Annotated in this window: 47 protein-coding genes and 1 pseudogene (2 of these 48 cut by a window edge); 24 read left to right on the top strand and 24 right to left on the bottom strand. The window is 42.8% G+C overall.

Going from position 1 to position 57,671, the window contains the following annotated elements; all coding sequences use genetic code 11:
* From J2X69_RS12510 to J2X69_RS12430, 18 genes and pseudogenes are all read right to left on the bottom strand, one after another.
* Positions 1-217 carry the 5' portion of a helix-turn-helix domain-containing protein gene (locus tag J2X69_RS12510; RefSeq protein ID WP_310103723.1) on the bottom strand. The gene continues 143 nt to the left of window position 1, outside the view, so the window shows 217 of its 360 coding nt (coding positions 1-217); it begins with the start codon at positions 215-217; the stop codon falls past the left edge of the window.
* Between the two features lie 3 nt (positions 218-220).
* Positions 221-517, bottom strand: a complete 297-nt coding sequence (locus J2X69_RS12505) for a type II toxin-antitoxin system HigB family toxin (RefSeq protein WP_310103722.1) — start codon at positions 515-517, stop codon at positions 221-223.
* 281 nt (positions 518-798) lie between these two features.
* Complete coding sequence (locus tag J2X69_RS12500) at positions 799-951, bottom strand: hypothetical protein (RefSeq protein ID WP_310103721.1); 153 nt, start codon at positions 949-951, stop codon at positions 799-801.
* Between the two features lie 11 nt (positions 952-962).
* Positions 963-1,247, bottom strand: a complete 285-nt coding sequence (locus tag J2X69_RS12495) for a HigA family addiction module antitoxin (protein ID WP_310103719.1) — start codon at positions 1,245-1,247, stop codon at positions 963-965.
* Positions 1,248-1,528: 281 nt separating this feature from the next.
* On the bottom strand, positions 1,529-1,765 hold the full coding sequence (locus J2X69_RS12490) for a Fic family protein (RefSeq protein WP_310103717.1): 237 nt from the start codon (positions 1,763-1,765) through the stop codon (positions 1,529-1,531).
* Positions 1,766-1,787: 22 nt separating this feature from the next.
* Entirely contained in the window at positions 1,788-2,144 is a 357-nt protein-coding gene (rhuM, locus tag J2X69_RS12485) for a RhuM family protein (protein WP_310103765.1), read from the bottom strand.
* 430 nt (positions 2,145-2,574) lie between these two features.
* Positions 2,575-2,751, bottom strand: a pseudogene (locus tag J2X69_RS24855) (type II toxin-antitoxin system RelE/ParE family toxin); the annotation flags it as partial.
* 74 nt (positions 2,752-2,825) lie between these two features.
* On the bottom strand, positions 2,826-3,071 hold the full coding sequence (locus J2X69_RS12480; RefSeq protein ID WP_310103715.1) for a type II toxin-antitoxin system ParD family antitoxin: 246 nt from the start codon (positions 3,069-3,071) through the stop codon (positions 2,826-2,828).
* A gap of 202 nt (positions 3,072-3,273) precedes the next feature.
* The gene (locus J2X69_RS12475; RefSeq protein ID WP_310103713.1) at positions 3,274-5,886 is read right to left on the bottom strand and encodes a PKD domain-containing protein; all 2,613 of its coding nucleotides are present in this window, start codon (positions 5,884-5,886) and stop codon (positions 3,274-3,276) included.
* Positions 5,887-6,320: 434 nt separating this feature from the next.
* Entirely contained in the window at positions 6,321-6,530 is a 210-nt protein-coding gene (locus J2X69_RS12470) for a hypothetical protein (protein ID WP_310103710.1), read from the bottom strand.
* Between the two features lie 16 nt (positions 6,531-6,546).
* A complete protein-coding gene (gene mnmE / locus J2X69_RS12465) occupies positions 6,547-7,929 on the bottom strand; it encodes a tRNA uridine-5-carboxymethylaminomethyl(34) synthesis GTPase MnmE (RefSeq protein WP_310103708.1) in 1,383 nt (460 codons plus the stop codon).
* Positions 7,926-8,378 carry a thioredoxin fold domain-containing protein gene (locus tag J2X69_RS12460; RefSeq protein WP_310103706.1) on the bottom strand — a complete coding sequence of 151 codons (453 nt, stop codon included), beginning with the start codon at positions 8,376-8,378 and terminating at the stop codon, positions 7,926-7,928. The genes mnmE and J2X69_RS12460 overlap by 4 nt, the downstream gene beginning before the upstream one ends.
* An 11-nt stretch (positions 8,379-8,389) precedes the next feature.
* A complete protein-coding gene (locus J2X69_RS12455; protein ID WP_310103704.1) occupies positions 8,390-9,286 on the bottom strand; it encodes a metal ABC transporter permease in 897 nt (298 codons plus the stop codon).
* Complete coding sequence (locus J2X69_RS12450) at positions 9,276-10,568, bottom strand: metal ABC transporter permease (RefSeq protein ID WP_310103702.1); 1,293 nt, start codon at positions 10,566-10,568, stop codon at positions 9,276-9,278. The genes J2X69_RS12455 and J2X69_RS12450 overlap by 11 nt, the downstream gene beginning before the upstream one ends.
* A complete protein-coding gene (locus J2X69_RS12445; protein ID WP_310103700.1) occupies positions 10,568-11,356 on the bottom strand; it encodes a metal ABC transporter ATP-binding protein in 789 nt (262 codons plus the stop codon). Before J2X69_RS12445 ends, J2X69_RS12450 begins: the two co-directional genes overlap by 1 nt.
* A complete protein-coding gene (locus J2X69_RS12440) occupies positions 11,353-12,267 on the bottom strand; it encodes a metal ABC transporter solute-binding protein, Zn/Mn family (RefSeq protein ID WP_310103698.1) in 915 nt (304 codons plus the stop codon). Before J2X69_RS12440 ends, J2X69_RS12445 begins: the two co-directional genes overlap by 4 nt.
* On the bottom strand, positions 12,264-12,926 hold the full coding sequence (locus tag J2X69_RS12435) for a metal-dependent transcriptional regulator (protein ID WP_310103697.1): 663 nt from the start codon (positions 12,924-12,926) through the stop codon (positions 12,264-12,266). The genes J2X69_RS12440 and J2X69_RS12435 overlap by 4 nt, the downstream gene beginning before the upstream one ends.
* Before the next feature lie 304 nt (positions 12,927-13,230).
* Positions 13,231-14,364 carry a hypothetical protein gene (locus J2X69_RS12430; protein WP_310103696.1) on the bottom strand — a complete coding sequence of 378 codons (1,134 nt, stop codon included), beginning with the start codon at positions 14,362-14,364 and terminating at the stop codon, positions 13,231-13,233.
* Between the two features lie 21 nt (positions 14,365-14,385).
* Here J2X69_RS12430 and J2X69_RS12425 point away from each other — a divergent pair, with 21 nt between their 5' ends.
* Together J2X69_RS12425 and J2X69_RS12420 are read left to right on the top strand one after the other, a co-directional pair.
* The gene (locus J2X69_RS12425) at positions 14,386-15,201 is read left to right on the top strand and encodes a 2,3,4,5-tetrahydropyridine-2,6-dicarboxylate N-succinyltransferase (protein ID WP_310103694.1); all 816 of its coding nucleotides are present in this window, start codon (positions 14,386-14,388) and stop codon (positions 15,199-15,201) included.
* 10 nt (positions 15,202-15,211) lie between these two features.
* Entirely contained in the window at positions 15,212-15,817 is a 606-nt protein-coding gene (locus tag J2X69_RS12420; protein ID WP_310103692.1) for a tetratricopeptide repeat protein, read from the top strand.
* A gap of 355 nt (positions 15,818-16,172) precedes the next feature.
* Here J2X69_RS12420 and J2X69_RS12415 read toward each other — a convergent pair whose 3' ends face one another.
* Positions 16,173-16,883, bottom strand: a complete 711-nt coding sequence (locus tag J2X69_RS12415; RefSeq protein ID WP_310103691.1) for a molecular chaperone DnaJ — start codon at positions 16,881-16,883, stop codon at positions 16,173-16,175.
* Positions 16,884-17,101: 218 nt separating this feature from the next.
* Here J2X69_RS12415 and J2X69_RS12410 point away from each other — a divergent pair, with 218 nt between their 5' ends.
* From J2X69_RS12410 to J2X69_RS12385, 6 genes are all read left to right on the top strand, one after another.
* Complete coding sequence (locus J2X69_RS12410; protein ID WP_310103690.1) at positions 17,102-17,509, top strand: DUF4332 domain-containing protein; 408 nt, start codon at positions 17,102-17,104, stop codon at positions 17,507-17,509.
* Positions 17,510-17,594: 85 nt separating this feature from the next.
* Complete coding sequence (locus tag J2X69_RS12405) at positions 17,595-19,133, top strand: helicase HerA-like domain-containing protein (RefSeq protein ID WP_310103688.1); 1,539 nt, start codon at positions 17,595-17,597, stop codon at positions 19,131-19,133.
* A 40-nt stretch (positions 19,134-19,173) separates the two neighbouring features.
* Complete coding sequence (locus J2X69_RS12400) at positions 19,174-20,379, top strand: NAD(P)/FAD-dependent oxidoreductase (RefSeq protein WP_310103686.1); 1,206 nt, start codon at positions 19,174-19,176, stop codon at positions 20,377-20,379.
* Between the two features lie 5 nt (positions 20,380-20,384).
* Positions 20,385-20,735, top strand: a complete 351-nt coding sequence (locus J2X69_RS12395) for a hypothetical protein (RefSeq protein WP_310103684.1) — start codon at positions 20,385-20,387, stop codon at positions 20,733-20,735.
* A 141-nt stretch (positions 20,736-20,876) separates the two neighbouring features.
* Entirely contained in the window at positions 20,877-21,836 is a 960-nt protein-coding gene (locus tag J2X69_RS12390; protein ID WP_310103683.1) for an alpha/beta fold hydrolase, read from the top strand.
* A gap of 146 nt (positions 21,837-21,982) precedes the next feature.
* Complete coding sequence (locus J2X69_RS12385) at positions 21,983-23,500, top strand: FMN-binding glutamate synthase family protein (protein ID WP_310103681.1); 1,518 nt, start codon at positions 21,983-21,985, stop codon at positions 23,498-23,500.
* Between the two features lie 299 nt (positions 23,501-23,799).
* Here the strand turns inward: J2X69_RS12385 and lhgO are convergent, their stop codons facing one another.
* Positions 23,800-24,999, bottom strand: coding sequence for an L-2-hydroxyglutarate oxidase (gene lhgO, locus J2X69_RS12380; RefSeq protein ID WP_310103680.1), 1,200 nt, complete (start codon positions 24,997-24,999; stop codon positions 23,800-23,802).
* A gap of 285 nt (positions 25,000-25,284) precedes the next feature.
* Here lhgO and J2X69_RS12375 point away from each other — a divergent pair, with 285 nt between their 5' ends.
* The 6 genes from J2X69_RS12375 to rplT all read left to right on the top strand — a co-directional run bounded on the left by J2X69_RS12375 (position 25,285) and on the right by rplT (position 31,844).
* The gene (locus tag J2X69_RS12375; RefSeq protein WP_310103678.1) at positions 25,285-27,762 is read left to right on the top strand and encodes a DUF5686 family protein; all 2,478 of its coding nucleotides are present in this window, start codon (positions 25,285-25,287) and stop codon (positions 27,760-27,762) included.
* Positions 27,763-27,792: 30 nt separating this feature from the next.
* The gene (locus tag J2X69_RS12370) at positions 27,793-28,374 is read left to right on the top strand and encodes a hypothetical protein (RefSeq protein ID WP_310103676.1); all 582 of its coding nucleotides are present in this window, start codon (positions 27,793-27,795) and stop codon (positions 28,372-28,374) included.
* A gap of 204 nt (positions 28,375-28,578) precedes the next feature.
* Positions 28,579-30,528, top strand: coding sequence for a threonine--tRNA ligase (gene thrS, locus J2X69_RS12365; protein WP_310103674.1), 1,950 nt, complete (start codon positions 28,579-28,581; stop codon positions 30,526-30,528).
* Between the two features lie 84 nt (positions 30,529-30,612).
* Complete coding sequence (gene infC, locus J2X69_RS12360) at positions 30,613-31,167, top strand: translation initiation factor IF-3 (protein WP_111611045.1); 555 nt, start codon at positions 30,613-30,615, stop codon at positions 31,165-31,167.
* Between the two features lie 26 nt (positions 31,168-31,193).
* The gene (rpmI, locus tag J2X69_RS12355) at positions 31,194-31,388 is read left to right on the top strand and encodes a 50S ribosomal protein L35 (protein WP_075352641.1); all 195 of its coding nucleotides are present in this window, start codon (positions 31,194-31,196) and stop codon (positions 31,386-31,388) included.
* A gap of 111 nt (positions 31,389-31,499) precedes the next feature.
* Positions 31,500-31,844 carry a 50S ribosomal protein L20 gene (gene rplT / locus J2X69_RS12350; protein WP_310103671.1) on the top strand — a complete coding sequence of 115 codons (345 nt, stop codon included), beginning with the start codon at positions 31,500-31,502 and terminating at the stop codon, positions 31,842-31,844.
* A gap of 197 nt (positions 31,845-32,041) precedes the next feature.
* Here rplT and J2X69_RS12345 read toward each other — a convergent pair whose 3' ends face one another.
* Both J2X69_RS12345 and J2X69_RS12340 read right to left on the bottom strand, forming a co-directional pair.
* Positions 32,042-32,962, bottom strand: coding sequence for a transposase (locus tag J2X69_RS12345; RefSeq protein ID WP_310103764.1), 921 nt, complete (start codon positions 32,960-32,962; stop codon positions 32,042-32,044).
* 44 nt (positions 32,963-33,006) lie between these two features.
* Complete coding sequence (locus tag J2X69_RS12340) at positions 33,007-33,381, bottom strand: transposase (protein ID WP_310103669.1); 375 nt, start codon at positions 33,379-33,381, stop codon at positions 33,007-33,009.
* A gap of 354 nt (positions 33,382-33,735) precedes the next feature.
* Here J2X69_RS12340 and J2X69_RS12335 point away from each other — a divergent pair, with 354 nt between their 5' ends.
* From J2X69_RS12335 to J2X69_RS12320, 4 genes are all read left to right on the top strand, one after another.
* Positions 33,736-35,259, top strand: a complete 1,524-nt coding sequence (locus tag J2X69_RS12335) for a DUF4955 domain-containing protein (RefSeq protein WP_310103667.1) — start codon at positions 33,736-33,738, stop codon at positions 35,257-35,259.
* Positions 35,260-35,742: 483 nt separating this feature from the next.
* Complete coding sequence (locus J2X69_RS12330; protein ID WP_310103666.1) at positions 35,743-36,633, top strand: glycoside hydrolase family 97 catalytic domain-containing protein; 891 nt, start codon at positions 35,743-35,745, stop codon at positions 36,631-36,633.
* A gap of 96 nt (positions 36,634-36,729) precedes the next feature.
* Positions 36,730-38,322, top strand: coding sequence for a glycosyl hydrolase family 28 protein (locus tag J2X69_RS12325; protein ID WP_310103665.1), 1,593 nt, complete (start codon positions 36,730-36,732; stop codon positions 38,320-38,322).
* A gap of 121 nt (positions 38,323-38,443) precedes the next feature.
* Positions 38,444-41,407, top strand: coding sequence for a hypothetical protein (locus tag J2X69_RS12320; protein ID WP_310103664.1), 2,964 nt, complete (start codon positions 38,444-38,446; stop codon positions 41,405-41,407).
* Between the two features lie 443 nt (positions 41,408-41,850).
* Here J2X69_RS12320 and J2X69_RS12315 read toward each other — a convergent pair whose 3' ends face one another.
* Complete coding sequence (locus tag J2X69_RS12315; protein WP_310103663.1) at positions 41,851-43,563, bottom strand: RagB/SusD family nutrient uptake outer membrane protein; 1,713 nt, start codon at positions 43,561-43,563, stop codon at positions 41,851-41,853.
* Positions 43,564-43,588: 25 nt separating this feature from the next.
* Positions 43,589-46,726 (bottom strand): TonB-dependent receptor, encoded by a 3,138-nt coding sequence (locus tag J2X69_RS12310; protein WP_310103662.1) that lies wholly within the window; start codon positions 46,724-46,726, stop codon positions 43,589-43,591.
* Between the two features lie 520 nt (positions 46,727-47,246).
* On the opposite strand from J2X69_RS12310, the gene J2X69_RS12305 reads away from it, so the two are divergent.
* The 6 genes from J2X69_RS12305 to J2X69_RS12280 form a co-directional block, all read left to right on the top strand.
* Positions 47,247-47,666, top strand: a complete 420-nt coding sequence (locus tag J2X69_RS12305) for a fasciclin domain-containing protein (protein ID WP_310103660.1) — start codon at positions 47,247-47,249, stop codon at positions 47,664-47,666.
* A 221-nt stretch (positions 47,667-47,887) separates the two neighbouring features.
* Complete coding sequence (locus J2X69_RS12300) at positions 47,888-49,081, top strand: PQQ-dependent sugar dehydrogenase (RefSeq protein ID WP_310103658.1); 1,194 nt, start codon at positions 47,888-47,890, stop codon at positions 49,079-49,081.
* Positions 49,082-49,301: 220 nt separating this feature from the next.
* Positions 49,302-51,485: a TIM-barrel domain-containing protein gene (locus tag J2X69_RS12295; protein ID WP_310103656.1), complete on the top strand. Its 2,184-nt coding sequence runs from the start codon at positions 49,302-49,304 to the stop codon at positions 51,483-51,485.
* 100 nt (positions 51,486-51,585) lie between these two features.
* Positions 51,586-52,710 (top strand): alginate lyase family protein, encoded by a 1,125-nt coding sequence (locus tag J2X69_RS12290; RefSeq protein ID WP_310103655.1) that lies wholly within the window; start codon positions 51,586-51,588, stop codon positions 52,708-52,710.
* A gap of 195 nt (positions 52,711-52,905) precedes the next feature.
* Positions 52,906-53,796 (top strand): AraC family transcriptional regulator, encoded by an 891-nt coding sequence (locus J2X69_RS12285; RefSeq protein ID WP_310103653.1) that lies wholly within the window; start codon positions 52,906-52,908, stop codon positions 53,794-53,796.
* A gap of 80 nt (positions 53,797-53,876) precedes the next feature.
* Positions 53,877-57,671, top strand: partial view of a two-component regulator propeller domain-containing protein gene (locus J2X69_RS12280; RefSeq protein ID WP_310103651.1) — the 5' portion only. 477 nt of this gene lie beyond the right edge of the window; the window shows 3,795 of its 4,272 coding nt (coding positions 1-3,795); it begins with the start codon at positions 53,877-53,879; its stop codon lies beyond the right edge, outside the window.

The following is a 57,671-nucleotide window of genomic DNA, read 5'->3' as shown; positions in this document are numbered from 1 at the left end:
GACTTAAGCCACGCTCATGCATTCTTAATTTAATAGCTTCTGCTAGAGTAGGTGGTAATACTGGGAAATGGGCTTCTTCATAATCCGCAACCAAATCTGAGAGAATATTCAATTCAACAAATCCTTTGGCTTCAGAATTTTCTATATTATCTGTATTAGAAAGCAATTCCTCAATTCTTTCTAGAATGGCTTTATATTCTTTTTCCGATTTGATCATGTTCTAGATAGTTTGAATGTCTTTTATTTTGTGGTACTCCGCATGAGTTCCAATAAACCGAATGTAAACCTTGCTGGCGTTGAATGATATGATGGCGATTAGGCGATATGAATTCCCTTTAATGTTGAAAACGAATCGATTGTTGCCAACATAATCAACAGAGTTGAAATCCTTTTTAATATCATTTATTGAATTCCACTCTTTTTTGCTGGTTACTGAATACCAGAACTTTAATGGCGTTTCTGAGTCAGCGTGTTTCTCTGAAAACTCTTTGATTCGCTTGTAAGTGACAACACGCATTAGTTTTTAATTGTTCTGATATTTGTAACAAAATTACGAATAATAAAATTGGAAATAAATTTTTGTAGTGACTTTTTCAAATCACAAAATATCAGGTTTTATGAATGAAAACTGGGTAAAAAATTGGGGTTTTTATGAAAAACAGGTAAGACGTTTTCTCTAGAAAATTCCTTTCAATTATATCTCAGTAATCACATAATGATGCCTAGGTGATAATACTCAGTTTTCCTAGCACCATGTTTAAGTGGTTGTCGCAAATTTTGCGATAACCAGTTATTTAATCAATCACCTGGACAATCGTCTTTTAGTTCGGCTCGAACCAATTCCTTGCCCGCCTTTCTTTCTCCTTTCCAAAACTGGTTTCTCATATATTTTCTCAAATGTTTAGCCCATTCTCCAGAAACAGTCAACTGCCCTTTTTTCTTGTGTGCCATTGTTCTACGTTTTAAGATCCTTTCGGACTGTTGCGGTTGAATTCTTTAACGGCAAGAGCCATGTCATATTTATTTTGCATTCTAGTCCACATATGGGCACTGCCGCCAAAAACGGTCTCAATTCGAAGCGCAATATTTGGTGAAATCCCACTCTTTTCATTTACAATTTTTGATACTGTTAACCTCGAAACTTGCAAGAGATCAGCAACCTCTCCAAGTTTAAGCTTATTAGGTTTTATTACCTCCTCAAAGAAAGTTCTCCCTGGGTGAATGTATGTTTCTACGTGTCTTTCCATTTTAGATTTCATCAATCAAGAGCGGTTCCTGTTCAGAACACTAATTACCAATTTCTTCACCGTATCCATTTTCCCGTCTTTCGTCGGGACAGGCTATCAGGCTTGCTGGATGCTATAAAAAGCGTTAAGCTGGCAAGTGTATCATTGCTAATGATCGAAATTCCTTCTCTATTATGAAGTAAATCATTCGTCTGCAAAAAGAGAAGAAATGCCCATGAGAAAGCTTCTCAGACAGGGAGGTGATTAAATAGTGCATTCTCCCGATGAAAGATCGGGACAGGCTATCTGACCGCTAAAAAACAAATTATAAACACATGAAAGCAAGCTGCAGCAATTCGTTTGTTACCATCTACAAAACCATGATTCTTCACAATCAAGTATAGGAGGGTAGCTGCTTTTTCTTCCAGAGTAGGATAGAAGTCCTCTTCACCGAAGCCCTTACTGATTTGTGCTACTGCACTTTCAAAGCTTCCGTCTTTTTCTTTTCCAAAAACACCAGATTCAAAATCTGATCTCATTGATCTTATTACCTATTGATATTCAGGTGATTAAGGGTGATTTTGCTTTTCTCTTGCTTAATCCCTTTTTGTCCAGGTTCTCATGATCATAATCATCAAGCAACTCTAGCCCTTTTGCAAACTGGTTTAACCAATCCAAGTTCTGATCTTGTGCTTTCTGCTTAATGGCACGGCTTAAAATGCGAATGCCATCTTTGAGGGTTTGGACTTCCTGTTGTTTCTGAGCGAGTCTGTTTTCATTGATTGAGTAGCCTTGGATAAAGTAGTTTTTCAGTCGTTTAGTTGACCAGATCCTAAATTGAGTACCCTGGTTTGATTTGACTCGATAACCTACTGAAATGATTACATCTAGATTGTAGAACTTTATTTTCCGGGGCACTTTTCGTTGACCTTCTTGCTGAACTGTCAAGGATTCCTTACCATTTGGCGATTTATCCAGTTGGTTCGATCCGAATTTTATATTGGATTACTGGAGAGCCTTCGACTCTTGGTCAAAAAAGAAATCTTTATTTACACTCTTTCGATACTTTCCATCCCTGCTCGATGAAGAACGGGCTTATTAAGTTTCTCAATAGGTAAAGTGTACAATTCTGCTGGATTATTGTCAACGTTTTTACTTCCCGATACAGCAAGTGTTAACCTATTGATTTTCAATATTATTAAGGGTAGTCAGTTGTACAGGAGTTGTACAAAATAGAACCTTCTAAGGCTAATTGAATCAATTCTTGACAACTCTCGAATGATATCTTGATAAACTCCCTAATTTCTCCTGTGTTCTCCCTTTATTTTTATTAAGAAAATCTCTGTTTTCAAATTATCCTGATGATCCTAACTTGATCTTCATTTGAAAAATAAATTGTGTGTGAGCTATGTACGCAAAATCGATAACCAGATCTAATTTCTGCAGCAGATGGATACATTTCAGGCCTTTCCGCAATTCTCTCAAAAGCGTTTTCCAATGAGGAAAAGTACTTTTCTGCCTGTAATTCACCGAAATTGGTTAGTCCCTACAAATAAATATGGATTAAGTCTTCTTCAGCTTCACGGGTGAGTGAAAAGGTCATTGGGCTTTTCGAGCGCGTCTTTTGGCTTCTTCCAATATCTCAGCCATGGATTTGTGAGATACCCCGCTTTCCTCACCTTTAATAAGCTCATTTCTTAGCCAGATACGCTCTTCTTCCTGTTCTCGTTGATGCCGGATCAGATCATTTATCAATTCGCTTTTGCTGGCATATTCATTTTCCTGAACCTTCTGCTTCATCCAGCGGTCATTTGGTTCATTTACTGTTATTGTTTGTCTGGCCATTATGAAGTGTAGTTACGGTGTAATAATACACCAATTCAATCAAGTTATCAAGCTTAAAGTTCCAATAAAGACACCATGAATATCCAGATTACTAAAGAAAATATGCCTGTGCCCATTATCAATGTCAACCCCGCCTGCGGCAGCCAGGTGTATTCTATTTGGCAAATTTACCCTTATAGAAAAATCTTGCATTTTGGCAACTTTAGCGAACAAGTACAAAAGTGCCTTTTTTCTCCTCGCGCTGTGTTTTTTTATCCAGGGTGTAATAATATTTGACCATATAGACATAAGATCCGAAGGGAGCCTCTTTCCCGTTTATTCTGCCGTCCCAGCCAGTATCCCCGTAATAAACCAGTGCTCCCCAACGGTCATATATCCATAGTTCAAAACTGACCTTGCAATGGGATACGCCTTCATAAATCCCTGGAGCTTGCCTAGAGTCGAAGCCGGTTGGCATCCTGATCAAGGGAACGGTTTCGCTCACCTCAATGGCTTTGATGACCTGGCTGCACCCCTTTTGGTTCCTGATCGTGACCGAGTAAAATCCTGCTGATAAATTTTCTGCGATTGGGCCATCTAAGTTGGGATCATGCTGCCATTCATAGGTATAAGGACCGTGGTCTCCAAGTAGTTTAAGTTCGATTGTCCCAGAGGATTCGCCGGCGCAGGCTACGTTTGTAACCTGCGGATTGGCCAATGGCTCAGCCACTTCAATGGTGATTTCAGGAGATATACCCACACAAGAAGGATTTTCTGTGCCATAAACGGTGTAGCTAATTCCGGCTTGTATTCCGGGTTGGTCCCAAATTACTTGGATTTCATGGCTTCCCTGTCCTGAAACAAGTTTACCCCCGGTAACCGTCCATTCATACTCTCTTCCCTGTACGTGGGCTTCAACGCTGTAAGCGTGGGCCAGTCCAGGGTCAAAACACACTTCCTCCGGACCAATTGGTCTTAGCGCCTGAAGATCGGAGTCAATCTTCACTTCCAATTCAACTGGGCGACCCGGGCAGCCATTTTCAGTATAGGGTGTCATGATGAGCTTTGCATCGGAATTGGTTGGACCCCATCTGACCAAGACAGAGTCTACGTAGCTTTCCAGGATTTCCCCTCCAATAGCTTCAAATTTAGTGTCGGTGATATCCTGCTTGTCCACCAACCGGTACATTACTTCCTCGGTATAGGGACATACAGTTGTCTGCCCGACCAATTCGGCTTCTGGGTTCATAACTTCCACTTCAAATGTGGACTCATCCCCGTCTTCACAGGAACCGATGGATGCGGTGACACTGATCATATACTTGCCAGGTCTGATAAAAGTATGAGAGGCATGTTGACCTGTTTGGGAGGGACTACCGTCTCCAAAGTCCCATACAAAATACGTAAAATCGGAAGCGCCGGTACTGATACTCCATTCCCCTTCCTGATCAAGACAGGCCACTTTGTCGCCAATTACTTCAAATTCGTATTCTGATTGGATATCGATGTCCAGATTACCCAATGCTGCCCCGGCAGCATAGCCATAAGACTCCCGGAATCCAAAACCATAAACATATGCGGCAAAGCCATCCGGGTTGGTCAAATGGTGCACACCTCCTGATACCCTGATTCTGGCAATCTGAAAATCGGTATCGCCAGGCAATGGTTCAAAAAATCCTCCGATGTTGTCGCCGTCCAGAGCCGTATTGTGCTGTGTACCGGCTTCCACTACAATGTTGACATAATGGTTGCTGATGTTAGCCATTTGGAAGGAATTGAAAACCAGGTCTTTTAGAAATTGCTCAATCGGACTGTAGGTGATCATAAAGGGGTCTCCGAAATTGGCAAGTTCCGGAATATTACTATCGTTACATCCTACGCCTCTCGAAAATACGGTGACAGATGAGGGTTTCGATGTTTCAATTTTTCCCGATTCGTCCGCACGGAAATTGATTGTCAGAAATTGCCCCTTCTGAATGGTCCCTTGAGGTATTCCATTAAGACTGACTTCAGTGCCGTCCTCCGAAGCCAGTACTTTAACCAACTCTCCTGATATCCTATCTTTCAATGCGATATGTACGAAGTGTTTGCCCCAGGAACTGACTGGATATGCTTGCTGGAAAAGATTGTCACATGCCTCACAATCTCCCACCCAAGTACACATGCTTCCTCCAAAAACAGCAATTTTTTTACAGTCGTTTTCATTATCATCTACTATCCGTACCCGGGAACCTGTCAAATCTTTATTTGCTTTAATTTGGTAACTTTGTCCCCGATTAAGTACAATAGTAGACGGGATCCCGGCCTGGTTGCCACTGACCGAATTTACCGAAGTGGTGATTTCTATTTTGGTATTGTCCTCTGAGGCCACCACCAGTAAGGTGCTTGGAAAGGGACTGACTTCCTGATGCGAGGTGATGTAATAATCTTTTCCCAATCCCCCAACAGGCAAAACCACTGTACCATCAGTAGTTCTGAACATTTCGTTGAAAGCATGGACCGCAATTTTTCCAGTGGCTTTGATAAAAATACCTTTGTTTTCCACCTTCCCCGAAGTTCTGTGCACCAGGTTAAGATTACCTGAATTCACCCTGAATTCATACTGTTGGCCTGTATTCAAATCAAACGACGATGAGCGACCGAGGTATTCTATCACCCCTGAAGTCTTTTCATTAGCTGTTATGATTAGGACAACGTCACTGTAACGACCATCTTCCATATCAAGATTCTCCATGAATCCGACCCAAAATTCCGTACCAATAGTCGAATTCTGCCCCATGGCCATCTGCCACGAGCTGATAAACAACAGAAGCGAAAGAAAATATCTACAGGGCATTACCGTATAGACGATATATAGTGGATAGACTCCAAGTAATTATACTCGGAAAGCAAATTAATGCCAGGATGTGGCAAGGGACGCATGATCCTTATTTCCATTTAGCAACACGTTACTGCATGCCGGGAATCATATTTTCGAAGAAAAATCGGTGCCGGAAGGAATCTTAGTTTGGTCCTTCACTCCAGCGGTCATTATCTTGGTATTTGAGTCGCCGATATCAATGTATAGACAAATTAACTTACTGTTGACCGTGAAGTTTCGGTAATCATTGGCATTCGCATGCAATCGTTACCCTAATTATTCGGTTTTATAAAACCAAAGATAATAAGTCCAATAAATTTTTAAACTAAAATCACTATAAAAATGATTGTCGCTTTTTTAAACTTAAAAAGTTTAAAAAAAAATATCTGATTATTAGTCACCAGAAACAGTTATCTAATTCTATCTATACTTCCATCTTTATTTTCCCGCACAACCCAACCGTTTTCAGCTTTGATTACATAGCCAGCTGTTTTCATAGCTTGATTCGAAGCTTTTTTGATTGCTGTTGTAGCTACTCGTACGACATCTCTTTTTGTTAAATATGCAGTCTGTCTTTTGATCTTTAAAGTTGATTTTTGGGTTTTCTTAGTACTCTTCATATTCCAATTTACTTGTTTATTTCCCAATACAAAAATTCCGAAAAATATTCTCCAACAGATCATCAGTGGTGATCTCACCGGTAATTTCACCGAGAAAATGAAGGGAGCGGCGGATGTCCATTGCCACAAAATCATTGGTCACTTCATTGTCCAGTCCACTCAATATATCGAGTAAAGACTCGCGTGTTTTTACCAGAGAATCGTAATGCCGCACATTGGTTACGACCGTATTTCCCGTTCTGAATTTGTCCAGATTGACAAGTTCAAGGATACGGACTTTCAGCCCTTCCAGATTCTCTTTGTTCCCCGCCGAGATAAAAATAGTGTCCGGATGCTTCTCCTTTAACTTGTTTATTAACTGAGTATTACCCTTATCTACTTTATTCGCAACTTTCAAGAAGGGTACACCTTGGTTTTCCAGTTTATTGACATCCCTATTGATCTCTACCAAGTCTGTATCACCCAAATCAAACAGATATAAAATCAACGAAGCGGTCTTCATTTTCTCTTGGGTTCGGCTTACGCCGATTGCCTCTATGGTGTCTGTCGTTTCCCGCAAACCTGCAGTATCGATAAAGCGAAAGATCACGCCTCCAATATTAATTTCATCTTCGATAAAATCTCTCGTAGTTCCTGCGATCTCAGAGACTATGGCTTTTTCCTCATTGAGCAGTGCATTGAGTAGGGTGGACTTCCCCGCATTCGGTTTACCCGCGATGACGGTGGGAACACCGTTTTTGATCACATTTCCCAGATCAAAACTCAAGATCAATTCTTCGACCACTCTCAAAAGCCGCTCTACCAATGTCCGCAATTCTTCCCGGCTTGCAAATTCCACGTCTTCTTCACCAAAGTCCAGTTCCAGTTCTATCATTGAAGCAAAATGAATCAGTTTACTTCTAAGTTCTTGTATTTCAGAGCTAAATCCGCCTCTCATTTGACTAAGTGCTGCCTGATGCGAAGTCTCAGAATCTGCATGGATCAGATCCGCTACAGCCTCTGCCTGCGCCAGGTCAAATTGTCCGTTAAGAAATGCACGCTGGGTGAATTCTCCCGGTTTAGCCGGTCGGGCTCCTTTTCGGATGAAAAGCTTGAGAACCTGATTGATGATATAAGAGGAACCGTGCGTGGAGATTTCCACCACGTTTTCCTTGGTAAATGATTTGGGGGCGATAAATAGGGAAACGAGTACCTCATCTATGATTTTGTCGCCATCACGGATAGTTCCAAAATGTATGGTGTGGGATTCTTGCTTCTCCAAATTTTTGCCAAAAAAGACTTCATTCGTAAGCTGAATGGCATTTTTGCCTGAAAGGCGAATCACAGCGATAGCTCCAACACCCTGAGGTGTAGCCAATGCTATAATGGTATCATTCTGATCGGAAAGGGAAAAACTCATTTTGTGCCGATTCCTTTATCTACTATCTGGCTTAAGCCTTCCAGAAACTGTACAGGTTGCCTGTATCCGGGCAGTTGGGTGATATTTCTTAGGGTAGGGTCGATGATTACAAAATTGGGGTAGGATTGCACACGCATGGTGGCAGCCATTTTGGCTTCTGTGTAGTCTTTGCCTTTGAAGTCAAACTGGCGCTTATTGTCCTCGGCATTCATTTTCACAGCATAGAACTTCTCATTAATGTATTGTATCACTGCAGGATCCGTGAATGTCTCTTTGTCCATTTTCTTGCACCAGCCACACCAGTCGGTGTAGACATCGATCAAAAGCATTTTTGGGTTTGCCTCGGTGGCAGCTACAGCCTCTTCAAATTTCAGCCATTCTATCTTCTCCTGCGCTTGCGCAAAATGGGCAGTGATTAGAATTAAGCCTATGATTACTATTTTTTTCATCCTTCTTGTTTTCAAATCTCCAACGGCTTGCTTGGTGTGGAAGTTCCGAACAGCAAATTCGGATTGATGCTTTTAAATAAAGCACTTCCCAAGAAAATGACACCACCCACGGCAACCATCATCCCGGCAATAGAACTATCCACCAAATAGGCCAGGTAATAACCGGCTATCGCGATAAAAATACCTAAAGCACAGGTAAGTTTTATCAAAGAAGTTAATTTTTTAGTCCAGAGAAATGCAGTGGCGGGAGGAACTACCAATAAGGCAACTACCAGAATAGCGCCTACTGCTTCGAAACTGCTTACGGTAGTATAGGATACCATGCTCATCAGAGCTAGGTTAATTGCGCCGGCAGGAAGTCCGATTACTATGCCGAAATTTTCATCAAAACTGGTTAGGCTTAACTCCTTGTATAACATAAATATAAAGCCACTTACCAAAAGCAAATTCAATACTGCTAAATAGGTGATTCTAGGCCCCATACTAAAGCCGGAGTTGGTGATCCAAAGATCAATAGGCAGGTAGGCAATCTCACCATATAGCACACATTCCTGATCTAAGTCTACCTTATAGGCGAGCATATTGATCAGAATAATTCCTATCGCAAACAGGAGTGTGAATGTGATGCCTATGGATGCATCGAGTTGCACTTTCGCTTTTGTCTTAAGCCAGTTGATAATCAATGTAGCCAATATTCCCAATAAGCCGGCTCCGATAATCACCTCCAATCCACGCTGACTGCCGGAGACGAAGAATCCTATAACAATGCCCGGAAGTACTGCATGGGAAATGGCGTCTCCTGTCATGGACATTTTGCGGAGCATCATAAAAACTCCCAGCAGCCCACATGAAATGGAAATAATGGATGCTGTGAAAATGATCAGAAATGCGTTTTGGTCAAAGCTCATCGGTGTCGCGGGGGATAGTCTCCTGGTGAGGATCGAGTTTGGGATAATTTAGTCTGTTTTCCAGCAATGCTTCAAGTTCAGGAGTCAGAATGTGCTCCAGTTTTTCGGCAGAATCATGCACATGATCAGGGGCGATATTCATGTATTCATTGAGGTAAAGTTCCCATAGTCTATGAAGGCGTACTATTCGTTTTGCTTCGGATTTTCCCTTAGTAGTGAAGTGTATAAATCCTTGATTAACAGTAAGTAAGTTTTCTTTGATTAAATTTTCAATACTGACTTTGGTTTCCTTCTTTTTGTATGGAAAGTCCTCATAGATTTCTTCTATAGTGAATGAGTTTTTGCCACCCTCCATACCGTGAAATATGCTTTTCAATAAATGGTCTTGATGGGTCTTTTTTAAGTAATTCTTTCTAGCCACGAAGCGGGAGAGCACTCCTTTTTTAGGGGCAAAGAGAAAGGAGACAAATGCAAATATAGAAAGGAAGACCACCACCCAGGGGCCGGTCGGCATCTGTGGAATCACGAAGGAAACGTAAGTTCCGATGATTCCCGAAATAGCAGAAAACGCCCCTGCAATAAGTAGAAGTTTCCCGAGGTTGTTTGTCCAGAATCTCGCTGCCGCTCCGGGGGCGATCAGCAAAGCAGCCATTAGTACTACTCCGATTGCTTGGATTCCGATCACCACGGCCAAAATCATCAGTACATTAAAGGCCAGCCGGATTGCTCCCATAGGAAAACCGATAGACTTTCCGAAATCAGCATTGAAAACCAGCATAGAAAATTCTTTTCGGAAGGCGCTAAGCGAAATAATAATCAGTATTGCCAATCCCCCGTAGATATAGAGATCTTCTTCCAGAATTGCGATTGCATTTCCGAAGATAAACTGATTCAGACCTGCCATTTCGGGATTGCCTGACTTTTGGATGACTGTGAGCAGGACTATTCCGAAGCCAAAGAATATGGATAGGATAGAGGCAATAATCGCATCATCGCTTAATCTGGTATTGCTTTTCAGCCAAGAAGTAAGAAATGTGGCCAAAGCTCCTGATAAAAATGCACCTGTGACGATATAGATAGGATTTTTTTCGCCTGCCAGCATAAACCCCAGACAGATTCCCGGTAGCACGGCATGGGAAATGGCATCTCCGAGCAGGGCTTTTTTGTCAAGGAAGCTATAAGTTCCCACATATGCAGAGCCTATGCCTAGCAATATAATCCCGATGACCACAAAGGCGATCGAGCTATCCTGAAATGTGAAGAAATAGACAAAATCGCTCATCAGTTTTTCAATGGGTTGAAGTCCTTTTGTCTGATGATGTCAGTGACTTTGGTGAGCAGGTTGAGTTTTCCTCCATACGTTTTGCGCAGGAGTTCTTCCGTCACCACCTCAGTTTTCGGACCTGATGCTACCAAGTGAAGATTCAGCATAATGATCCAGTCAAAGTAATTCATCGCAGAATGTATATCATGGTGTACTACGATTACTGTTTTGCCTGCTGCTGTCATTTCTTGTAGAAGCTGGAAAATGGCTGTTTCCGTGGCCATATCCACTCCTGCAAAAGGTTCGTCCATCAGGTATAGATCTGCTTCCTGCGCAAGAGCTCTGGCGATAAAGACCCGCTGCTGCTGACCACCGGAGAGTTCGGATATTTGGCGCTTTTCGAAGGATTGCATCCCTACTTTTTCCAAGCAATCCATGGCGATTTTCTTTTCTTTTTTCCCAGGTCTGCGGAAAAGTCCGAGTTTTCCATAAGTACCCATCATGACCACATCCAATACAGAGGCAGGGAAATTCCAGTCTACGGATTCCCGCTGTGGCACATAGCTGATGCGGCTTCTTACGTCATTTAACTCCCGGTCAAAAATCTTGACATATCCTCCTGTGATGGGAACAAGACCCATGATTGCTTTGATCAGGGTGGATTTTCCCGCGCCGTTGGGGCCGAGAATTCCAATAAGCTTTCCCGCAGGCAAGCTCAGATCCACATTCCATAAGACAGGACTTTGATCATAACTGACAGTCAGATCATGTATTTCTAAAATAGGGGATTCTACGTGTGTGATCATTGGGTTAGGCTTTCAAAAATTACTTGAACATTGGTACTTACCATTCCTATATAAGTGCCGGCAGAGGAGTCTGCCGCTCCGAGACTATCGGTATAAAGCGGCCCTGCCAATTTGATTTTATGATTTTGATTGGCGCAACCTGCTACCACAGCTTCTATTGCCTTCGGAGAAATAGTCTGCTCTGCAAAGACAGCGTGTATGTTTCGGGTGACAATAAAGTTGACCAGGCCGGTCAAATCTCTAAGTCCGGGTTCACTCAGTGTGGATAAGCCTTGGAGTCCCAGAACTTCCAGATCGTAAGCTTTGCCAAAGTAGGAGAATGCATCATGGGCAGTGATCAGGGCTTGATTAGCTTTGCGGAGCTCTGCTACTTTGGCAAGATTATCCTTATGCAATACTCCGAGTTTGGAGAGATAAGATTCAGTGTTCTCATTTACCGTTGACTTCCATTCAGGTTTCCATTTGATGATTTCTTCCGAGGCGCGGGAGAGTGCCAGTGACCAGAGTGAAACATCAAACCAAATGTGTGGATCTACGGAGTGGGCTTCCGGTCCTGATCTTAAAAGCAACTCATTGGGAATATCTTCTGAGACATTGATCAGATTTTGACTGAAGGCCAGTTTCTCGAAAATCTCCGTCATCTTCCCTTCCAGAAACAACCCGTGATAAATGACCAAGTCTGCATTTTGGAGCAGATCCAAATCCCGGACTGATGCCTTGTACAGATGTGGATCCACTCCGGCAGGCATAAGTGAAACCACTTCCGCATTTTCTCCTACGAGATTTCGGATTCCATCTGCCAGAATACTGGTCGTGGCTACGATCTGTGGCCTCGCTCTTTCTTTTGGATTGTCAAATTTGCATCCAAAGAAAAGAAGTAAAATAGGAAGTAGGACAATGGTGTTTTTCATGACTGAATAGCGAGAATATTCATGGCTACATCCTTCGACATAAAGAGGGTTTTCTTTTGGTCCACCAGAATTTCCAATGAGCCGTCAAACTCGACTTTGTCCAGAATTTTTATCCTTGCACCTATGTATGCTCCGACTTTGTCTAGGTAGCGAAGAAAGGCTGCCGAACTGTCTTTGACTGCTACGATCTGGCCTGTCTGGTTTATCTCCATTTCGTTCAGCGCCACTCTGGGCCTTGCTCTTACATCACCGAACTCATCCGGAATTGGGTCTCCGTGAGGATCGAATTTGGGATAGTTCAGAAACTCGTCAAGACGCTGAATAAGTAGGGGAGATTGGATGTGTTCCAGTTCCTCTGCCACCTCGTGAACTTCATCCCAAGCGAACTGTAATTTGTCTACCAAAAACACTTCCCAAAGCCGGTGTTTCCTGATAGTCTGAAGCGCTCTTTTTTTACCTTCCTCGGTGATGTTTACACCATAATATTTTCGGTACTCGATCACCTCTTTGTCTCCCAGTTTTCTGAGCATATCAGATACGGATGCCGGCTTGGTTTTCATCTCGGCAGCCACGTCGTTTGTGGATACACTTTTCGTTGCTCCTTCCGAAAGGTGGTAGATGGCTTTCAGGTAATTCTCCTCAGCTGTGGTTAAGACCATAGGTAATGTAAGTTGTACTGAGGCAAATATAAAAATTAAATTAGATATATCTAAAAATTAATTCAACAGAGACTAAATCACCTGTGGATAACCTATTTTCAAATGTGTTTAAGGTTTTAGTCTTGTCTAAAAATTAAATTAGACACCATTTATATTGGATTTAATATATTGATTATTAGGTAATTAAAATTTATTGACCCCAAGAAGCGAAGGGTTTGAAATCAAAATATCCCAGTTTCCATTTTGTGGAAATGAGTGTAAAAATCAGGACGTAGGTGGATAAGTGTGGATAGTAATCCACATCCTATTTTCGTGGGGATAGGTTCTTGATAGCCGAAATGAAGTCTGTGTGTTGGGATTTCCACAGGATAGAATCATCAGGGATTTGAGTGAAATACTCCTGATGAAGCGCGGTTCTGAATTGCCGGCAAGCATGACGGGAGTCGAAAAAATCTATGGGAAATCCTCCTGAAAATGTTTCGAGAAAGTCTAGCCATTTAGGATTTCCGCCTATCAAAACCGGTACTCCGAGGGCTGCCGATTCGAATAGTTTGGTAGGCATTTTATTTTGTATTGTTTCCCTGTTTTGGTAAGGTAAAATAGCGAAATCCACATCAGAATATTCCCTGATGATCTCTTCGTGAGGGATAGGTAAAACAGCCGATTTTAGTCGGATTTGGGTAGTGTTTTTACAAGCTTCCAGAAGCTGTGAATGGAAGCCTTGCAGAGGACAATGTCCTATGATTTTGAGTAAGGATTCTGGGTATTCTTTTAAAATTTCCTTAAACCAACCGATTGCTTCCAGTGTCCCAAATGCCGGAGTAAGTGTCCCCGAAATCAAAAAAGTGTATCCGCTTTTGTGGGGAAATCTGACCGGTGATACCTGCTTAATTTCTCCGGCATGTTTATTCTCCAAAATCAAAAATGGGGTTTTGTCCGGCATCTCCTCAGCATAGCAACGCTCAGCAAGCAGAAATAAATCGACCCCTTTTACCCTTTCTATTCGACGAATTAACCTAGTAATATTTGCCTTTTTAGCGGAGCTTAAACCGGGGTTAAGTTCAAGGTTTTTGACATAGTTTTCCTGCACATCATAGACGAGTTTATAGGCTAAAAACCTTTTGAAAAATGAGGCAATTGGCAGGTATTCGTAGGTGCAGCAAATCAGGATTTTTGGACGGACCTTCAATAGGATTTTGAGGAATTTGATCTGTGAGGCAATTCTTGCCCATGATGAGTTGCTGTCTGATAGTGAAGAATAGAGGTGTGTTTCTGCTTCTTTTTCTTCTTTAAAATGTGAAAATCCCATAAAACTTAGGCCATATAACCCTGTTTCTCGCAGCGAAAGGCCAAGCTTTCCCCAAGCTCTTGTATCTTTGGCGGGCTTAAGGCTTGACGCGATCAAGACAGGAATTAAGGAAGCTGATTTTTCACTCATTAAACGAAACTAACCAAAATAATGGAACTGAAAACCATCATTGAAAAAGCCTGGGACAGCCGGGAATTATTAAAAGAAGAGACAACACAACAAGCAATTAGAGCTGTTATTGCGGATTTGGATGCAGGGGTAATACGTGTGGCTGAGCCTGCTGAGGATGGCAGCTGGAAAGTAAATGACTGGGTAAAAAAGGCTGTAATCCTATATTTCCCCATCCAAAAGATGGAAACTATCGAGGTTGGCCCTTTTGAATTCCATGATAAAATGGCGCTTAAAACCAACTATGCTGAGAAAGGTGTTCGTGTAGTACCTCATGCAGTGGCCCGCTATGGAGCATATCTTGCGAGCGGAGTGGTGATGATGCCAAGTTATGTTAATATCGGTGCATATGTGGATGGTGGCACGATGGTTGACACCTGGGCTACTGTCGGTTCCTGTGCGCAGATCGGCAAAAACGTTCATTTAAGTGGTGGAGTAGGAATTGGTGGGGTGCTGGAACCTATTCAGGCAGCTCCGGTTATTATTGAGGATGGAGCGTTTATCGGATCCAGAGCCATTATAGTAGAAGGAGTAAGAATCGGTAAAGAAGCTGTAATCGGTGCCGGTGTCACATTGACAGCTAGTTCCAAAATCATAGATGTGACGGGATCAGAGCCTAAAGAATACAAAGGTTATGTACCTGAGCGTTCTGTTGTAATTCCCGGATCTATTGCCAAAAAATTCAATGCAGGTACTTTCCAAGTTCCCTGCGCTTTGATCATCGGTCAAAGAAAAGCCTCCACAGATCTCAAAACATCTCTTAATGATGCGCTCAGGGATAATAGTGTAGCAGTCTAAACCAAAACTAATGAAAACGAGTACTCGGGCGATTATAGCTCTATTTATTTCGGCATCTCTTTGGTCTTGTTCAGAGGATAAGACCAGTGCCGGTGATGCATATTTCAATAAAGGAGAATATGAGAAGGCAGCGGATAAGTATTCCGAAGATTTGAAATTCAAACCTAATGATTTTCGCATGCTTTATAACAGAGGCAGAGCGAATGAGGAACAGGGAAATTATGATGAAGCAAAAGCTGATTTTGAAAAAGCTCTGGAAGTAGAGCCAAACAATTTCCAGGTACTTCTCAGTCTGGCAAATGTGCATTACAATCAAAAGAATTATACCAATGCGCTGCTCTATGCAGATCAGGCAGCTGAAATTCCAGGAGCACCCGCTATGGCTTCCTTTATGAAGGCCCGGGCTTTACACCAAATCGGTAAACCTGATGAAGCCCTGAAAGCTTATGGCAATGCAATCTCAGTGGATAAGGAATTTGGACAAGCCTATTTCAACAGAGGGTTGTTGAAAATCGCCATGAAAAGCAAAGTAAAAAGTGCTTGTGAGGATTTTCAGCTTGCATCGGCTCTGGATTATCCGGGAGCAAAGGAGGCGTTAACCAAATACTGTAAGTAATTTCTAAAACCGGCTTAGGCCGGTTTTTTTATGAAAGGCTGTTTAGAAGCCGGATCTAACCTGTGCTATTAAGGACGTTTTTGCTTGCCTAGCGGGCGTATGGCCGTCTAAACTAGTATTATGTTAAGTGTAAAAAGTACCGGATAAACCTGTCAGGTTTTGCTATTAGAACTATCAGAACCTATTTATTTATCAAAAATCGATGGTGAAAACCTGACAGGTTTTGGTTAACACTACACCGGTATATGATTTGAGCTAAAAAGTTGACAGAGTTAGTGTTTAAACCCTGCTATAGGTTTACAATAGGCTCTGTTTATTGGAAGACAGTACACATTTTGATTATACTTGGACGCTTTTAAGAATGATCATGGTGCTCTCCTTCATGGTCGCAAATCGTCTCCGAGCTTAGTTTTCCACTGCCATTACAAGTTTGGCAAGAGCTTACTTCCTTCAGACTTCCTTTGCATACAGGACAATCAAGCCGCCCCTTTCCCTCGCATCTATCACATTCGAAGTATTCCACAATGTTGAAAATATTCATTCTGGTGATCATACCTGAACCGCTGCATCGGCTGCAGCCCACCACGCCTTTTGCCTTACAATAATTACAATCCTGCTCGATCTGCCGTTTTCCTTCACAGGTGAAGCAAGTCTTGAACCGATAGCCCCTACGATCACAAAGCTGACATTGTTGAATTTCTTTCAATGGGTTTTTCAGCCTCTCCTGAAGTTCTTGAGCGCCTTTATAGTGTGAGCCGGCAAATCCTGTCAGCTCCAAATACTTACTGAGAAAATTGGCTGAGTTGTCATATTGCTTAAGTTCAAAAAGGGTCTCGGCAAATAAATAGGGCATTTCCTCAGGTAGGGGCTGTCCTGAATCAATTAGATTTCTGAATATTGAATTTGCAGTTTCATAGTCATTCCGCTCTATTGCTGCTTTTGCCCCTTTCATCCGGTTGTCTGTTTGTCCGAGGTTTGGGCCGATTTGTGCAAGCGAAACTTGGCCAAATGCAGCAGTAAGAAAAAGAATGAATAAGAATATGGGAGGATGAAATCTTGAGTTCACAGGAATATAGTTTTTCTAAAGAAGCAATAAAGGTAGAAGTTTCTTTATCGTAAAGTTAATGTTTCCAAAAGGCTGTTCCCTTACATAATCTGCAAAATGGATTTTCTAAATTAAAAAATGTTTCTATTTTGGTATAAGTTCTTTATTAGGGGCCCCTCGATTCATAACCCGAATTAATGAATTTTAGTCAGTTTTTTTAAACCTAAAACTTAAATAACATGGGGAAAACAATCACAATGATCGAGAGCATAGGTCCTGCTATGAAAGAAAAACTTGCCGCTGCAGGAATAACCACGGTAGAAAGCTTATTGGAAAAAGGAGCGTCCAAAGCAGGAAGAAAAGCTATTGCGGAAGCATCAGGTCTTTCCGAAAGTAGGATTCTAGTGTGGGTGAATATGGCCGATCTTTTTCGAATCAATGGAGTAGCAAGCCAATTCGCAGAGCTGCTTAAAGCTACCGGAGTGGATACCGTGAAAGAGTTGAGAACCAGAAATGCTGAAAATCTTTATGCTGCTCTTGTGAAAACACAAGAGGAAAAAGGGCTTACCAGAGTAGTACCTGCTGCTTCTAAAGTGGCCGACTTTGTAGAGCAAGCCAAGGCCCTTGAGCCTATGGTGACTTATTAACCATTTTATTGATATCGATTACCAAAAACCTTTTTGCTTAAGGCATCAAGGTTTTTGGTAGTTTGGTTTAACAATCATTTTGACCATGAGTAAAACAGAAGACTTCATCTTTCATTTGGCCGAAGGTCAAAAATATAAAAATGACTCAATCATTCTGGGCACGGGTGTATTGGACGGAATACCTGTGACGGGTGCCCAGGTCAAAATTGCGCTAAAAACCATGAATAGGCATGGGCTGATTGCAGGGGCCACAGGAACCGGAAAAACAAAAACCCTGCAAGTGATTGCTGAGCAATTGGCAATGAAAGGAGTACCGTCTGTTTTGATGGATTTGAAAGGGGATCTTTCAGGTCTTGCCCAGCCCGGTAGAGTCAGCGATTTTATCAAGAACAGATCTGAGGTAATCGGTGTAGACTATGTGCCGATGGGAATGCCTGTAGAACTGATGTCCATTTCTCACGAAAAAGGAGTAAGGCTGAAAGCAACTGTTTTGGAATTTGGACCGGTTTTGATTGCTCAGATACTTGAGTTGAACGATACGCAGCAAGGTGTAATTTCCCTTGTGTTCCGCTATTGTGACTTGCATCACCTCCCCTTAGTGGATTTGAAGGATTTAAAGCGCGTGCTGCAGTTCATCACCAATGAAGGCAAAGAGGCCATTCAAAAGGAATATGGGCAAGTCTCATTGGCTTCCGTGAATACAATCATGCGGAAGATTATCGAGCTGGAGCAGCAGGGGGCGGAGCGTTTCTTTGGTGAAAAATCATTCGAAGTAGACGATTTTTTGAGGACAAAAGATGGAAAAGGTATCATCTCGGTGATCCGTTTGACTGATGTTCAAAGCCGTCCTAAGCTCTTTTCTACCTTTATGCTCAGTTTGCTTTCGGAGATTTATGAGACTTTTCCCGAGCAGGGAGATGCTGATCAGCCAAAACTTTGCCTGTTTATAGACGAAGCGCATCTGGTGTTTTCCAATGCTTCCAAAGATCTTCTCCAAAAGATCGAAACTATTGTGAAATTAATTCGGTCGAAAGGAGTTGGTGTATATTTTTGTACCCAAACTCCTACGGATGTCCCGGATAGTATACTGGGGCAATTAGGCTTGAAAGTGCAGCACGCATTGAGAGCTTTTACAGCCAAGGACAGGAAGGCTATTATCAAAACGGCAGAAAATTACCCTGACTCGCCTTATTATAAGACTTCCGAAGTGTTGACAGCGATGGGAATCGGCGAGGCGCTGGTCACAGCTTTGAATGAAAAGGGCATACCTACACCGCTGGCTCACACACTGGTCAGAGCTCCGATCACCAGAATGGATATTTTGAATGACGAAGAGATAGATGAGGTGGTTAAAAGTTCTGCGTTGATTTACAAATACAATCAGGATATAAATCCAGAGAGTGCCTTTGAGTTGCTGGAAAAGAAGATGGCAGAGCTGGAGGAGGTTCAGAAAAAAGCTGAATTACCCGGCCCGAAGGTGACCACCAGAAATACAAATAGAACCTCCCAAGACGAATCACTTATACAGGAATTAAGTAAAAACACCATGGTGAGACAGGTAGGAAGAACGATTTTCAGGGAATTGACCAGAGGGATTTTAGGTTCATTTACTAAAAAGAGATAGTTAGTTTAATAAGTAAAAGCATTTCAATAAAACATTAGTTTTGAAAATAGGTATAATTGGAGGTGGAGCTGCCGGTTTTTTTGCTGCCATCCATGCTAGTGCAGCAGACAGGGAAGTTATCATTTTTGAAAAATCGCCCAAACTGCTTGCGAAGGTGAAAGTTTCAGGGGGAGGGAGATGCAATGTCACTCATAGACCGATGGAGATTTCAAAATTGGTCAAGAATTATCCTAGGGGAGAGAAATTTCTAAAGCGTGTTTTTCCCAAATTCAAATCAGAGGATACCATCGCCTGGTTCGAAAGTAGAGGAGTGGAATTGAAAGTAGAAGCTGATGGCAGGATGTTTCCTGTTTCGGACTCATCCCAATCTATCATCGATGTGTTGTTCAATGAAGCTCAAAAACACAAAGTCAACGTCAGGAAATCCTGTGGAGTTAACACTATAACACCTGCTTCTGCTCAGTACAAACTTGATACAGATGAGGGGATTTTCATGGTTGATAAGCTAATCATAGCTACGGGAGGTCATCCCAAGTTGGATAATTATTCATTTCTTAAAAATCTGAATCACACTATTTTAGATCCTATTCCGTCACTGTTTACTTTTAATACCCCGAAAGAGTCTATTCGAGAGCTGATGGGGTTGTCCGTAATAGATGGGATAGTTAAAATCGAAGGCACCAAGCTGACTTATCGTGGTCCTGTATTGGTAACTCACTGGGGACTAAGTGGGCCTGCGGTGTTGAAATTATCCGCATTTGGAGCACAGTGGCTCAAGGAGGAGAATTATATAGCCACGGCATTGGTCAATTGGAACGGGGCATTAGGTGAAGAAGAATACAGTACGCATATCAAAAATTACAGTATTGCCCACCCGAATCGCAAAGTGATAAGCCATTCACTTTTTGAAATCCCATCCAGACTTTGGGAGCATTTCTGTGTGCGCTCAGGAATAGAAGTAGGGCAATTATACGGAACCCTATCGAAAAAGCAAATCAATAAGTTGGTACAGAATCTTTTTTGCTATACTTTGAAAGTTGAAGGAAAAACCACCTTTAAGGAGGAATTTGTAACTGCGGGAGGAATTTCCCTGAATGAAGTAAACCCAGAAACCCTGGAAAGTAAATTTCACCCTAATCTTTACTTTGCGGGAGAAGTCCTCAATATCGACGGAATTACCGGAGGTTTTAATTTTCAAGCGGCTTGGTCCACCGGATTTGTGGCAGGCACCTCTTCATCCAACTAATCACTATGGAACAAATCTATCCTGGACTTGCTAAGCTTATCTGCGAAATGTCAGAAGGGGATAAGGAGTTTGAGAAGGAATTGACTTTAGCAATTTATTCGGGACTTGTGGAGCTAAAAGAAAAGTATGCTGAAGGCTCCAGAGAAAAAAATGACACGAAAATCCAGCAAATTCGCCATAAATTAAAGCCCACGCTCAGTATGTTTGAACTATGCCATATCATAGAGGAGTTACAGGTGGGCAAAGATATTATCGAAACGGAGGGATTTGATGCTGCAGCTTTTAATGTCCATTATTATCGCTTGCATCAAAAGTTAGATCAGGCGATTAAGCGGGTCTATGATCTGGCACAATAAAAAAAGGAGCAGGCACCCGCCGCTCCACTTTTGAAGTCATTACCCTATGAAGAATTATATGGCTCAAAAGTACCGGAAAAGTACTTTGGGGATTTTAAGAAAAAATGAATTTGGTGTAAAGCTTTCTATTTTTGAGGCCCCATGAGTATAATTGAATCCACCTACGCAGGCCCTCCGGCATATTTATTCAATGGACATCTGGAAACTATCATTCCAAGCTTATTCAGAAAAGTCTCAGATGTATCCTATACGAGGGAGAAAATTGATACGCCTGATGGTGATTTTTTGAATTTGGATTGGTCCCGTGTAGGAAGCTCCAAGTTGCTGATCATTTCCCATGGCTTAGAGGGAGACTCTGAAAGACACTATGTCAAAGGGATGGTTAAACTTTTCAATTCCAATCATATAGATGTATTGACTTGGAATAATCGTTCATGTGGCGGAGAGATCAATTTGAAACCGATACTGTATCACCATGGAGCAAGTTATGATCTGGAAACAACAGTTGCGTATGTGTTGAAAAACCAGTCTTACACGGAAATTTTTCTCACTGGAATAAGCATGGGAGGGGCGCAGACGCTCAAGTATCTTGGAGAAAAAGGCAGCGATTTACCGATGCAAATCAAAAGGGCAGCAGTCTACTCTACTCCCTGTAATTTACTTTCCAGTGCCGCCACCCTGAAACGTAGAAGCAATGCTTTTTATAAGAATAGGTTTTTGGGAAAACTCAAAGGTAAGATCCGTGCTAAAGCCGCTCAGTTTCCTGAATTACTGGATCTGGATTTATTGGATAGAGTCACAGATTTTGATTCCTTTGATACGCTATTTACAGCCAAACTTCATGGATTTAAGGATGCCGCGGATTTTTACCAATCAGTCAGTGCAGATAACTGGATGCCTTCCATAGCTATTCCTACATTAGTGATCAATGCGCTCAATGACCCACTTCTGGGATCTGAATGTTATCCGGTAAAGCTGGCGGACAAGATGAAGGAACTTACGCTTGAAATGCCCGGACGGGGAGGACATACAGGTTTTGTAGTTCGGGGGCAAGAGTTTACCTGGGCAGAGCATAGGGTACTTCAATTCCTCCTTGATTAGCTACAGGGCCAAGGGTTTTAGTATATTGTACATCTAACAAACAACTATTTTACTATGAAATCGAGTATGACGAAAATGACACGCACTGGGATGATTATCCTACATGCGAGATTCCATCTGACCATTAAAAATCAAATTATAAACAGATGAAAAGAGTGTTTTTCGGCAGTCTGGTTCTGCTTGCGTTATTGACATTTTTTCTGATGTGGTACTTTCAGTTTGTCCAGTTCAAGCTAGGGTATTTTATCCTGGGAATTATTGTAATTCTTTTTGGGATAGGACTTTATGATGTTACTCAAAAGACACACGCCATTTTGAGGAATTTCCCCGTCGTAGGACATTTTCGCTACTTGCTTGAGAAGATCAGTCCCGAAATCCAACAATATTTTATCGAGACAAATACGGATGGAAGTCCATTCAGCAGAAATATTCGGTCTTTGGTATACAGACGTTCCAAGAATGTCAATGACTCACATCCTTTTGGAACCCAGCGGGATATAAATGGGGAAGACTATATAGGACTTAGGCATTCTATCTATGCTGTTCATACACATGATGAAGATCCTCGGGTAATTATCGGAAATGATTCCTGTAAGCAACCTTATTCTTCTTCTATCTTCAATATTTCGGCTATGAGCTTTGGTTCCTTAAGTTCCAATGCCATCAAAGCACTGAACCTAGGAGCAAAAAAAGGTGGTTTTTCCCACAATACCGGTGAAGGTGGAATATCTGACCATCACAGGGAAGGTGGAGATCTGGTGTGGCAAATCGGAACCGGGTACTTTGGATGCAGGGATGAGCTCGGGAATTTCAGTGAAGAGAAATTTGCGGAGAAAGCAAATTGGCCGGAAGTCAAAATGATTGAAATTAAGATTTCGCAAGGCGCAAAACCCGGGCATGGCGGAGTACTTCCCGGAGTGAAAAATACAGAGGAAATAGCTAAAATACGGGGAGTGGTAAAGGGCATGACAATTCTTTCACCTCCTGCTCACAGCGCCTTTACCAATGCTTCAGAATTGCTCGAGTTTATCACCAAATTGAGGGAATTGTCGGGAGGAAAGCCCGTAGGATTCAAGCTCTGTGTGGGACGTACCGAGGAGTTTTTGGCGATTTGTAAGGAGATGGTATCCAAAAATGTCTTTCCGGATTTCATCACGGTGGATGGGGCAGAAGGAGGAACGGGAGCCGCCCCGCTGGAATTCTCAGACAGTGTTGGATTACCGCTGGAACCTGCACTGATATTTGTCCGAATGACTTTGGAAAAATTTCAGATCCGTGATCAAATCAAAATTATAGCTTCGGGAAAAGCCATTAGTGCTTTTGCTATCCTAAAAAATATCGCTCTGGGTGCAGATTTATGCAATTCTGCCAGAGGATTTATGTTTAGTGTGGGATGCATTCAGGCTCTTCGGTGCAATACGAATGAGTGTCCTACGGGAGTGGCCACACAAAGAGCAGGATTGGTGAGAGGCCTGGTGATCTCAGACAAATCCGAACGGGTTTATAATTTCCACAAAAACACAGTACATGCTGTTCAGGAACTTTTGGGAGCATCCGGGCACCGGCATACTTCCGAACTCAGCGCAAGTGATCTGGTAAAAGGAGATGAAATGATCAAACTTGCAAACCGATACCTGCCGGATTCTGTGAATACGCAGGTTTAAGATTAATTCGAGGTTTAAAACCTTTACCTGGTCTAAGTCTTCAGACTTGGACCCATAATATTGCAGTCTCCAGACTGCCTTTCTGTGATCATAAATTTATGGAACCATAGCAGTCTGAAGACTGCATTGAAAAAGGCACAAGTCCGAAGACTTTGCGCCAAAGTTGTTCGAAATGAGCTTAATTAGCGCATAAAAGACTTCGCTTTTCATGCCTTCGGCAGACTGGCTACTCAGCCTGACAAGAAAACCTGATTATGAGACAGCCTCTTCTCGCGGGAGGAAAATGTTTCAGAAAAGGATTAAAACCTCTTCAAAGCCAGACTCGCCACAGTTCCGCCTATGGCCAGTGAACTGGTAGCCGCAGGAGAGGGAGCATTGAGTACATGGATGGCATGCAGGGATTCTTTGATAGAAAAATCGTCCAGCAGCCCGCCTGTGCGATCGCAGGCCTGAGCCCTCACGCCGGCTCCGCCTTCGGTAAGGTCTGATTCTTGAATTTCGGGAATCAGTTCCTGAAGAGCTTTGGTAAATGCCGCTTTGGAAAAAGATCTGTACATCTCGCCAAAGCCTGTCTGCCAGTATTTGGCTGCTACTTTCTGAAAACCCGGCCAAGCCAGGGATTCTGCAAGTTCTTTAAGATTAATTTGAGATTTTTTGTATCCTTCTCTCCGAAAGGCCAAAACTGCATTTGGACCGGCTTCTACACCGCCTTTCATCATCCGGGTGAAGTGTACACCCAGAAATGGAAAGTTAGGATCCGGTACCGGATATATCAGATTTTTGACCAAAAACTCTCTTTCCTTTTTTAGTTTAAAATACTCTCCCCGGAAAGGGATGATTTTTACATCCATCGGATCATGTTCACCCATCTGCGCCACCTTGTCGGAGTAAAGCCCTGCGCAGTTAATTACCAATTTACTTGTAAGGGTTTTGTTGAAAGTTTCAATGTAATTAACACCTTCTTGTTGTTTTATTCCCAGTACTTTATGATTCAACAACACTTCGCCACCATTCTGAGCTATTTTTCTTCCGTAAGCCAGTGCTACTTTATAATAGTCCACAATCCCGGTCTGGGGTACATGCAGTGCCGCCACTCCCGCACAGTGCGGTTCATATTCTCTCAATTCATCCAAGGTGATGTACTTAGTGCCTTCCAATCCATTCTGAAGACCTCTTTCATAGAGATTGTGCAGTAAGGGTTTTTGCTCTTCCCGGGTGGCAACCACTACTTTTCCCGTGATTTCAAACGGAATTTCCTCTTCCTTACAGAACTGAATCAGTTCATGATACCCGCCAATGCAATTGATGGCCTTAAGTGAGCCCGGTTTGTAGTAAAGGCCCGAGTGGATTACCCCGCTATTATTGCCGGTCTGATGTTTAGCTAGTTGGTCTTCCTTTTCTAAAATGGCGATTTTGAGGTTTGGCCGTTCTTTTTGGATCTTAAGAGCAGTTGCAAGCCCCACAATTCCACCGCCAATTATTACTATATCGTATGTCATGATTCCAGTTTACGGAGCCAAATATAACTAGTGTTAAGCGTAAAAAAACCGGATAAACCTCTCAGGTTTTACAATAAGAATCATGCAAGCCGATTTTTTCACTCAAAAACCAAGGGGTAAATCCGATAGGTTTTGGCTAACAAAAAACCGTTGGGATATTCAATTTTCCTTTTCACTATAGGGCGGGATATGCTGGCCTTTATAATTTTTAACTGTCTCCTTAGCAATTTGAACAGTTAATGAATTTATTTTGCATGAATTTGTAACTAGTGCTGTCATTATTCTATGATCCGTAATTTCTTTTTTCTTTGTCTTTTTTTGATTAGCACCCAGTCTTTTGCACAATTTGTGGTCAAGGGAAAAGTGACCGACTCTGCTACCGGGGATCCTATACCTTTTGCATCAGTGCTGTTGAAAGGCACTACAGTGGGAGTATCCACTGATTTTGAAGGAAACTACAGCATAGAAGCCCGAGCTCTTTCGGATAGTATTTCGGTAAGTTATCTGGGATATATCAGTGGCGTGAAAGCACTGCAGCAAATAGCCGGGCAAACGATCAATTTCCAGCTCAAGCCATCTGATTTTGAAATGGCAGCGTTCATTTTTCAGGCGGGAGAAAATCCTGCTTTTAGAGTAATCCGAAAAGCAGTAGATCGAAAAAAGAACTTTGACAAAAGACAGTTATCCGCTTACGAAACAAAGAACTATACGAAGATAGAAATTGACATTGATCATGTCTCAGAAGAATTTACCCAAAGAAAAACTGTCCAAAAAGTCACGGCTATCTTAGATTCTATTAAGCAACTTACCAATGACGAAGGAGAGAAGATATTGCCCGTTTTCTTCTCGGAGACGCTTTCCAAATTCTATTTTAGAAATAATCCGGAACTCAAAAAGGAGGTAGTAGAGAAATCTAAAGTGACTGGAGTGGGCATCACGGATGGATCTACTACTTCCCAGATTACGGGCTCTGCTTTTCAGGAATATAATTTTTATAAAAATTGGCTTTCTATCGTGGGGAAGGATTTTGTGTCTCCCATAGCGGATGGCTGGAAACAGTTTTACGATTATGATTTGGTTGATTCGGTATTGGTAGGAAAAGATTCCTGCTATTTGCTGAAAGTCTATCCTTTGAGGGAACAGGACTTGGCATTCACGGGGACAATTTGGATCAATACCAAGACGTATGCCTTGAAGCAGGTCGATCTGACCATTCCGAAGGAAGCCAACTTAAATTTTATAGAGCGGATCAAGATACAGCAAGAGCTGATACCTACTTCTGCCGGCCCTTTGATTCCATCCAAAACGCGAGTTCAGATAAAAATAGGGCAAATCACACCAAAAACGGCAGGACTTCTGGCTAAGTTCTACACCTCTGCGGATAGCATTAAAGTAGGAGAACCTAGGCCAACAGCTTTTTTCAACCAATCTGTGACCCTGATGCCTGATTTTGATGAAGCAAGTGAGGAGTTTTGGAAGAATAATAGACAAGATGTGCTGAGCCAGCAGGAGATTGCGGTGCTCCAAATGGTAGATACCCTGAAAAGAATCCCTATTGTCCGCTTTTACACTGAAAGCCTTAAATTTTTTGGAACCGGTTACCTGCCGGTAGGCAAAATAGATCTGGGACCTTGGCCGGGCTTCTTCAATTACAACGATATAGAAGGAGTGAGACTGGGAATGGGCTTTCGCACCAATCTTAAATTCAGTGATAAATGGGTTTTAAGGGGCTATTTGGGCTATGGTTTCAAAGACACTGAGGTTAAGTATACCGCCAAAGTCACGAGGATTTTGGATAGAATGCATTGGACTTCTGTCTCCCTGTCCACTCAAAAAGAAATCGACCAAGTCGGATTGGAAATTTCCAGTTTGCAGGGAAACAGTGTCTTTTTGGCTGCCAGCAGGTTTGGAACGCTGAGAAGACCGTATTTCGCCAGAAAACAGCAAATTGATTTTCAGCGGGAGTTTTTCAAAGGATTTCTAATGTATTCAGACCTAAGTTTCACGAGGTTTGATCCGCTCTATGATTTTTATTACCTAGAAAAAGGAACAAGAGAATTCAAATCCGGTTTTGAAACTACCGAAGCCAAAGTCGGCCTGCGGTATGGAAGGGATGAGGTCATCCTGATCAATGACAACCAGCGTTCTTCTTTGGGACCATTACGCTGGCCTATTTTTGACTTAAGCTATGCTAAGGGGATGAACTGGCTTGGGGGAGATATCAATTATTCCAAGTTGAATTTCTACGTGTATCAGCGACTGAACATGGGGATGTTTGGTGTCTCCAGGTATGAATTCGATGCAGGAAAGGTATTCGGAGAGGTTCCTTATCCTGTCCTGAAAAATCACTTGGGTAACGAGACTTTGTTCTATACCTCAGCTGCATTCAATACGATGAACTTCAATGAATTTGCCTCTGATCAGTATGCAAGTTTGCGCTATAGGCATTATTTCGAGGGATTTTTGCTTAATAAAGTTCCACTGCTCAAAAAGCTGAAATGGCGTGCAGTGGCAAATGGAAATATTCTATATGGGTCAGTCAGTGATAAAAATATAGCAAATGCACCTACTTTGGACCCTGCGGGTAATCCTATTGAGACCTTTGGCAGACTGGATCCCACGAAGCCCTATGTGGAATTGGGTTACGGAATCGAAAACATTTTCAGATTCTTCAGAATAGATTTCTTCCATAGGATGACTTACTTGGATAGTCCTGATGTTAAGCCATTTGCAATCAAAATCTCGGGGCAGATTATTCTCTAGTTATTGAAGTCTATTCGCTAGATTAGATTAATGAAAAATGGTAGGACTTTATTAAAACCCACGATAATTGTCGCTTTAGCATTGGTTTTTGCCTTTTCCATCGATGGCTATGCCCAAACAGAAGCTGAGATATTTACCGCAAAAAATGCACTGTATGTAGAATTCGGAGGAAATTCCGGACGATATGCAATTAACTATAGCCGGATCATCCATCAAAAGGAAAAACTCAAGCTGAATGTCAGTGCCGGTTTTTCAATGTGGAGTGATAAAATTGATTTACCTCCACTCACTAAAACAAAATGGCTTCCTGTCGTTCCCTTAGAGTTTTCCGCCTTTTGGGGTAAGTCAAATCATCATCTGGAAATGGGGACAGGAATTACTTCCTATTTAGGAAGAAGCTTAGCTATTGATTCGGAAACATTTGAATTCAGTGACAAAGTGGTTTTTGGCGCCTTCATTCCTCTAAGAGTGGGATATCGATACCAAAAATCTGAAGGTGGATTCTTTTTTAGGATTGGCTATACGCCAATTATTAATATTCCAGTAAGAGCAGGGAAAAGTTGGTCCTTCGATCCTTATTTTGCAGGAATAAGTTTTGGAAAGAGTTTTTAGGTACTTGTCATATCATACTTGTGTCGTTTGTGAGACACAAACGACGGCAGCGATTGCCGAAAACCCGTATTAATTGACTTTACTGTGAATAAATAAGCATTCATTTTCATATTCCTTCCCATATATTTTTTGATTGCCTCCGTCTTGTGCATATTTGCAGCTTAATCTTTATGCCCTTTTGTATGGGCAGAACTAATTTTACACATGTCACAACTTATTAAGATTACCCTTCCGGATGGCACCGTGAAGGAGTACGAAAAAGGAACTACCGGACTACAGATTGCTGCAAGTATCAGCGAGGGTTTAGCAAGGAACGTTCTAGCCGCAAAAGTCAATGGACAAGTTTGGGATGCTACCAGAGCGATCAATGAAGATGCAAGCATTCAATTATTGACCTGGAATGACGGAGAAGGCAAAAATACATTTTGGCACTCCTCAGCTCACTTACTTGCAGAAGCATTGGAATCCCTTCATCCAGGCATCAAATTCGGTATCGGACCTCCCATCGAAACAGGTTTCTATTACGATGTGGATTTCGGTGATAAGACCCTTGATGGTTCAGAACTTGAAGCCATCGAGAAGAAAATGATCGAATTGGCCCGGGAGAAAAATGAATACATCCGTACGGATATTTCCAAAAAAGAGGCTATTTCTTATTTCCAAGAAAAAGGCGATGAATACAAGCTGGATCTGTTAGAAGGACTTGAAGATGGTTCAATCACCTTCTATCAGCAGGGAAATTTCGTGGATCTCTGCCGTGGACCGCATATTCCCAATACCGGTTTTGTCAAAGCTGTGAAGCTGACAAACATCGCCGGAGCCTATTGGAGAGGGGATGAGAAACGTAAGATGCTTACCCGTATCTATGGTGTGACTTTCCCTAAAGCCAAGGAGCTTACTGATTACCTGACTTTGCTGGAAGAAGCAAAGAAACGTGATCACAGAAAATTGGGACGCGAACTGGAGCTATTCACTTTCTCTGAGAAAGTAGGAGCGGGTCTTCCACTTTGGTTGCCGAAGGGCACCTTGCTAAGAGAGCGTCTGGTCAATTTCCTGAAAAAAGCACAGGACAAGGCAGGATATCAGCAGGTGATCACTCCACATATTGGGCACAAGGCATTGTACGAGACATCAGGTCATTATGAGAAGTATGGCAAGGATTCTTTTCAGCCGATTACTACCCCGCATGAAGGTGAGGAGTTTTTGCTGAAGCCGATGAACTGTCCGCATCACTGCGAGATCTATAAGCATAAGCCTCACTCATATAAGGAATTGCCGATCCGCTATGCGGAGTTCGGTACGGTATATCGCTATGAGCAAAGTGGTGAATTGCACGGGTTGACCCGTGTCCGGGGATTTACTCAGGATGACGCACACATTTTCTGCCGCCCGGATCAGGTGAAAGAAGAATTTATCAAGGTGATTGATTTGGTACTGTATGTGTTCAAAGCGCTGGGTTTTGATGACTATACTGCTCAAATCTCTTTGAGAGATCCCGAAAACCCGTCTAAATACATAGGAGGGGACGAGGCTTGGAATAAGGCAGAGTCTGCGATTATCGAGGCAGCAGCCGAGAAGGGATTGGACACTGTGACCGAACTTGGTGAAGCGGCATTCTATGGTCCTAAGCTAGACTTTATGGTGAAGGATGCATTGGGAAGAAAATGGCAGTTGGGAACTATTCAGGTAGATTATCAATTACCAGAACGATTCGAATTGGAGTATATCGGTTCGGACAACCAGAAGCATAGACCGGTGATGATCCACAGAGCACCTTTCGGTTCTTTGGAGCGATTCGTCGCCGTGCTTATCGAGCACTGTGCAGGCAACTTCCCACTATGGCTTTCTCCTGAGCAGATCAATATTTTGCCTATTTCGGAGAAATATGTAGCATATGCTGAAGAAATAAAGTCAATCCTCGAAGAGGTTGGAATATCAGGTTCTATTGACAACAGAGATGAAAAGATCGGAAGAAAAATCCGTGACTCTGAAGTCAAAAAAGTGCCTTTTATGCTGATAGTAGGGGAAAAGGAGCAGGAAGAGCGAAAGCTTTCTGTCCGTAAACATGGTGAAGGAGATCTAGGCAACTTCTCAGCGGAGGAGTTTATAAATTATTTTCAGGACATTATTTCAGCATCATTGAGTAAGGAATAGTACTGTATTATTTAATTCAGTTTTTCTTAATTAGAAATAATTCCGATATTTGCATCCAATTTCATAAAAACAATCAACGCAAACTTGAGAAACCAAAGACAACCCTATAGAGGTAGACAGGAAGAACCTTATAAAGTAAACCAGAAAATCAGAGCTCGTGAAGTACGGGTGGTTGGTGATTTTGTAGAAGGTGGAAATGCATTACTTCCTACAGACAAAGCCATCAAACTCGCTCAGGAAAATGACCTGGACCTTGTAGAGATTTCTCCCAATGTTGATCCTCCCGTTTGTAAAATTCTTGACTATGCGAAGTTTAAGTACGAGCAGAAAAAGAAGCAAAAGGAGATCAAGTCCAATGCGGCGAAGATTGTTTTGAAAGAAATAAGATTCGGACCTAACACCGATGATCATGATTACAATTTCAAATTGAAGCATGCAATCAACTTCTTGAAGGAAGGCGCAAAAGTAAAGGCTTACGTACATTTCGTGGGTCGTAGCATTGTCTTTAAAGAAAGAGGAGAGATGTTGCTTCTGAAGTTTGCCCAGGCACTCGCAGAATACGGTGCAGTGGAGCAGCTTCCGAAAATGGAAGGAAAGAGAATGAACATCTTTATCGCTCCGAAAGCAGGAAAGAAATAAATTTCAACTAATATAAATACAGCAAAATGCCAAAGGTAAAAACCAAATCCAGTGCAAAGAAGCGGTTCGCTTTGACAGGAACCGGTAAAATCAAAAGGAAACACGCTTTCAAAAGCCACATCCTGACCAAAAAAGCTACCAAGAGAAAGAGAAACTTGACCAAAACAGGTCTAGTACACGAATCTGACGAAGGTAGAGTAAGAGCTATGTTGAGAATCTGATTTTCTTCAGTAGCTTAAAAATCAATTAATTAAGGTTTATTTATTCACCAGGCACATTGGTTTACAAGATCCCGATAATTCAGGACACCATGCGTCAAAAAACAAAACACTATGCCTAGATCGGTAAACGCCGTAGCGTCCAGAGCAAGAAGGAAAAAAGTGCTAAAAGCCACAAAAGGTTACTTCGGAAGAGGTAGCAACGTATGGACAGTAGCCAAAAACAAGTATGAGAAAGGTCTTCAGTATGCGTACAGAGACCGTAAAGCGAAGAAAAGAGAATTCAGAGCTTTGTGGATTCAGCGTATCAACGCAGGTGCAAGACAGCACGGCGTATCCTATTCTCAATTGATGGGATTATTGAAGAAAGGTGAGATCGAACTTAACCGTAAGGTTTTGGCAGATCTGGCCATGAATCACCCAGAAGCATTTAAAGCTGTAGTTGAAAGAGTAAAATAAGGTTGCACTGTCTTATTTTATTGAAAGCCTTCCCTCGGGAAGGCTTTTTTGGTTTTAGATTCATTATGATTTTTGCTGCTTTAACTTCTAGATAACGAGTTGACAACAAGTTCCCCAAGATAGTATATGAAAGCTTTACAGATATTTTATAACTCCTATTTCCGGATCAGTCGGAATATCTGGGGAGCAAGTTCTTTTTAAGCATAGATATTGGATAGTCTGAACAGGAAGAATTCAATGTTGGTGACTCCTCTGAACTGAGCCCTGAATGCTTTGATTTTTGCATTGAATGATTCTGCTGATGCATTTGTACTCCTGTTTTCAAAGAAGTTAAGAATGGAAGTGTAGTGATTCTGTATGGTTCTGGACACCGTATTGAATGATTTGAAGCCTGCTTCTTCCACTTCATTGTACCAATGTGCCAGCTTGGTGAAGGCCACTCCTTTGATTTTGCCTGTCTGATAGATTCGGGCCAGAGACCTGGAAAGTTTGTAGGCTTTTTCCAGATCAGGGTAGCGCCGGAAGAGAATCTCGGCCCGGTGTGCCTGGGACACCGTCCATTTGTCTTCTCCTTTGAAAAGCAGGTATCTGCTTCTGGCCAACAGTTGTTTTTCGGTATCGCCATTTTCGAGCTTGTGTGGGACAAATGTTTTTTTACACTCTCTGCTGAGCTCCATCTCTTTGTTCTCCTGCTCAATAGCCTCCCATCTGTGGGCGATTCTCATCTCCTGGACTGCGTCATAGACCAGTTTCTGGACATGAAAGCGGTCAGTGACCAATTGGGCTTTGGGAAAACTACGGCGTACGATCTTTTCCATGCCGGCGGCCATATCCAGCGTCACTTCCTCTACCTTCTTCCTTTTGTTCTCAGGCAACTGCCTGAGAACATCATTCACTGTTTCACTGTCAGTTCCTTTTATCATAGCCACCAGAGCACCCTTCTTTCCTTTGGCTGTTTTATTGGTCAGGATGGTATACAGCTCTCCCTGGGAAAGGGCTGTTTCATCAATGCTGAGATGTGTCCCCAGGTTTTCGGGAAAGAGAATCCAGTCTTTGGCATGGGGGCGTTGCGGCCAGTCCAGGAAGTCGCTCAGATGGAAAACGTATTGATGCTCCAGGTTTTTCCCGTTTACATGAAAGTTCTCCGCCAGGCTTTTACAGCTTACCGGCGATGAATCCAGTCGTTCCTTTTTAAAAAAAGCGCGAATTCCTCTGTCATCCGCGTGCCGTTTGCTACCAAACTCCAATCCCTGCTTACATTCTTCCCTGTCTCTTCATTGAGCCACTTTCTTCTTTTTATGTTAAGAAAACAGGCTTTGCCACGTAACGGGAAGTCCTGAATACTCACCTCATCATAAAAACCCTTTGAGGTGAGTTTTGATCCCTGAAGATGCCCGGGATGAATATTCAGCTCTTCCAGATAAATGTGGTAAGCATTGTCCTTGAGTCCTGCTGAAGTGACCTTGAAAAATTCAAGCAGGCCCTGAGGCAAAAGTAAGCTGAGGTAATCCTTTTCTTCCAATCCTTTTTTCAGCAAAGAAAATAGATCCAGTCAATTCCCCCAAGTTTTCTGACTGATCCCTATTTCCCTTTTTTATCCCTTTCTTCCACTCAGACGGGGAAATACGGTCGGTTTGAACATGTATTAAATGAGCTTACTGAAGCTGAAAAATTTCTTTTTTGAGACAGCCTGAATGTCAAAATTTAGAAAGAAGGTAGAGTTGTTCACAAAGTTAATATTGCTTAGTCTTTGGATAATTCGGGTAATCTATGAATCCGGAAGAGTATCTATCTTGTCAGTTGAACCCGATCTCTTCTACTTTCTGAAGATGAATCATTGGTCAGATTTGGGTTTGACCTATAGTTTCTACACAATGTGAAATTCAGCGAAATGAAAAGCAATCTAGTTTTTTTGATGTTATTTATACTGACCGGAAATGTATTTTCCCAAAACATCCCTCCATTATGGACTGAGTATGAGGAACTCCGACGTTTTGGTTCAGGGTCGGCTACGTTGCCCGATTTTTCCTATGCTGGCTACCATTTTTCAGAAAAGGAAATTCCGTCGCTATCGGAGAGAGCTGTGTTCGATGTGACTGACTATGGAGCAGTGCCTGACGATGCTGAGTTCGATGATGTAGCTATCAAGAAGGCGATTTCAGCGGCGTTGGCAACCAAGGACGGTGGAATCGTATTTTTCCCACCCGGCAAATTTCTCATCGCTCCGGATGAAGATAGGGATAGTTATTTTCTTATCAATCAAAGCAATATACTACTTAAGGGAAGTGGAAGTGGCGTTGGCGGAACGGAGATTCACCAGGTAAATATGAGAATTGGATCCCGGCAGTTTAGATTTGAGCCGAAGGAGAACAAAACGGAAAAATTGGCAGTTGCAAATGGTACAGTTCAGCGGGAATCTTTTATAATAGAAGTCGTGGATGCTTCAAAACTTAGGGTCGGTCAAGATGTAATACTCACTCACAAGAGTGAAGAATATACAAAGAATTATTTTGCTCCGAGGGAGCTTTCTGCTGCATGGGATAGACTCTTCGGATCTACTGGGGGGATGCAGATCAAAGAAATCCATACCATAGAAGAAATCAATGGTACAACTGTCAGATTCAAAAATCCGCTTCATATTGATGTGATCCCGGTTGAAGGATATGATTTCGAACTTAACAGCTACAATAGTATAGAAGAGTGTGGAATAGAAGATATTCTGTTCAGCGGAAGCTGGGACAGTTATCCCGAAGAATTTGTCCATCACAAAGATGGGATTCATGATGGGGGATGGGTGGCCATTCATATGGGGAATGCGAAAAACAGTTGGATACGTAACTGTGCTTTCACTAATTTAAATGAAGTGATCAATATCCGAAATGGATATCAGCTGAGTCTTACAGGCTTGAATTTTTATGGAAAGAAAGGGCACACTTCCATTCATGCAAGATCTGGGTATGGGGTCTTGATTAAAGACTGTGATTTTAACGGGGCGCATCATCATGGACCGGGGACGGGGTACGGAGGTGTTGGGACAGTGGTGACGCAATGTAAACTGGGGGAAGATCAGATCATCGACAGTCATTCGGGTCAGCCTTATGCGACATTGTTTGATGCGATTGATGGAGGGGTGTTTTACAATCTGGGAGGTCCATTACCCGGACTGCCTCACCATGGGAAGTACTTGGTGTTCTGGAATTTCAACTACCGATCTGATAGGGATTTCCACTATGATTTTTGGTCAGTTGAGAAGAGGCGGAATTATACCATTGCCGACCCCATTTTTGTAGGATTTCGGGCAAACCGGACGATTACCTTTGAGAATGTAGGTATAGATCAGTCTAGGGGAGAAGAAGTATTTCCTAAATCCCTTTTCGAGGCACAGTTAGAACTACGGCTGCGATCCGGCAACTAGTTTTGTAAAGCTTGACTTTACTTGCTGTGGGAGCTTTAACTAAGCGCTAAAACGGGCTGTTTTTTTGTGGTTTCACTATATCGAAAATCGATTCGAAGTGCTATTGTTCGCCTCTCTTTCTAGTTTAGTTTTCCTTAATTGAAAAGCTATATTATCCTAATTGATAATTATTTATCTAATTCGGGGTGAATATTAATTGAACTATGTCCAATTGGTTAAAATCAGATAATGGTCGGTCAATAGGAAAGAAACCTACCCTGTTTCGATTGGCTAAATTTGCTTTGTCACCAAGTTTTCTGTCGGGAGGCTTGCATTGCTAGTTGGACTTTCATTGTCTGTGTAAATAAGTTGTGGATGAACCTTCATGAAATCGAGCATGATACAGGCGACACACAGAGGGATGATTATTCACCGTGCGAGATTCCATCCCGTTTCCTTCGTCACGGGACAGGTTATGACCATTAAAAATCAAAATATAAACAGATGAAACACCGCTATGAATTTCTCCTTTTGGCCCTGTTTCACATGCCTTTTTGGACACGCAACCATGAGTTTATAAACATGCTAAAATCAATCCATTTTATAGCAATAGTTGGAATCTGCATACTTGCAGGATGTAATCAGGGAATAGATCACACGGTGATTTATAGTACTGATGAGGAAGTTAGCTTTGAACTTTCTGTTGTGGGAGGACAATTGGTATACTCAACACTTTTCAGGGATTCCTCTTTAATCGAGACTTCAGAGATTGAATTCTCTATGGACTCAGTATCGGTAACAGATAATGTAGAGATCACCGGAATAGAGAAATACTCAGGCGAGGAGCGATATGAGTGGATGGGCGCTCATTTTTTAGCAAAAGAAGCTAGAACCTGGCCAAATGAATTGACGAGAGAGGCAATCCGTGGCATGGAGGCAAGTAAATTGGAAGACTGCGCTACACATAATACGACAGTGCCTTTTACGCGCTTTTTGGCAGGGCATGCAGAATATACCCCAGTTCATTTTGGAGAATGTCGAAAAAATACGACCTGGACGCATCAGATCGCCAGTGCCTCAATCATGTACACACCATTGCTCACCTATGCGGCAAATCCTGCGCAATTGCTCGACAATCCAGCAGTGGAAATTATCCGTCAGATTCCGTCATACTGGGACGAGACAATTGTACTGGATCCTTCCGAAATTACCTCATATGCCAGACGGAAAAACGAAGTTTGGTTTTTGGCCATAATGAACGGGGCCCAACCCAGACCGGTAGATATTCCGCTCAATTTTTTGCCCTCAGGAGAATTTGTTGCCACTATGGCCAAAGATGACCCTATGAATGCGGCTTCCATGATCATGGAAGAGGGATCGCTGAATCAAACCTAGTTCCTGACAATAGATCTCGGAGAGGGCGATAGCCATGTTTGTCAAAACTCAATAAAAATCAAACCTATGATCCTATTCAGACCCAAAAAGTAAGTCATGTCATATCTCAAAAATTTCAAAATGATCAATCGAATACTGGCGCTCGGATGCGTCATCCAATTAATCTGTTTCTCTGCTTCCTGGGCAAGTGGGAAAATCTATAAAATCCTGGATTACGGTGCAAAAGGGGATGGTATTACCCTCAATACAGAGGCTATCCAGCGTACAATAGATGAGTGCCATGCCAATGGCGGTGGCAGCGTATTGGTGCCGGAGGGAAGGTTTTTGACCGGTACAGTGGAACTAAAGGATAATGTGACTCTTTATTTGGAGAAAGGAGCAGTATTATTGGGGAGTACGGATTTGGAAGACTATAAAAATGTAGACCTATTCACCGAAGGACTCGGAATAGATGTGGGATGGGCGCTTGTGGTAGCGGTGGGCGCCAAAAATATTGGAATCGCAGGACAGGGAGCTATTGATGGGCAGGGGGCCGCACTCAAAGAGCGGCATATACAGACAGATCGGAGGCCGGAAGGCGAAAGATGGGGAAGGAGGCCTTTTTTGCTCAGAATAGTCCGATGCGAGGGGGTGAACATTACGGGTGTCTCACTTCTTTATGCGGGAGCATGGACATCCCACTATTTCCAAAGTAGGGATATCACCATCGAGAATGTCCGTATCATCAGCCGCGGAGTGGCTCATAATGATGGGATTGGTATTGATGGGTGTCAAAATGTAAGAATCAGCAATTGTGATATCGATAGTGGTGACGATGCACTGGTTTTTAAGACCACCTCGAGCAAAATGGCCTGTAAGGACATTGAGGTCAGTAGAATGCGGCTGAAAAGTAATCAGGCAGGAATTAAAATGGGCACCGAATCCATGGCAAACTTTGAGAACATCCATATTTGGGATTGCCATATCTATGATACCCGCAACGGAGGTATCAAGCTACTCACTGTAGATGGGGCGCATTTGAAAAATGTGGTCATATCCGATGTAACGATGGATAATGTCCGGACTCCTATGCTTTTTCGTCTGGGGTCCAGATTGAGTGTGTTTAGAAAGGACTCGGATGAACAACAGGTTACAGGAACCTTTGAAAATGTACTCATCAAGAATATCAAAGCTAAAGCTGCCTCAGAAGCACAGCTGACTCCTCCTTCAGGAATACTGATCACCGGAGTATCCGGTCATTATATCTCGGGGCTGACTTTGGAAAATATTGAAATCGATCTGGCCGGAGGAGGTAGCCATTCGGATGCCCATGCAGAAGTTCCGGAGGCGGTGGATCAATACCCGGAAATAAAAACTTTCGGCCCAAAAATCCCGGCATATGGAGTATGGGCACGTCATGTCAAGGGACTAAAATTGAAAAATGTGGCTTTCGTACTGGATGAAAATGATCTGAGACCCGCTTTGGTCTGTGAGGACTGCATAGATCTGGAAGTCAATGACTGGACTATTCCTGAGACAACGGGTGCAGAGTCTATCATCCGACTGACAAATGTAAAAAATGTAAAAATTGCAAACAACAGAGTGGATGGCTCTGCAGATAGCTTTGTCCAAGCCACTGAAGGAAAGAATATCAAATTGAAAAAAAACAATATGGACGAACAGATAGGTAAAAGCCTAATCAAGTACTGATAGACTTTCCTGATAGCGCACCAAATAAAAAATGACTTAACTCTCACTAATAAAGTAACATAGCCCAAATTAAGGGTCTTTGGTACCCTTAGAACCTTTAGCCGGCTAATCTGAAAAAATCATGATAAGAAGTATCCCATTATTTACCTCACTGGCACTTATGTGCATGAGTCTGACATCCCTGGAACCGTCCAAAGAATCAAGTAATAGTACTGGGCTATTGGCACGGAATGAAGCCCCTCATATTGTTCGTGTTACCGATACCCAATTGATATTGGTAAATGGAAGTACTTACTTGTATTCCGTTGACACGCCAGAAGGTGAAGGGCTGATCTCAACAAAACCTACTGTGGAGCAGCTTTTGCAACAGCTCAAGAGCGCTCCTGCTGGGAGGAAATACCGAGTAGCGGGAATTGATGGGGTAGAAAAGAAATCAGGGCTACTGGATGAGGGAGATCACGTTCAAGTTGTGTTCAAAGATGAGATCCTCCAGTCGTATGAACTCGTATTTGAACGAAGAGCATTGGGTGGAAGGCTCTGGACAGAAAGAGAAGAAATGACCGTGGATATACTTGGGGATTTGGTACTATATTTCACTGCCGGTCAGCGTAGCTCCGGTGCTTCTGTCTCCATTGATTTCCCTAGAGGTGTTGAAGTTACCATGGAAAACACTTCCGTCAATGTGATTGGGCGTGGAGATGTGAAATTGAAGGATCTGAAGAGCCAATCCATCGGGAAAGTAGGTAGCAGATACAGCTATGATAAAGTAGGCGAGGTAGTTGTATCCGGTACTGTTGCAGAAGGTATGAAAGTGACTTTCAAAAATCTTGACCTCAGACCATTGAACGGATTTGATCTGAAGCTTACCGTTGCGGATGTGAAGCTGCAAAATGCTGGGGAATACCAATTCAGCTCATATTATAGCACTAGGGAACCTGAAAGGTTGAACAGTGCGGGAACCCTGGGTGAAACGACCTGGATTAAGGCCGTGAATACAGTTACAGACTTCAAGAGGGTTTTACAGGTAGGCATTCCCTATCATGAGATAGAGGGATTGTATTCGGATGTGGACTTCCACTGGAGTAGCCGAGACACTGGGAAGGAAGTAGAACTGCTGCACTCAGAGGATAATGGAAGCAGCTGGAAGCCGGCCCAAGCAATCCTGGATCTCCAAAAAGGAACAGGAAAAATAAGTGGCTTGTCTCCACAAAAACTTCATCTTTTTAGACTTTCTGTGAAAAGTGGGCCCAAAAAAGGCCTTTCCAATCCAGTTTCATTCTTTTCAGGAAAAAAAGATATCAAGGAGTTTGGCGTCACTGGGAAAGGAGCGGGGGATGATACCGACAAAATCAATGAAGCGATCACCTATCTGGCTAAGTTGGGAGGAGGGACACTATTGATAAGTCCCGGAGAGTATCATGTACGGACTGTGCAAATGAAAAGTAATGTTTGGTTATATCTGGAAAAAGGAGCCACTATCATGGCTTTGAAAGGTGCAGATGCACCCGAAATGACATGGTTTAGCGACAAGAAATACCGTTCAGGTCTTTCACCGACTGATCTTGGACCTTATCTAGATCCTGAAAACTACCTAACCAAGCAAGATGTGGGACACACCTATTTCCAAAACACGATGTTTTTTGGAGAGCGCTTGGACAATGTGAAAGTTATCGGAAACGGTAGGATCACAGGGAATGGTAATCTGGTGACAAGTGACCGAGTCATGAACAACACCCCCGATAACCGCGCGGATAAAATGTTCACCTTTAAACTATGTACCCATATCGAGATTGGCGGAGTCTATAGGCAGGAAGATGTGTGGTATGATGAGGATAGCGATGAGCCATATTATATCGGAAAGGACGGGGAAAAAGACTTCAATACTGAGAATATGCTGGATATTGACCAAGGAGGTCATTTTGTTCTTTTGGCCACAGGATCGGATCATCTTTATGTACACAACACCTACTTTGCGAGACACAACACCAGTAACGTACGTGATATTTATGATTTTATGGCCTGTAATGATGTGGTTGCTACTAACATTTACTCTAAAGTGAGTTCTGATGATGTGGTAAAGCTTGGGTCAGATTGCTCCTTGGGATTCACCAGACCTGTGAGTGGCTATCTGGTCAGAAATCTGATAGGGGATACGAATTGCAACCTTTTTCAGATCGGGTCTGAAACCGCCGATGACATCCAGGATGTCCATGTAGATAATATGTATGTGCTGGGGGCAAATAAGGCCGGTTTTTCCATTTCGACCAATGATGGGGCGCAAGTAAAGGATATTCACCTAAACTGCGGCCACACTGGGACAATCCACTCCAGATCCAAAATGCTCCGTGCCAGGTCACCTTTTTTTATTTCTATTTCCAACCGGGCCAGAATTCTTGGGGCTGAGGCCGGTAGGTATAAGTTTGACGAGAACGGAACGGAGCATGACGAATTGTTGATAAAAAATGTGAATATCGGAAAAGTAGAAAATATACTCATCAACGGTGTGGATATCAGTGAGGTGTATGGTGGGAGTTCGCATAGTAAGGTTCGCTGGAAGGCTTATGATGGCAATCAGAATAGGGCAACTCCCATACTTGCAGGATACAAATTGCCCAATACCAATGTAGTAGAGGGTGGACTCGATTTTACGTTACCCAATGGAAAACATACCGGGTATATAGAGAATATCGTGTTTGATGATGTGCATGTATTGGTAAAGGGTGGAAATCCTGCGTCTGATTCGGAAAATATACCAGCAGAGCTTGGTGTAGGACAATATAACGTGTCCAATCTCAAGGTACTGCCTTCCTATGGTCTTTGGGCCCGACACGTGAAAGGACTCCGTATAATTGGATGCACTTTCAATTATGAGAATAGGGACAATCGTCCTGCCTTGTATCTGGATGATGTGGTGGGGGCCGAAATCCTGAATAGTTCAGCCGTTTGGTCGCGGGATAGTGAGAATCTGATAAAGTCCAGGAATTCTTCAGCTATTACGATTGATAACATTCATTACTATCGGGATTTTTGGGGTAATTCTCCTAAAAAATTATCAGATATAAATCAGCGTAAGGGATTTAAATAAACTATTCTTATAGTATTTAATGTAATTATCCGTGTTAGGGGAGGTTCGATTTTCACATCGATAAAAGCAGGATATTGACGCTGCGGTAACTAGTTTTCAACTGTTGACGATCCTTTGTTTTGCTATCTGGGAAGAATATGAGTACATATATTAATTGAATTGTATATAGTGACTATAAAAATGCAGCTGATTTTGCTTCATCTGCATTTTTTTATATTAGTTAGTTATTTAAAAAGTTTCCCTAGACCTGTCTTGTTTCAGATTAGTATAATCGGATTTTTCAATAGGCAGGTTTTAGTTTGATCTTCGGTTCATAGGATCTGGTGTTGGAGTAAACCAAGAATATAATCTGTACTCGGTATTTTTGATTTCTGGTCAATACATAAAAAAGGTTCGGGAAAACTCCCGAACCTTTTTTATGTATATAATTAGTAGATTTTTGCTTACCACCCTGGATTTTGTGGATAGGGAGAGCCTGTGATCACGGCATCAATCTGAGCCTGTGGAATGGGGCGGAGAAGATGTCGGGGAACTTCTATGTTTGGAGCAGCTTCAGCATTGTGGAGCTTTACCCGTTCTTCCAATTTTCCTGTCCGTACCAAGTCCCACCACCTCATATTTTCACCACATAGTTCCCGTGAGCGCTCATCGAGGATAAAGTCTAAGGAAAGGTCTGAGGCTTGGATTAAAGTAGCTTGAATGTCTCCATTTGGAAACGCAGCCCTTTCTCTCACTGCATTGATATATGGTAGGGCTTCCGCGACTTTTTCGTCCATAAACAACGCTTCTGCTGCTATTAGGTAAGTTTCTGCCAATCGATAAACTATTACCGGACGAATGGATGGGTAGTTTAAGTCCGCCCGTTTCGTGTCAAAGTATTTGAACATGGCAGGAGATAGACGAATCGTGTAATTCCTTGGAGGGATTAACAAATAACGGGAGGCTGCGATTTCCTCATTAGTGACATCATATCCAGGCATATAAATCGCTGTATCTCCCAATGCAAATTTTTTGGCTCCGGGTTGGGCATCTGCCGGCGCTCCCTTCGGTAGCGGATTGGGCCATACCGGGATAGAGCTTTCGTTGTTGCTGTACCAGACCGTCTGAAAGGTTTTGCTGTATCTGCTGTCGTTTACCCTTTCAGCAAAGGCTGTTTCAGTCATCCAATTGGTAGGTACACACCGGATATAGGGACGGCCATATTCCGTATTCCGTTTCATCCCGGGGAATTGTTCATATTGTGGTACCCACATATGATTCAGTACATTGTCAGCCCCACCGCTGTTGTTTGGACCATTGTAGGCCAGATCAGAAGTATGCTCGACGGTCCAGAGTACCTCCTTGTTGTATTCATTTCCCTCTTCAAATACCTTTCCGAAATCTTCAAGTAGCCCTAATCCATTGGCCGGTGCGAGGTTATTGATCAAATCAGTGGCTATCAGATAAGCGTTCTGGTAATCACTAGCTTGTGCAGCAATGGATCCTGCACGGGTTAAATGGACTTTGGCCAGCAAATGCATCGCTGCCGCTTTCGTCGCTTTTCCCCGCAATACTCCCCCTGTGGAGGGACTTTCCGGAAGAACGGCTACTGCTTCCCGGAGGTCTTCTATGATAAGTTCATAGGCTTCAGACATGGGACTCCGTACAGCGGAGGTAGTTGGCTCGTTCTGGAAATTCCTGTTTATAGTGATATCTCCATAGAATTGTACAAGTACAAAGTAATAGTTTGCCCTTAGAAACTTGGCTTCTGCTACCATTTTGGTTTTTGTGTCCTCACTGATCCCCGTTACATCCGGGGCGTTGTCTATCAATCCGTTGCAGGTATTGATATAGGTGTATGCGTTTCTCCAGATAGCCGTGATCTGCCCATTCGATGGAGTATAGTTGCTGTTGTATTTGTTGATGTTGTTGTTGCCGTCCTGTCCGGTATAAAACTCATCCGTCCCAATTACAGTGATGGTAAACAGATCCTGATTTCCCCAGAACATCCTGTTTCCGGCATATGCTGCATCCAATCCCGACTGAAAACCTTGGGTAGTACTGAAAAACCCGGGGGTTAGGATAGATTTTGGCTCCTCTATTAACCTATCATCGCAGCTTAAAAGAAAGCTTAGAATCATTAGATAGGCAATTGATTTGATTGATATTATTCTCATTGTTAGAATTTTTTGGGTTGAGTTATTATAAGGTGACGTTTACTCCGAATATGACCGAATACATAGCCGGTGTGTCCACGTTTAGATTTCCGGATGATTCAGGGTCTATCCCGTTGTACTTGTTGCGGTACTCAGAAAATAGAATAAACGCATCGTTGACGGTACCGTACAGCCGTATGGCCTTGGTTCCTATCCTACTTGCCAATGTCGGAGAGAGAGTATAACCCATGCTCAGGCTTCTTATTTTGAGATAGCTCCCGTCAAAGTATCCAAGTGTGGAACGGTATGGGGTATTGGTAGCAGCTGAATTGGGTTTTGGATAATAATTCTGGTTGTTGTCGGGGGTCCAATAGTCCGTAACCAGATTGTTATAGTTTCCTTGATAGGTATTGGCAAACCCTGCGGCGTGCAGTTGGCTTCTAATAAGCCCTCCAACCCTTCCAAAGGCAACTATGGTAAAATCAAACCCCCTATAGGCAAATCTATTTGTGATGCCACCTTGGAAATCCGGCTGCATTGAACCCAAAATGGTGCGGTCATCACCATCAATCTTTCCGTCTGGTACCGATTCCAATCTGCCGTCGGCACTTCGTCCACCCAAATCAGCGACACGGATGGTCCCGATCACTGACCCCGTTCCTGTAATGGAAAGTCCCAGGTCTTTTGCCATGGCCGAATCGGCGGCTGTATTCTGCCATATCCCGAGTTTTTTGTAATCGTAGATGGTAGATATTGGTTGTCCGACAAACCAGTTGTTGCCGATGTCCATGGTCACACCCTCAGCCAGCTGGGTGATTTTACCACGATTGAGAAATAGGTTGATATTTGAGGTCCAGCTAAAACTGTTTCTGCCTTTATCAGGAAGATTCACCGTGCTGATCTGAACTTCTAGGCCCTTGTTTTCAGTTTTTCCTACATTGGTAAGAATGGCGTTGGGGATTCCTGAAGTAGGGGGAAGGTTCTGTGGAAGGAGCAGTTTGTCCGTAAATTGCCTATACACTTCGATTGATCCTTCAATTCTGTTTCTGAGAATTCCAAAGTCCAAACCAATATTCAAGGTGACGGTGTATTCCCACTCCAGGTTTGGATTGGGTGCATGGGTAGGATAGATTCCTGTCACCTTCGAGTCTCCGAAGTTATAGACTAAAGGCGAGAGTTGTCCAAGCGTGGCATAGGCCGGCACGGCGGCGTTGCCCACAGTGCCATAGCTTGCCCGCAGCTTCAGGTTGGTGATTGTGTTGGAATTGTTCAGGAAAGCTTCGTCTGTGATGTTCCAGGCAGCAGCGACCGATGGGAAAGTCTGGTATTTTTTTGAAGGAGCAAGCCTAGACGAACCGTCCGTTCTCACGGTTAGAGTAAGGAGGTACTTGTCCTTGAAGCTATAATTCAGCCGTCCCATATAGGAAAGAATGGACCATTTCTGATAGTTGCCAGAGCCTACCAGATTAGCACCAAATCTAGGGTTATAATATTCCAGCACATCAGCAAGTATATCATTGTTGTCAAATTGGTTTGATTCCGACAAGGATTCCTGAAGGCTGTACAGTCCGGTGAAGTTTATCCGGTGTTTTTCCGATATGGTCTTGTCATAAGTCAGCAGATTTTCCAGTGTGAAATTGGTGCTGAAGCTACTACGGTTTGAGGATCTGGATAGTCCGCCCAGATTGTAGGAAGTGGCGCTGGCATAGAAATTCCCATACCTGTCTGCCCTAATTTCAGCTCCGCCATTGAACCGGTATTTCAGCCCTTCTGCAAGTTCCAGATCGAAATAGAGCGTGGTAAAGGTTCCGAACCGTTTTCTTTTTTCCTCTACCGCTCCATCTATAAAATCCGCCAAAGGGTTCCATATTTGGTTTGCGCTGCCAGGCACAAATCCCCATAATTCTCCTTCATTATCATATGGTGTGGCTAGTGGACTGGCACGTAGCACCTGGCCCATTGGATTTGCACCTTCTCCTATCCGTGAGGTAAAACTGTTCAGTGAACTTACTCCTACTTTGATTCTTTTTCCGATGGTCTGATCCGCACTCATCTTCAGCGAAAAGCGTTCGAAGCCCTGTCCTGGATATATTCCAGTCTCATTAAAGTATCCCGCTGAAATGGCGTATTGGCTCTGCGCTGTGCCTCCTGAAATACCCAATTGATGGTTGGTGATAATACCTGTCTTATAGATCAGATCCTGCCAATCCGTACTGCGCCCCAGTTCTACTGATTCTACTTCTTGGGGTTCAAATGTGCCATTAGTATAGAATAAAGGATCGTCTAATCCAGTATAGGTGCCTGGTGCGCTTCCATTGATCCGGGACCATTTTTTGAGGTCTCGAAACTGTTCCCCATTCATGATATTGAATTTGCCAAGGTTCTTATTGAACCCTGTATATCCGCTGTATGTAATGAGTGGAGTTCCGGTTTTGCCACGTCTGGTGGTGATCAGAATTACACCATTCGCTCCTCTGGACCCATAGATGGCTGTTGAGGATGCATCTTTTAGAATTTCCACGGAAACAATGTCATCCGGATTGATGTCATTGATACTGCCATTGAACGGGACACCGTCCAACACAAACAGCGGGTCATTTCCGGCTCTTACGGATCGTTCCCCACGGATTCTTATGGTAGGGTTGGAACCGGGTTTACTGTTTCCTCCGCTTTTCTGGATGTCAAGTCCGGCTGCCCGTCCTTTTAGGGCATCTGAGAGATTGGATACCGGCACATCTCTCAGAGATGTCTCATTGACGGAGGCAATGGAGCCTGTAATGTCAGATTTCTTCTGGGTACCATAGCCTACCACCACTATCTCTTCTAGATTCTGGATATCCGGGAGAAGAGAAATTTCTATCCTGCTGTGATTTTGGATGGGTACTTCCTGAGATATGTACCCTACAAATGAAAACACCAGTGTTTCATTAGAACTGACCGAAGCCAGGGAGAAAAGACCTTCTAAATCTGTAACAGTTCCCACAGATGAACCTTTTACCATCACTGTGACTCCGGGCAGAGGTGACTGATCGTCGGCTGACACGACCATTCCAGTCAGAGGTGCCACAGTTTGTGCAATCGATTGTATTTTAGATCCAAAAAAAAGGAACGCCAGAAATAGGAGGTATGTGGCACCTCTTATTGTTGAGTTACTGATGATGAGATGGGATAGATTTTGTTTCATAGTAAAGGGGGTTATTTTGGTGTTTATTACTTTTTATATTAATAGGAGTAATAGGTTTGATATATATGGAGGGCTTACAGATAAATTGTTTTGAGGCAATTTTGATAGATTAATTGACACATCAGTATGTGTACTTAACCAGATCTTATCGGATTTTAACTTTTTATATGAATACCATATTAGAAAACCCGAATGAATGTTTACAAAGGAGCAGGAGTGTTAATTATAGCTTAGCCAATGGCCAATAGAAATTAGGTAGGGGTAGATGAACTACACAGACGGATAGCGAGTCTATTTATCCTATACATCTTTTTGGATAGTACCATACCGAAAGTCCTGAAATGTATAGTTGAACGATTTCCCCCCTTTTTCTAAGCGAAAAATACCCCTATAGGCACTATATAATTGGGTAAAATTGCAATGTGGTGAACAAGAGAGATTAAGCTGTGGCTATTTAGTTTATATGCTCTTGTTTTCTATTTGTCTATATAGCGAATAACAATAACCCAAAAATGAGTGAATGAGTTATTACATCAATAGGACGTTTCTCTTTCTTACCAACGATGCCATACTGCGGTTCAACACTAATGGAACTGTCAACGAGGCCAGCTATTTCGGCTTCAACAAGGTAAACGGGGAGGTGGTATCTAAATGGGAAGATTATCCGGTAGAAGAGGTAAGGGGATTTTTTCGCTATCACATCATTGTGGGTGTTTACTCCTATGACAATTTGGAAGCAGAAAATATTCCTGTCACAACACTTTTGCAGACAGGAAATAATCTTGCCTATATCAAAATTCAAAACGAACGTAATTCGAAATTGAGGGTAAATGATATCCCGCTGACACCTCGGTTTATAGAAGCCCGAAGCAGCAATATTCAACCAACTAATGGCGTAATACATGCATTTGATAGTTTTATCATACCGTTAATTGAATAGAAATGGGTAATTGTTAATTCTTAAAAACGCAGCAGTTTCTGCTGCGTTTTTGTCTTTCGAAAAGTCTGTTTGGAACAGACTGGATTCCTGCTTTCTAGGATCATTATCATACCTAAATCAGGGGTCAAAGAATATTTCCCTGTGACGTGACTCGCATCATGGTCAATTTTGGTAAAGTCTCCACTATAAATTAATTACATCTTAAACACTTCTTCCAAATCATGTATTTCAAGTCTTTAGTAATTGTAGGTGCTCTAAGCTTCTTGACTCTGTCTGCTTGCTCTCCTATCCAAGGAAAGCTTCACGAAATTGTACCCGTAGAAGGCAAAAACAGAGTTGATATTTCCGAATCGATAGCGGAAGTCAAATTGGAAACAATAGTATTACCTGAAAATTTCAAGATTGAAGTTTGGGCTGCGGATGTGCCAAACGCCAGATCACTTGCCAGATCAGAAGAAGGGATTGTTTTTGTAGGTAACAGAGGTGGAGGGAGCGTATTTGCCCTTATCGATTCAGATGCGGATGGACGGGCAGACTATCGTTATACTTTGGCGGAAGGGATGCGGCAACCAAACGGGATTGCCTATCGAAATGGTGACCTCTATTTGTCAGAAGTCAGCCGAATATTAAAGTTTCCTGATATCAAAAACAATCTAACGAATCCCTATTATGAGGTGGTTTTTGATGGATTTCCGACCAAGGGGCACCATGGCCATAAATATTTGGGTTTTGGACCAGATGGTAAATTATACGTGCCTGTAGGAGCGCCTTGCAATATTTGTAATCCCGAAGAGGAGATTTTTGGAACGATAACCCGTATTGATGTTGATGCGACAGAAATCAAACCTGAAATAGTAGCCCATGGTGTAAGGAACACGGTAGGATTTGACTGGGATCCTGAGACAGGCAATCTTTGGTTTACTGATAACAACAGGGACATGATGGGGGATGATATTCCAAGCTGCGAATTAAATGAAGTTACAGAGCCGGGACAGCATTTTGGCTATCCTTTTTGGCATGCCGGAGATGTGATAGATCCGGAATTTGGAGAGCTGGGAATGGATTCTGATAACTATAAATACCCAATCGTGAAGCTGGGCGCCCATGTAGCACCTTTGGGCATGAAGTTTTATCGTGGCGCAATGTTCCCCAAAATATACCGAAAGTCTATTTTTATCGCCGAGCATGGGAGTTGGAACCGTTCGAAAAAGGTGGGTTATAAAATCTCTGTCGTAGATCCCTCTGCCAAAAACGGGCAGGTTGGAAAATCTGTTTTTGCCGAGGGCTGGCTGGACCAGAATACTCAGGAAGTATGGGGACGCCCAGTAGATGTGATGGAGCTTCCTGATGGGAGTCTGTTGGTTTCGGACGATTTTGCCAATTGCATCTATAGGATTTTCTACTCCCCGGATTGATCTGTGAAAAACATTCTCGGCGAAGCCGGGACTGGGCTTCATTAGGTGGGAGGCATTTTACCGCTGCATAGTCCATTTTGATACCTAGAACAAAAACTCCCCGGTTTTAGAACAATTTTCACCCAGTCAGATCTACAGAAATAAACCAGATTTGATTCAGTCTTTTCAACGTCAGCGTTACATGCTGAGTTGAGCGCCAATATTCTCAAATCTACACTGTATGAATTATCCTATTTCCAGACTAGTACAAGTATTCTTATGTATTCTTCTCCTTCCTACTGTTGCCTATACCCAGCATGTCGAATGGGATGAAATAGCACCGGGGATATGGAAGGGCATAGTTGGTGTTCCGGAGGAATTTGATCTTTTGGTGGCGTCAGGAGCTACTCTTAGGCTGGAAGGACTTAAAAAAATGGAGAAATCGGATTTTCCATTTAATACTGAAGAGATTGCGGCATCGGTAGAAGGGGGCAAAACTTTCCTGCGTTTTCCCCTGGCTATCCAAGAACAGATCTATGGATTTGGTTTACAGTTCAAAACGGTTCATCAGCGCGGACAGATTCTTCAACTTCATGTGGATCACTATGGAGGTAGGGATGATGGGAGGACACATGCTCCCGTGCCTTTTTATGTCTCATCGAATGGCTATGGTGTATTTGTCAATTCGGCAAGATACATTGATGTCTATGCCGGGTCGGCTGTCAGAAAAAACAGTAAAAATGCACCTAGAGCACTTGATAGGAACACAGATAAAAACTGGACTTCCAGACCTTATTCAGATGCGGTAGAGATGCTCATACCGGCTCCCGGAATAGAAGTGTATGTCTTTGCCGGGCCCACGCCTCTGGATGCCGTTCGAAGGTTCAATCTGTTCAATGGAGGAGGGCCTATTCCACCTCGATGGGGACTTGGTTTTACACAACGGGTCCATAAGCTATATACTGCGGAGGAGGTATTGCAGGAAGCGAGTGACTTTGAAGAGAAAGGATATCCGCTTGATTTTATTGGGCTTGAGCCGGGGTGGCAGAGCAAATCCTATCCCAATACTTTTGTATGGGATGCTGGCAGATTTCCGAAGCCTAAGGAGTTTATTAGAGAATTAAAGGAGAAAGGTGTACGCATCAATCTATGGATAAATCCATACCCATCGCCTGAGTCGCCGATATACAAGCCAATTCTACCCTACACTTCTTCGCATACAGTATGGGCTGGAGTGGTTCCTGATTTCACGCTGGATACTGCGCAACGCGTGTTTTGGGGTCATTTTGAAAAAGAGCATCTTGATATCGGAGTGAGTGGCTATAAAATTGATGAGGTAGATGGATTTGACCGCTACCTATGGCCGGATGTGGCACAGTTTCCATCGGGGATCAGTGCAGAGCAGATGAGACAGACTTATGGCCTTTTGGTCCAGCGTCAGAGTGATAGCCTTTACCGTAAAAGGAATGAGCGGACCTATGGTTTGGTCAGGGCCTCAAATGCAGGCGCAACATCCTTTCCATATGTGATTTATAATGATTATTACAACCATGAGGATTTTATCACGGCGCTGATCAACAGTGGATTTTCGGGTCTCCTGTGGACTCCGGAGGCCAGAGCATCCCAGACGGGTGAAGAATGGTTGAGAAGAATGCAGACGGTAGTTTTTTCTCCTATGGCTATGGTCAATGCCTGGTCTAGTGGTACAAAACCCTGGTCATTTGAGGAAGTAGCCGAAGAGGTGCGACAACTTGCCTTGTTAAGAATGAGAATGATGCCCTACTGGTACAGTGAATTTGCAAAATATCATTTTGAGGGTACTCCACCCTTCAGGGCAATGGATCTCGAAGAGGGGTTCCATACTGGTGGTGAGCAGCGCTCAACATTGGCCGATGATGAAGTCGATCTGGAGGTGAATCCGTATGCAGAGGCCGTTAAAAAGGAAGTAAAAGACCAATACATGGCAGGAGAATACCTTTTGATAGCTCCGATTTTTACCGGGCAGACTTCCCGACAGGTGATTTTGCCACTAGGTAATTGGTATGACTTCTACACGGGCTTGTATGTCGGGAATGGTGAAGTGATCACTATTGTTCCCGAGCTGGGATTGACCCCTGTGTTTGTGAAGGATGGAGGGGTCATCCCGATGATGGAACCGCGGTTACACGCCCCGGCAAAAGGAGAATCGGTCAATTTGGAAATACGGCATTATGGCGAAAAACCGGCCGTTTATCAACTCTATGATGACGATGGCGAAAGCTTTGACTACGAGCTGGGCCACTATTCATGGAGAGAAATAAGAGTAGAATATCAAAAAAACGGAGAGCTGAAGGGAAGTATTTCTAAGGCGGAAAAAGGGAAGCCCAATTCTGTGGGTAATGTGGTATGGAGATTCATGACAGTGAAAAACTATGGTGAAAACTAAACTAATATCGAAACGGATTCAAAAAACCGGTTTGTCTTATTTGAGCATGTTCACAATCCTCCTAGGTCTTATACAGGCCTGTAATAGAAAAAATAACATTGTGGAGAAGAGTGAACAGGTGGATTTTGCGGAGAGAGCTAAAACAATTCTGTCTGAACGGGTGATCGAAATGGCCACTTGGGCATTGACTCAAGAACCTGTTACCGTGACTTCAAGTAAGTCGGAAAGAAGTGCGGGAGGAAACCACGACTTTTATTCAGAAGGAGACTATTGGTGGCCGGATCCCAATGATCCTCAAGGGCCATATGTTCAACGGGACGGGATGAGCAATCCGGAAAATTTTGTAGCGCATCGATTGGCCATGATCCGGTTCAGCAAAATCATAGGGGCATTGGCATCTGCCTATCGAATCACTGAAGAGGATCGATATGTACTTCACGCTATGAAGCATATGGATGCATGGTTTGTGGATACGGAAACGCTTATGAACCCATCCCTCACATATGCGCAGGCCATTCACGGCAGGGTGACTGGGAGGGGAATCGGCATTATTGATACCATACATCTGATGGAAGTGGCTCAGGGACTAATTGTCATGGAGGATGCAGGGGTAATGGATCCTGTGCTGGTAGCCAAGGTAAAAGACTGGTTTGGACAGTATATTGATTGGCTCGTTACCCATCCTTACGGGGCTGACGAAATGAACAAGGATAACAATCACGCCACCTGCTTTTTTATGCAACTGGCATCCTTTGCACGACTGACCAAAAATGAGGCATTATTGGATACCTGTAGACAGCGTTATTCAAATGTTCTATTGCCTGCTCAGATGGCAGAGGATGGTAGCTTCCCTAGAGAATTGGGCAGAACAAAGCCTTATGGATATTCGCTGTTCAATCTGGATGCCATGGCCACCTTGGTCCATATACTTTCTGATGATGAACATGATCTGTGGTCCTTTCAGACACCGGACGGAAAATCGATCAAAAAAGGCATCGACTTTTTAGTCCCTTATGTAAAGGAAAAGACTAAGTGGCCTTACACCAAGGATGTAATGTATTGGGAAAATTGGCCGGTAGCACATCCTTTTCTCCTGTTTGGGGCAATAGGATTGGAGCAGAAGGAGCTTTATGAGATTTGGGAAAAACTGGAGCATGATCCTCAGGGGGATGAGGTAATCAGGAATTTGCCGATCAGAAATCCTATCATCTGGATTAAAGAATGAATATGAGGTCATCGATAGAAATACGAAAAGCACTATTCGATAAACCTCAAGATTCTAAAAAAAATGTCTTGAAAGTGATGCGCATAATGGGTGCATCTTTCCGAATAATCATTCTATAAACCAAGATAGGTGTAATTCTGGGAAATGCATTACAGTAAGTGCGATGACTGATTTATAAAACAAAATGATAGACCCATGAAACCACATCTACTCACTCTTTCACATGGCTGCTTGGAATCATTCAGCGTGAAGAAAAACAACGTTCCACATCACAACGATAGGTGGCACTTCCATCACGAAATTGAGCTTATCCATTTTGTGAAAGGTGAAGGTGTACAGTTTGTCGGTGACAGTGTTAAACGGTTTAAAAATGGAGATATGGTGCTAATAGGAGCAGGATTGCCTCATTTTTGGAGGTTTGATGAGTCTTGTTTGATTAGGAATGATACCAAACCAAGTACAGAAGTCCTTCATTTTAAAGAAGATTTTTGGGGAGGTGATTTTCTGAATATTCCTGAAAACAGGATGATAAAATTTACCTTGGAGAAAGCAAAGCGGGGGATTGAGATTACAGGTGCCACAAGGAAACGGGTCAGGAAGCTTTTGGGCGTGATCACTACGGCTGAAGGGTCAGATCGAATCATTGCTCTGCTGGAAATGCTAAGTGTGATTTCGCTCTGTGAAGACGTGCACGTGCTCTCTTCGTTTGGATATCAGGAAGCTCATGCGATATCGAATACTGCGAATGATAGAATCGCAGCTGTATTGGAATATTCCTATTCCAATTTCAATAGAAAAATAGAACTTGAAGAAATAGCTGAAGTAGCCTATTTATGCCCCAATTATTTTTGCAGGTATTTCAAATCCAGAACAGGGAAGACCTACACTGCATTTTTGAATGAGATCAAAATTGGACATGCCTGTCGGCTCCTGATCGAGAATAAAGAATGCATTAAACAGATCGCCTATGACAGTGGGTTTAACAACGCCGCCAGTTTTTACAGATTTTTTAAAAGCTATACCGGTAAAAGTCCCTTGGCTTACCAAAATGAATACTTAAATAGAGACGGTGCTATAGCCGTTTGAACAGGCTCTTTTGGTGGAAGGACAGGAAGGCCAATTAATATAAAATTCGTAAATTCATCACGATACAATTGCCCAAAATAATGAATCCTTATCGCCTCTTTGTGCTTGCCATAGTGCTGGTTTGCTGCTTGCATCTTGATATCCAGGCTCAGATTATCCAATCAAAATTCACACATCTGGATGTGAACGATGGGTTGTCTCAGGGAAGTGTGTATGCGATCTGCCAGGACTATACCGGTTTGATCTGGATCGGGACCCGTGATGGCTTGAATAAATACGATGCTAGAAAATTTACAGTCTATAGGAACCTGCAGGGTGATTCCACTTCTCTCTCGGATAATTACGTCATATCGATGCTGGAAGACAGCAAGCATCGTCTGTGGGTGGGAACCTATTATGGATTGAACGTATTTGATCGGGACAAAGACCAGTTTGAGAGGATTGCACTCAAAGATTTCAAAGGGGTAGTTTTACATTCCCAACCCATTATTTATTCCATTTTTGAGGATGGGAGCGGAACGCTATGGATCTCAACAGGCAAAGGTGTCTTCAGGATTGATGAGGGAAAAAACGATGCGGAATTGGTGTTTCATTCCACACTGTTTCCCAATGATTCTATCCCGAGTAATCTGGTGCAGTTCGTTTACCGCGACAGTGAAGAGCTGCTTTGGATATGTACTGAGGCAGGACTATATGTGATGCAGGAAGATGATGATCAGGGTAAATTGACGTTCAGGCATGCGTTTTTCGGAGGGGGAGATGGACAGGCTTTAAATGACCAGAACACCACTATTGTGGAAGAAGTCAGCGAGGGAATTCTTTGGATCGGTACTAAGAAAGGGGGAATCAACAGCTATGATAAGAGCACGGGTAAGTTTTCGTATATCACCCATGACCCCAAAAATCCTAATGGGCTACTAAATAATGAGATAAGATCAATTTTCAAAGATGTTCGGGGAGGGTATTGGATCGGCACATTTGGCGGACTCAATTATTATTCAAAGGAAGGTCTTTGGCAAAGGTTTGTGTCAGATCAAAAGAATCCCTATTCCCTGAGTCATAATTCAGTACGGCCTGTTTTTCAGGACAGGAAAGGAGCGGTTTGGGTGGGGACATTTTTCGGCGGAGTGAGCGTTTTGGACAGTGATATCCCCAGATTTGATAATTATACACATTCCCCCTACGTGCCCAGTCTCAGCCACCATGTGATCAGCAGAATCCTTCTGGCAAGCGAGGATGGCAATGAACTTTGGATAGGTACAGAAGGAGGAGGACTCAATTACCTGGATCGGAAAAAAAATACGTTTAAGTACTACGCATATGAGGAAAACAATCCTGCCTCACTCAGCCATGACAATGTAAAATCGCTTTATCTGGATAAGTCTGACAACTTATGGATAGGTACCTATCTGGGTGGGATCAATCTGTTAAGGAAAGGAACGGAGTCCTTTATCCGTATTGCACATGAACCAGGAAGGAGTTCGTCCCTTTCACACAACAGTGTATATGCTATTGCGGAGGATGAAGAAGGAAACTTTTGGTTCGGTACTTACGGCGGTGGATTGAATTTTATGGCCAGGGACAGCGAAAATCACTTTGAACGCTATTCTCCCTCTAGTAGTGGAAAGTACTTTATAAGCTCTGAATGGATCCGCTCTCTTGATTTTGATTCAAAAGGCAACCTTTGGGTGGGATCAGAGGAAGGACTCAACGTCCTATGGAAAGGGGCTGAGGAATTTCAGACTTTTCGGTTTTCCCTGGAAAACCCCAAAAGCATAAGTGGAAATGTGATTATCAGTGTGTTTGAAGATAGTAAGGGCAGGATTTGGATTGGAACCTATAAAAACGGACTGAATCTTTATCATCCGGAGGATGGGTCTTTTTCAGGATACGGTGTGGAGGATGGGCTTCCCGGCAACAATATTTTTGGTATAGCGGAAGATGGTAAGGGGGATTTGTGGCTGAGTACGAATTACGGCATAAGTAGGTTCAGTCCGGATTCGGGGACGACCAGAAACTTCAATATTGAGGACGGAATCAGCGGGAATGAGTTCGTTATGGGTTCCTATTGTATGTTAAATACCGGTGAGATAGCATTCGGGGGATTTCAGGGATTGACGGTTTTTCATCCGGATAGTTTACGATCTAATACCTACGTCCCACCGGTTATTCTAACTGATTTTAAACTTTTCAACAAATCTGTCCCACCGGGAGATGGGAGGATTTTGTCAAACCATATAGCTGAGACAGAAGAGCTGGTATTACGGCACAACCAAAATGTGTTTTCGGTCGAATTTTCTGCACTGAATTATCTTTTGCCCAGTAAAAACCGCTATGCCTACAAGCTGACTGGATTTGAAGAAGATTGGAATTATGTGGATAATCCTGTGGCCTCCTATACCAACCTGAACGCCGGTAGTTACACATTGATGGTAAAAGGATCCAATAACGACGGATTGTGGAATGAGGTGCCTCGGCTACTTTCCATCAAAGTGCTACCTCCGCTCTGGAAAACATGGTGGGCCTTCTTGATTTATGGTTTACTCATGGTAAGTGGTGTCTTGCTTTTGGTCCGGTTTACTAAAATACGGTCCAAACTGGAACAAAATCTATATATAGAGCAGCTGGAGAAAGAACGGCAGAAGGAAATGAATGAAATTAAGCTCAATTTTTTCACCAATATTTCCCATGAATTTCGAACACCGCTTACCTTGATACTGACTCCTCTTGACCGTATTCTGGCCGATATGGATCTAAATAGAGAGAGTAAGACAATGCTGGAATCGATCCGACAAAGCGGATTTAGGCTACTGAGATTGGTTAATCAGTTGCTTGATTTTCGTAAGCAAGAAACGGGGAATATGGAAATCAGGGCAACCAGAGAAGACTTAGTAGGCTTTCTGAAAGAAGTATTTCTGACCTTTAGGTATTATGCCAACGAAAAGAAAATCAATTTGACTTTTGAATCGGAGGAAGAAGCCATCCAAGTCTACTTTGATCGGGACATGATTGAAAAGGTAATTGTCAACTTGCTCTCCAATTCTATAAAGTATACAGAGCAGGGGGGGAAGGTATGCCTGAAGGTAGGGAAAAGTAAACCAAACACAGGATTTCCCGAGGGTTCGGCGTTTTTTACAGTAGAGGATAATGGCAGGGGAATCCCCTCACAGGATCTGGAAACTGTATTTGACTGCTTTTATCAAGTTAGTGATAAATTTAGCAGATCAAGAGGTCGGGAAAACAGTTCGGGGATAGGGCTAGCTTTGGCTAAGGGCTTAGTGAAGGAGCATAAAGGCACCATTGAAGTAGAAAGCAATAATCAAGAAGATAAGGAAAAACGTTATACTAGATTTACAGTAACTATCCCGCTGGGGAATAGGCATTTAAAATCAGATCAGATTGATGTTGAAGAATACGATGTGCTGAGGGATATACGGACACTAGATGGGGAACTGTTGGGGCACTTACATTATGATATACTGAATTTATCGGCAGTATCAGAAACTGGACAGGATACCAAAACAAGACAGGAAAACAAACCTCTGTTGGTAATTGTAGAAGATAATGAGGAGGTAAGGGCTCTGGTAGGAGAGAGTTTGTCAGACATCTATCAGGTGGTGGTCGCTGCAGATGGGCTTGAAGGCTGGGAAAGAATCCAGAGATATATTCCGGATTTAATTATCAGTGATGTGATGATGCCTCATTCGGATGGACTTGAATTACTCTCAAAAGTAAAAAAGGATATTAGAACCAACCATATCCCTGTAATTTTGCTGACTGCAAGGTCATCCGCAGATTACCTTGTGTTGGGGCTGAGTCAAGGAAGTGATGATTACATTACAAAGCCGTTCAGTCTGAATGTGCTCAAACTGAAA

The sequence above is a fragment of the Algoriphagus sp. 4150 genome (assembly GCF_031457395.1).
In the GTDB taxonomy this organism is placed as follows: Bacteria; Bacteroidota; Bacteroidia; order Cytophagales; family Cyclobacteriaceae; genus Algoriphagus.
The sequence above is the reverse complement of the archived record's forward strand: the minus strand, read 5'-3'. Positions and strand labels throughout refer to the sequence as shown.

What these genes read in the sequence shown, in the direction of transcription:
- J2X69_RS12505 (WP_310103722.1), bottom strand. Translation starts at nt 517, where the DNA reads ATGCGTGTTGTCACTTACAAGCGAATCAAAGAGTTTTCAGAGAAACAC.
- J2X69_RS12335 (WP_310103667.1), top strand. Translation starts at nt 33,736, where the DNA reads ATGAAAAGCAATCTAGTTTTTTTGATGTTATTTATACTGACCGGAAAT.
- J2X69_RS12480 (WP_310103715.1), bottom strand. Translation starts at nt 3,071, where the DNA reads ATGGCCAGACAAACAATAACAGTAAATGAACCAAATGACCGCTGGATG.
- J2X69_RS12325 (WP_310103665.1), top strand. Translation starts at nt 36,730, where the DNA reads ATGTCATATCTCAAAAATTTCAAAATGATCAATCGAATACTGGCGCTC.
- J2X69_RS12375 (WP_310103678.1), top strand. Translation starts at nt 25,285, where the DNA reads ATGATCCGTAATTTCTTTTTTCTTTGTCTTTTTTTGATTAGCACCCAG.
- J2X69_RS12500 (WP_310103721.1), bottom strand. Translation starts at nt 951, where the DNA reads ATGGCACACAAGAAAAAAGGGCAGTTGACTGTTTCTGGAGAATGGGCT.
- J2X69_RS12475 (WP_310103713.1), bottom strand. Translation starts at nt 5,886, where the DNA reads ATGCCCTGTAGATATTTTCTTTCGCTTCTGTTGTTTATCAGCTCGTGG.
- rpmI (WP_075352641.1), top strand. Translation starts at nt 31,194, where the DNA reads ATGCCAAAGGTAAAAACCAAATCCAGTGCAAAGAAGCGGTTCGCTTTG.
- rplT (WP_310103671.1), top strand. Translation starts at nt 31,500, where the DNA reads ATGCCTAGATCGGTAAACGCCGTAGCGTCCAGAGCAAGAAGGAAAAAA.
- J2X69_RS12315 (WP_310103663.1), bottom strand. Translation starts at nt 43,563, where the DNA reads ATGAGAATAATATCAATCAAATCAATTGCCTATCTAATGATTCTAAGC.
- J2X69_RS12385 (WP_310103681.1), top strand. Translation starts at nt 21,983, where the DNA reads ATGAAAAGAGTGTTTTTCGGCAGTCTGGTTCTGCTTGCGTTATTGACA.
- J2X69_RS12470 (WP_310103710.1), bottom strand. Translation starts at nt 6,530, where the DNA reads ATGAAGAGTACTAAGAAAACCCAAAAATCAACTTTAAAGATCAAAAGA.
- J2X69_RS12300 (WP_310103658.1), top strand. Translation starts at nt 47,888, where the DNA reads ATGTATTTCAAGTCTTTAGTAATTGTAGGTGCTCTAAGCTTCTTGACT.
- J2X69_RS12330 (WP_310103666.1), top strand. Translation starts at nt 35,743, where the DNA reads ATGAAACACCGCTATGAATTTCTCCTTTTGGCCCTGTTTCACATGCCT.
- J2X69_RS12295 (WP_310103656.1), top strand. Translation starts at nt 49,302, where the DNA reads ATGAATTATCCTATTTCCAGACTAGTACAAGTATTCTTATGTATTCTT.
- J2X69_RS12285 (WP_310103653.1), top strand. Translation starts at nt 52,906, where the DNA reads ATGAAACCACATCTACTCACTCTTTCACATGGCTGCTTGGAATCATTC.
- mnmE (WP_310103708.1), bottom strand. Translation starts at nt 7,929, where the DNA reads ATGAGTTTTTCCCTTTCCGATCAGAATGATACCATTATAGCATTGGCT.
- J2X69_RS12440 (WP_310103698.1), bottom strand. Translation starts at nt 12,267, where the DNA reads ATGAAAAACACCATTGTCCTACTTCCTATTTTACTTCTTTTCTTTGGA.
- J2X69_RS12445 (WP_310103700.1), bottom strand. Translation starts at nt 11,356, where the DNA reads ATGATCACACACGTAGAATCCCCTATTTTAGAAATACATGATCTGACT.
- J2X69_RS12420 (WP_310103692.1), top strand. Translation starts at nt 15,212, where the DNA reads ATGAAAACGAGTACTCGGGCGATTATAGCTCTATTTATTTCGGCATCT.
- J2X69_RS12305 (WP_310103660.1), top strand. Translation starts at nt 47,247, where the DNA reads ATGAGTTATTACATCAATAGGACGTTTCTCTTTCTTACCAACGATGCC.
- J2X69_RS12390 (WP_310103683.1), top strand. Translation starts at nt 20,877, where the DNA reads ATGAGTATAATTGAATCCACCTACGCAGGCCCTCCGGCATATTTATTC.
- J2X69_RS12495 (WP_310103719.1), bottom strand. Translation starts at nt 1,247, where the DNA reads ATGGAAAGACACGTAGAAACATACATTCACCCAGGGAGAACTTTCTTT.
- J2X69_RS12310 (WP_310103662.1), bottom strand. Translation starts at nt 46,726, where the DNA reads ATGAAACAAAATCTATCCCATCTCATCATCAGTAACTCAACAATAAGA.
- J2X69_RS12395 (WP_310103684.1), top strand. Translation starts at nt 20,385, where the DNA reads ATGGAACAAATCTATCCTGGACTTGCTAAGCTTATCTGCGAAATGTCA.
- lhgO (WP_310103680.1), bottom strand. Translation starts at nt 24,999, where the DNA reads ATGACATACGATATAGTAATAATTGGCGGTGGAATTGTGGGGCTTGCA.
- J2X69_RS12490 (WP_310103717.1), bottom strand. Translation starts at nt 1,765, where the DNA reads ATGAGATCAGATTTTGAATCTGGTGTTTTTGGAAAAGAAAAAGACGGA.
- J2X69_RS12450 (WP_310103702.1), bottom strand. Translation starts at nt 10,568, where the DNA reads ATGAGCGATTTTGTCTATTTCTTCACATTTCAGGATAGCTCGATCGCC.
- J2X69_RS12460 (WP_310103706.1), bottom strand. Translation starts at nt 8,378, where the DNA reads ATGAAAAAAATAGTAATCATAGGCTTAATTCTAATCACTGCCCATTTT.
- thrS (WP_310103674.1), top strand. Translation starts at nt 28,579, where the DNA reads ATGTCACAACTTATTAAGATTACCCTTCCGGATGGCACCGTGAAGGAG.
- J2X69_RS12425 (WP_310103694.1), top strand. Translation starts at nt 14,386, where the DNA reads ATGGAACTGAAAACCATCATTGAAAAAGCCTGGGACAGCCGGGAATTA.
- J2X69_RS12430 (WP_310103696.1), bottom strand. Translation starts at nt 14,364, where the DNA reads ATGAGTGAAAAATCAGCTTCCTTAATTCCTGTCTTGATCGCGTCAAGC.
- J2X69_RS12455 (WP_310103704.1), bottom strand. Translation starts at nt 9,286, where the DNA reads ATGAGCTTTGACCAAAACGCATTTCTGATCATTTTCACAGCATCCATT.
- J2X69_RS12410 (WP_310103690.1), top strand. Translation starts at nt 17,102, where the DNA reads ATGGGGAAAACAATCACAATGATCGAGAGCATAGGTCCTGCTATGAAA.
- J2X69_RS12435 (WP_310103697.1), bottom strand. Translation starts at nt 12,926, where the DNA reads ATGGTCTTAACCACAGCTGAGGAGAATTACCTGAAAGCCATCTACCAC.
- J2X69_RS12405 (WP_310103688.1), top strand. Translation starts at nt 17,595, where the DNA reads ATGAGTAAAACAGAAGACTTCATCTTTCATTTGGCCGAAGGTCAAAAA.
- J2X69_RS12370 (WP_310103676.1), top strand. Translation starts at nt 27,793, where the DNA reads ATGAAAAATGGTAGGACTTTATTAAAACCCACGATAATTGTCGCTTTA.
- J2X69_RS12320 (WP_310103664.1), top strand. Translation starts at nt 38,444, where the DNA reads ATGATAAGAAGTATCCCATTATTTACCTCACTGGCACTTATGTGCATG.